Source organism: Pantoea sp. Fr+CA_20 (genome assembly GCF_024520835.1).
Lineage (GTDB): Bacteria > Pseudomonadota > Gammaproteobacteria > Enterobacterales > Enterobacteriaceae > Pantoea > Pantoea allii.
The window spans coordinates 173,015-229,749 of the sequence record NZ_JALNPN010000001.1; the positions used below are offsets into that span (position 1 = coordinate 173,015).

At 53.7% G+C, this 56,735-nt stretch carries 59 protein-coding genes and 1 pseudogene (2 of these 60 running past the window's edge); 52 read left to right on the forward strand and 8 right to left on the reverse strand.

The annotated features are described in order from the left end of the window. Window positions 1-60, forward strand: partial view of an endo-1,4-beta-xylanase gene (locus tag NR177_RS00735; protein WP_256852069.1) — the 3' end only. The gene continues 1,059 nt to the left of window position 1, outside the view; only the last 60 of its 1,119 coding nucleotides appear in the window; the start codon falls outside the window, past its left edge; the stop codon is at window positions 58-60. Window positions 61-161: 101 nt separating this feature from the next. Here the strand turns inward: NR177_RS00735 and NR177_RS00740 are convergent, their stop codons facing one another. Then, window positions 162-1,823 carry a methyl-accepting chemotaxis protein gene (locus NR177_RS00740; protein WP_013024281.1) on the reverse strand — a complete coding sequence of 554 codons (1,662 nt, stop codon included), beginning with the start codon at window positions 1,821-1,823 and terminating at the stop codon, window positions 162-164. Window positions 1,824-2,389: 566 nt separating this feature from the next. Next, window positions 2,390-2,602, reverse strand: coding sequence for an RNA chaperone/antiterminator CspA (gene cspA / locus NR177_RS00745; protein WP_014606872.1), 213 nt, complete (start codon window positions 2,600-2,602; stop codon window positions 2,390-2,392). 425 nt (window positions 2,603-3,027) lie between these two features. Here cspA and feoA point away from each other — a divergent pair, with 425 nt between their 5' ends. The 24 genes and pseudogenes from feoA to NR177_RS00865 all read left to right on the forward strand — a co-directional run bounded on the left by feoA (window position 3,028) and on the right by NR177_RS00865 (window position 27,782). Next, window positions 3,028-3,252 carry a ferrous iron transporter A gene (gene feoA, locus NR177_RS00750; protein WP_063878097.1) on the forward strand — a complete coding sequence of 75 codons (225 nt, stop codon included), beginning with the start codon at window positions 3,028-3,030 and terminating at the stop codon, window positions 3,250-3,252. After that, window positions 3,252-5,573 carry a Fe(2+) transporter permease subunit FeoB gene (gene feoB, locus NR177_RS00755; RefSeq protein ID WP_256852070.1) on the forward strand — a complete coding sequence of 774 codons (2,322 nt, stop codon included), beginning with the start codon at window positions 3,252-3,254 and terminating at the stop codon, window positions 5,571-5,573. The genes feoA and feoB overlap by 1 nt, the downstream gene beginning before the upstream one ends. An 877-nt stretch (window positions 5,574-6,450) precedes the next feature. Then, window positions 6,451-7,449 carry a glycosyltransferase gene (locus tag NR177_RS00760; RefSeq protein ID WP_256852071.1) on the forward strand — a complete coding sequence of 333 codons (999 nt, stop codon included), beginning with the start codon at window positions 6,451-6,453 and terminating at the stop codon, window positions 7,447-7,449. Then, window positions 7,446-8,750, forward strand: coding sequence for an oligosaccharide flippase family protein (locus NR177_RS00765; RefSeq protein ID WP_256852072.1), 1,305 nt, complete (start codon window positions 7,446-7,448; stop codon window positions 8,748-8,750). The genes NR177_RS00760 and NR177_RS00765 overlap by 4 nt, the downstream gene beginning before the upstream one ends. A 404-nt stretch (window positions 8,751-9,154) precedes the next feature. Beyond that, window positions 9,155-10,150, forward strand: a complete 996-nt coding sequence (locus tag NR177_RS00770; RefSeq protein WP_256852073.1) for a glycosyltransferase — start codon at window positions 9,155-9,157, stop codon at window positions 10,148-10,150. A 595-nt stretch (window positions 10,151-10,745) separates the two neighbouring features. Next, a pseudogene (locus NR177_RS00775) lies at window positions 10,746-10,951 on the forward strand (transposase); the annotation flags it as partial. Between the two features lie 266 nt (window positions 10,952-11,217). Beyond that, on the forward strand, window positions 11,218-11,619 hold the full coding sequence (locus tag NR177_RS00780; RefSeq protein WP_256852074.1) for a hypothetical protein: 402 nt from the start codon (window positions 11,218-11,220) through the stop codon (window positions 11,617-11,619). Between the two features lie 103 nt (window positions 11,620-11,722). After that, window positions 11,723-12,577, forward strand: coding sequence for a hypothetical protein (locus NR177_RS00785; RefSeq protein ID WP_256852075.1), 855 nt, complete (start codon window positions 11,723-11,725; stop codon window positions 12,575-12,577). A 58-nt stretch (window positions 12,578-12,635) separates the two neighbouring features. After that, on the forward strand, window positions 12,636-13,055 hold the full coding sequence (locus tag NR177_RS00790; protein ID WP_109716712.1) for a hypothetical protein: 420 nt from the start codon (window positions 12,636-12,638) through the stop codon (window positions 13,053-13,055). 860 nt (window positions 13,056-13,915) lie between these two features. Further along, on the forward strand, window positions 13,916-14,377 hold the full coding sequence (locus tag NR177_RS00795; RefSeq protein WP_256852076.1) for a hypothetical protein: 462 nt from the start codon (window positions 13,916-13,918) through the stop codon (window positions 14,375-14,377). 502 nt (window positions 14,378-14,879) lie between these two features. Further along, window positions 14,880-15,767, forward strand: coding sequence for a ParA family protein (locus tag NR177_RS00800; RefSeq protein WP_256852077.1), 888 nt, complete (start codon window positions 14,880-14,882; stop codon window positions 15,765-15,767). Then, window positions 15,760-17,124 (forward strand): SPI-7-type island replicative DNA helicase, encoded by a 1,365-nt coding sequence (gene dnaB-PI / locus NR177_RS00805; RefSeq protein ID WP_256852078.1) that lies wholly within the window; start codon window positions 15,760-15,762, stop codon window positions 17,122-17,124. The genes NR177_RS00800 and dnaB-PI overlap by 8 nt, the downstream gene beginning before the upstream one ends. Then, window positions 17,121-18,833, forward strand: a complete 1,713-nt coding sequence (locus NR177_RS00810) for a ParB family protein (protein ID WP_256852079.1) — start codon at window positions 17,121-17,123, stop codon at window positions 18,831-18,833. The genes dnaB-PI and NR177_RS00810 overlap by 4 nt, the downstream gene beginning before the upstream one ends. Further along, window positions 18,826-19,080 carry a TraR/DksA C4-type zinc finger protein gene (locus NR177_RS00815; RefSeq protein WP_105079531.1) on the forward strand — a complete coding sequence of 85 codons (255 nt, stop codon included), beginning with the start codon at window positions 18,826-18,828 and terminating at the stop codon, window positions 19,078-19,080. Before NR177_RS00810 ends, NR177_RS00815 begins: the two co-directional genes overlap by 8 nt. Then, a complete protein-coding gene (locus NR177_RS00820; protein ID WP_105079532.1) occupies window positions 19,073-19,816 on the forward strand; it encodes a DUF2786 domain-containing protein in 744 nt (247 codons plus the stop codon). The genes NR177_RS00815 and NR177_RS00820 overlap by 8 nt, the downstream gene beginning before the upstream one ends. An 84-nt stretch (window positions 19,817-19,900) precedes the next feature. Then, window positions 19,901-20,497, forward strand: a complete 597-nt coding sequence (locus NR177_RS00825) for a DUF2857 domain-containing protein (protein ID WP_105079533.1) — start codon at window positions 19,901-19,903, stop codon at window positions 20,495-20,497. Beyond that, window positions 20,497-20,727 (forward strand): hypothetical protein, encoded by a 231-nt coding sequence (locus tag NR177_RS00830; RefSeq protein ID WP_256852080.1) that lies wholly within the window; start codon window positions 20,497-20,499, stop codon window positions 20,725-20,727. Before NR177_RS00825 ends, NR177_RS00830 begins: the two co-directional genes overlap by 1 nt. A 79-nt stretch (window positions 20,728-20,806) precedes the next feature. Then, complete coding sequence (locus NR177_RS00835; RefSeq protein ID WP_256852081.1) at window positions 20,807-22,072, forward strand: STY4528 family pathogenicity island replication protein; 1,266 nt, start codon at window positions 20,807-20,809, stop codon at window positions 22,070-22,072. Window positions 22,073-22,323: 251 nt separating this feature from the next. Continuing rightward, a complete protein-coding gene (locus NR177_RS00840; protein ID WP_256852082.1) occupies window positions 22,324-23,049 on the forward strand; it encodes a PFL_4669 family integrating conjugative element protein in 726 nt (241 codons plus the stop codon). A gap of 11 nt (window positions 23,050-23,060) precedes the next feature. Further along, the gene (locus NR177_RS00845) at window positions 23,061-25,079 is read left to right on the forward strand and encodes a DNA topoisomerase III (protein ID WP_256852083.1); all 2,019 of its coding nucleotides are present in this window, start codon (window positions 23,061-23,063) and stop codon (window positions 25,077-25,079) included. 630 nt (window positions 25,080-25,709) lie between these two features. Next, on the forward strand, window positions 25,710-26,219 hold the full coding sequence (locus tag NR177_RS00850) for an STY4534 family ICE replication protein (protein WP_015701194.1): 510 nt from the start codon (window positions 25,710-25,712) through the stop codon (window positions 26,217-26,219). A gap of 75 nt (window positions 26,220-26,294) precedes the next feature. Beyond that, complete coding sequence (locus NR177_RS00855) at window positions 26,295-26,849, forward strand: single-stranded DNA-binding protein (RefSeq protein WP_015701193.1); 555 nt, start codon at window positions 26,295-26,297, stop codon at window positions 26,847-26,849. A gap of 176 nt (window positions 26,850-27,025) precedes the next feature. Continuing rightward, window positions 27,026-27,469, forward strand: coding sequence for a DUF29 domain-containing protein (locus NR177_RS00860; RefSeq protein WP_015701192.1), 444 nt, complete (start codon window positions 27,026-27,028; stop codon window positions 27,467-27,469). 76 nt (window positions 27,470-27,545) lie between these two features. Continuing rightward, the gene (locus NR177_RS00865) at window positions 27,546-27,782 is read left to right on the forward strand and encodes a DUF2442 domain-containing protein (protein WP_015701191.1); all 237 of its coding nucleotides are present in this window, start codon (window positions 27,546-27,548) and stop codon (window positions 27,780-27,782) included. Window positions 27,783-28,623: 841 nt separating this feature from the next. On the opposite strand, the gene NR177_RS00870 is transcribed toward NR177_RS00865, so the two are convergent. Then, complete coding sequence (locus tag NR177_RS00870) at window positions 28,624-29,376, reverse strand: hypothetical protein (RefSeq protein ID WP_256852084.1); 753 nt, start codon at window positions 29,374-29,376, stop codon at window positions 28,624-28,626. A gap of 144 nt (window positions 29,377-29,520) precedes the next feature. On the opposite strand from NR177_RS00870, the gene NR177_RS00875 reads away from it, so the two are divergent. From NR177_RS00875 to pilV, 11 genes are read left to right on the forward strand one after another with little or no spacing between them, the layout of a single operon-like run. After that, complete coding sequence (locus NR177_RS00875; RefSeq protein ID WP_256852085.1) at window positions 29,521-30,816, forward strand: TcpQ domain-containing protein; 1,296 nt, start codon at window positions 29,521-29,523, stop codon at window positions 30,814-30,816. A 1-nt stretch (window position 30,817) separates the two neighbouring features. Next, window positions 30,818-31,261, forward strand: coding sequence for a type IV pilus biogenesis protein PilM (gene pilM, locus NR177_RS00880; RefSeq protein WP_256852086.1), 444 nt, complete (start codon window positions 30,818-30,820; stop codon window positions 31,259-31,261). Window positions 31,262-31,271: 10 nt separating this feature from the next. Beyond that, window positions 31,272-32,945: a PilN family type IVB pilus formation outer membrane protein gene (locus tag NR177_RS00885; RefSeq protein WP_256852087.1), complete on the forward strand. Its 1,674-nt coding sequence runs from the start codon at window positions 31,272-31,274 to the stop codon at window positions 32,943-32,945. A 2-nt stretch (window positions 32,946-32,947) separates the two neighbouring features. Beyond that, complete coding sequence (gene pilO2 / locus NR177_RS00890; protein ID WP_256852088.1) at window positions 32,948-34,237, forward strand: type 4b pilus protein PilO2; 1,290 nt, start codon at window positions 32,948-32,950, stop codon at window positions 34,235-34,237. Further along, window positions 34,224-34,727, forward strand: a complete 504-nt coding sequence (gene pilP, locus NR177_RS00895; protein WP_256852089.1) for a type IV pilus biogenesis protein PilP — start codon at window positions 34,224-34,226, stop codon at window positions 34,725-34,727. The genes pilO2 and pilP overlap by 14 nt, the downstream gene beginning before the upstream one ends. Window positions 34,728-34,734: 7 nt before the next feature. After that, on the forward strand, window positions 34,735-36,297 hold the full coding sequence (locus NR177_RS00900; protein ID WP_256852090.1) for a GspE/PulE family protein: 1,563 nt from the start codon (window positions 34,735-34,737) through the stop codon (window positions 36,295-36,297). Beyond that, window positions 36,287-37,402, forward strand: a complete 1,116-nt coding sequence (locus NR177_RS00905) for a type II secretion system F family protein (protein WP_256852091.1) — start codon at window positions 36,287-36,289, stop codon at window positions 37,400-37,402. Before NR177_RS00900 ends, NR177_RS00905 begins: the two co-directional genes overlap by 11 nt. Window positions 37,403-37,411: 9 nt before the next feature. After that, window positions 37,412-37,996: a type 4 pilus major pilin gene (locus NR177_RS00910; protein ID WP_256852092.1), complete on the forward strand. Its 585-nt coding sequence runs from the start codon at window positions 37,412-37,414 to the stop codon at window positions 37,994-37,996. A 4-nt stretch (window positions 37,997-38,000) separates the two neighbouring features. Further along, window positions 38,001-38,486, forward strand: a complete 486-nt coding sequence (locus NR177_RS00915; protein ID WP_041456055.1) for a lytic transglycosylase domain-containing protein — start codon at window positions 38,001-38,003, stop codon at window positions 38,484-38,486. Then, window positions 38,483-39,169: a potassium transporter TrkH gene (locus NR177_RS00920; protein WP_256852093.1), complete on the forward strand. Its 687-nt coding sequence runs from the start codon at window positions 38,483-38,485 to the stop codon at window positions 39,167-39,169. Before NR177_RS00915 ends, NR177_RS00920 begins: the two co-directional genes overlap by 4 nt. Window positions 39,170-39,174: 5 nt before the next feature. After that, window positions 39,175-40,608, forward strand: coding sequence for a shufflon system plasmid conjugative transfer pilus tip adhesin PilV (gene pilV, locus NR177_RS00925; RefSeq protein ID WP_256852094.1), 1,434 nt, complete (start codon window positions 39,175-39,177; stop codon window positions 40,606-40,608). Window positions 40,609-40,663: 55 nt separating this feature from the next. Here pilV and NR177_RS00930 read toward each other — a convergent pair whose 3' ends face one another. Next, on the reverse strand, window positions 40,664-40,861 hold the full coding sequence (locus NR177_RS00930) for a hypothetical protein (protein WP_256852095.1): 198 nt from the start codon (window positions 40,859-40,861) through the stop codon (window positions 40,664-40,666). 202 nt (window positions 40,862-41,063) lie between these two features. Here NR177_RS00930 and NR177_RS00935 point away from each other — a divergent pair, with 202 nt between their 5' ends. From NR177_RS00935 to NR177_RS00970, 8 genes are all read left to right on the forward strand, one after another. Continuing rightward, entirely contained in the window at window positions 41,064-41,903 is an 840-nt protein-coding gene (locus tag NR177_RS00935) for a plasmid transfer protein (RefSeq protein WP_256852096.1), read from the forward strand. An 11-nt stretch (window positions 41,904-41,914) separates the two neighbouring features. Beyond that, window positions 41,915-42,628: a TIGR03759 family integrating conjugative element protein gene (locus tag NR177_RS00940; RefSeq protein WP_256852097.1), complete on the forward strand. Its 714-nt coding sequence runs from the start codon at window positions 41,915-41,917 to the stop codon at window positions 42,626-42,628. A gap of 14 nt (window positions 42,629-42,642) precedes the next feature. Beyond that, window positions 42,643-43,224 carry a transglycosylase SLT domain-containing protein gene (locus NR177_RS00945; RefSeq protein ID WP_256852098.1) on the forward strand — a complete coding sequence of 194 codons (582 nt, stop codon included), beginning with the start codon at window positions 42,643-42,645 and terminating at the stop codon, window positions 43,222-43,224. Then, entirely contained in the window at window positions 43,221-43,751 is a 531-nt protein-coding gene (locus tag NR177_RS00950) for an integrating conjugative element protein (protein ID WP_194761752.1), read from the forward strand. The genes NR177_RS00945 and NR177_RS00950 overlap by 4 nt, the downstream gene beginning before the upstream one ends. Further along, window positions 43,751-44,383: a restriction endonuclease gene (locus NR177_RS00955; RefSeq protein ID WP_256852222.1), complete on the forward strand. Its 633-nt coding sequence runs from the start codon at window positions 43,751-43,753 to the stop codon at window positions 44,381-44,383. The genes NR177_RS00950 and NR177_RS00955 overlap by 1 nt, the downstream gene beginning before the upstream one ends. Window positions 44,384-44,845: 462 nt before the next feature. After that, a complete protein-coding gene (locus NR177_RS00960; protein WP_256852099.1) occupies window positions 44,846-45,640 on the forward strand; it encodes a hypothetical protein in 795 nt (264 codons plus the stop codon). After that, window positions 45,637-47,751, forward strand: coding sequence for a type IV conjugative transfer system coupling protein TraD (gene traD / locus NR177_RS00965; protein WP_256852100.1), 2,115 nt, complete (start codon window positions 45,637-45,639; stop codon window positions 47,749-47,751). The genes NR177_RS00960 and traD overlap by 4 nt, the downstream gene beginning before the upstream one ends. Next, window positions 47,738-48,499, forward strand: a complete 762-nt coding sequence (locus NR177_RS00970; RefSeq protein WP_256852101.1) for a TIGR03747 family integrating conjugative element membrane protein — start codon at window positions 47,738-47,740, stop codon at window positions 48,497-48,499. Before traD ends, NR177_RS00970 begins: the two co-directional genes overlap by 14 nt. A gap of 262 nt (window positions 48,500-48,761) precedes the next feature. Here the strand turns inward: NR177_RS00970 and NR177_RS00975 are convergent, their stop codons facing one another. After that, the gene (locus tag NR177_RS00975) at window positions 48,762-49,772 is read right to left on the reverse strand and encodes an IS110 family transposase (RefSeq protein ID WP_256852102.1); all 1,011 of its coding nucleotides are present in this window, start codon (window positions 49,770-49,772) and stop codon (window positions 48,762-48,764) included. Between the two features lie 126 nt (window positions 49,773-49,898). Here NR177_RS00975 and NR177_RS00980 point away from each other — a divergent pair, with 126 nt between their 5' ends. Continuing rightward, window positions 49,899-50,735 carry a DMT family transporter gene (locus tag NR177_RS00980; RefSeq protein WP_256852103.1) on the forward strand — a complete coding sequence of 279 codons (837 nt, stop codon included), beginning with the start codon at window positions 49,899-49,901 and terminating at the stop codon, window positions 50,733-50,735. Window positions 50,736-50,989: 254 nt separating this feature from the next. Here NR177_RS00980 and NR177_RS00985 read toward each other — a convergent pair whose 3' ends face one another. The 3 genes from NR177_RS00985 to NR177_RS00995 are packed head-to-tail and all read right to left on the reverse strand — an operon-like array spanning window position 50,990 to window position 52,299. Then, on the reverse strand, window positions 50,990-51,502 hold the full coding sequence (locus NR177_RS00985) for a GNAT family N-acetyltransferase (RefSeq protein WP_064353001.1): 513 nt from the start codon (window positions 51,500-51,502) through the stop codon (window positions 50,990-50,992). Window positions 51,503-51,536: 34 nt separating this feature from the next. Further along, complete coding sequence (locus tag NR177_RS00990) at window positions 51,537-51,851, reverse strand: DUF1493 family protein (RefSeq protein WP_256852104.1); 315 nt, start codon at window positions 51,849-51,851, stop codon at window positions 51,537-51,539. 4 nt (window positions 51,852-51,855) lie between these two features. After that, window positions 51,856-52,299: an STM2901 family protein gene (locus NR177_RS00995; protein WP_256852105.1), complete on the reverse strand. Its 444-nt coding sequence runs from the start codon at window positions 52,297-52,299 to the stop codon at window positions 51,856-51,858. A 173-nt stretch (window positions 52,300-52,472) separates the two neighbouring features. On the opposite strand from NR177_RS00995, the gene NR177_RS01000 reads away from it, so the two are divergent. The 7 genes in view from NR177_RS01000 to NR177_RS01030 are tightly spaced (at most 12 nt apart) and all read left to right on the forward strand, a layout consistent with a single transcriptional unit that may run on beyond the window. Continuing rightward, entirely contained in the window at window positions 52,473-52,790 is a 318-nt protein-coding gene (locus NR177_RS01000) for an RAQPRD family integrative conjugative element protein (protein WP_064353002.1), read from the forward strand. After that, a complete protein-coding gene (locus tag NR177_RS01005; RefSeq protein WP_105080699.1) occupies window positions 52,787-53,026 on the forward strand; it encodes a TIGR03758 family integrating conjugative element protein in 240 nt (79 codons plus the stop codon). The genes NR177_RS01000 and NR177_RS01005 overlap by 4 nt, the downstream gene beginning before the upstream one ends. A 12-nt stretch (window positions 53,027-53,038) precedes the next feature. Beyond that, window positions 53,039-53,401 carry a TIGR03745 family integrating conjugative element membrane protein gene (locus tag NR177_RS01010; RefSeq protein ID WP_064353004.1) on the forward strand — a complete coding sequence of 121 codons (363 nt, stop codon included), beginning with the start codon at window positions 53,039-53,041 and terminating at the stop codon, window positions 53,399-53,401. Between the two features lie 9 nt (window positions 53,402-53,410). Continuing rightward, window positions 53,411-53,785 carry a TIGR03750 family conjugal transfer protein gene (locus tag NR177_RS01015; protein WP_256852106.1) on the forward strand — a complete coding sequence of 125 codons (375 nt, stop codon included), beginning with the start codon at window positions 53,411-53,413 and terminating at the stop codon, window positions 53,783-53,785. After that, window positions 53,782-54,441 (forward strand): PFL_4703 family integrating conjugative element protein, encoded by a 660-nt coding sequence (locus NR177_RS01020; RefSeq protein ID WP_256852107.1) that lies wholly within the window; start codon window positions 53,782-53,784, stop codon window positions 54,439-54,441. Before NR177_RS01015 ends, NR177_RS01020 begins: the two co-directional genes overlap by 4 nt. Beyond that, on the forward strand, window positions 54,441-55,328 hold the full coding sequence (locus NR177_RS01025) for a TIGR03749 family integrating conjugative element protein (protein ID WP_256852108.1): 888 nt from the start codon (window positions 54,441-54,443) through the stop codon (window positions 55,326-55,328). Before NR177_RS01020 ends, NR177_RS01025 begins: the two co-directional genes overlap by 1 nt. Then, a protein-coding gene (locus NR177_RS01030; RefSeq protein ID WP_256852109.1) for a TIGR03752 family integrating conjugative element protein crosses the window boundary here: on the forward strand, window positions 55,325-56,735 show its 5' portion. 113 nt of this gene lie beyond the right edge of the window; 1,411 of the gene's 1,524 nt are visible here — the first part of the coding sequence; the start codon lies at window positions 55,325-55,327; its stop codon lies beyond the right edge, outside the window. The genes NR177_RS01025 and NR177_RS01030 overlap by 4 nt, the downstream gene beginning before the upstream one ends.

Here is a 56,735-nt window from a genome sequence, read left to right on the forward strand (position 1 = left end):
ATTAAAGAGGCCAGTTGGGCGGCGCTTCATGTGCTGCGCGAATCATTTCAACACGGATGACGCGCGTGCGGCTATCCACTGACGATAACGCAGCGGCGTCATCTCCATCATCTGATGAGAGGCTTAACCGCAGAGCGGAACCTTGCTCTGTGGTTAAGCAATCAGAAGGACTGCCAGTTTTCTGCTGACAGGCCAGCGCTAGTGCTCTCCGCTAAAGGCTTCTTCAGCGATGGCTTACGCAGCACATTCTGACCTGCGGCCGGGGTTCTGCCTGTGTTAAACACCGCAACCGACTGGCGTAACTGCGTTGCCTGATCCTCTAGCGAGGCAGCGGCACTGGCCGACTCTTCAACCAGCGCGGCGTTTTGCTGCGTGACGCCATCCATTTCAGACACCGCTTTACTCACCTGCTCAATGCCGCGCGTTTGCTCGGCCGAGGCGGAGGCAATCTCTGCCATGAGCTGCGTAACGCTGTTAACGGAATTCACAATACTGCCCATCACATCGCCTGCTTCTGAGGCGTGCGTCGAACCACTGTTTACGCGCTGCGTGGACTGGTCAATCAGCGTGCGTATTTCCTGGGCCGCACTGGCGCTGCGACCGGCCAGAGAACGCACTTCACCGGCCACCACAGCAAAACCACGTCCCTGTTCGCCCGCACGCGCGGCTTCCACTGCGGCGTTAAGCGCCAGGATATTGGTCTGGAAGGCGATGCTGTCAATAATGCCAATAATGCTGGCGATCTGTTTTGAGCTTTCACTTATCTGTTCAATGTTGGCAATCACCTTCGCGACGATTTGCCCACCCTGCGAGGCCATTACGGAGGCATCTTTCGCCATGGTGGTTGCCTGCTGAGCATTTTCCGCGTTCAGTTTTACCGTTGAGGTGAGCTGCTCCATGCTGGCTGCGGTTTCCTCAAGGGCTGCCGCCTGTTGTTCGGTGCGCGAGGAGAGATCGGTACTGCCGGCAGAAACTTCGGCCGCGCCGGTAAAAATGGACTGCGTGGCATCATCCACAGAGCGGATGGTGACAACCAGCGCACTGCGCATCTCTTCGAGCTGGCGAAGCAGTCTGCCGGTTTCGTTTTGACTCTCACTGGCGATCTCCTGGGTCAGATCACCGGCAGAGATAGCACGCATGTAATCAGTGGCCATGCTCAGCGGTTTCAGCAGCAGGGTTCTCAGACCGGCCCAAACAGTGGCAACGGTGACAAGGGCAATGATCGCGATAATCAGCAACGTCCACAGCATATTGCTGTAGTTGCTATCGTTTTCAGCGGCGATCTGCTTCATTAACTGGTAGTTCGCACTGCGCCATGTCTGATAAGCCTTATCCAGATTATCCTGAGCTTCCTGCGCATCAAGATTCCCGTAACCCTGATAATTATTATTTTTCAGAAAGTCTACTGAGGCGAGCATTGTCTCGTGCATCTTGTTGTAAGCCGCCTCGACATTTTTTGTCACCTCAGCATGCTGACCCGGTAATGCGGGTGCGGTCTTATAAGCCTGGAAATACTCATCAGCTTTATCGGCGGACTGCTTCGCCACCTCCAGCAACTTGGCAATAGACGCCAGTGATGCGGGATCTTTCTGGTTTTTAAGAAAGCGGATCGCCACGCGACTGATCGTCACGCGCGTCTTGATCAGCGTCTGAACGCTGTCGCTGAGTTGTTGTTGTTGCAGCGTAAGTTGTTCCGTGTGCGAAAAATTGCGACCAGCCTGGCTGACAGAGGAATAGAAAAGAAAGCCCGTAATGGTCAATAGCGCACTAAAAAGAAATAACACGGCAACAATACCCGTCGTGATTTTAAGGTTTTTAAGCATTGCAGTAATCCCGGTAAAAGGTGATACAGGTTTATCGGTATTAAAATGATTAGCTTAATAGTGACGCGGTAAATAATGTGATCTATGACAGTAACTAAGAAATAAAAACGGCTTTTCTGAAGAGAGAAGATGTTCGCGAGCCCTTGGGGGACATCGCCTCAATGATAAAAGGTAGCGCGGCTAAAATGTACCATCAGATACATTGTTGTGATCTGACAATAATAAAAAGGTCCACGGGCTGCGCCCATGCGTCGTTATTGTTGCACAACAGAGGCATTTATTTTCATGCGAATATAATAACGCTTTGAAATAATAAGAATGAAAACATGATGCCCGGCGCTTTTCTCTCACTGGCGTTATTCGTGCAAGCGATGCAGAGGTTAGCGGATGTCAGACTTTATGGCGCAGTGGAGGGCGAAAAATATTCTGCAAGGCTGCCGAGAGGGCGAATGCAGTTTATGACAGGCATTAAAAAACCCGCACAAGGCGGGTTTTTTTCACAACGACTTAACTGCTCAGGCTGTTGCCATCATCGCTATCGTAAGCGGTCGTGAGGGCGTCAGTTGTTACAGTGCAACAACATTGCCAGCTGAAGGACCTTTAGGGCCGTTCTCGATTGAGAACTCCACTTTCTGGCCTTCATCTAAAGTTTTAAAATCGCTGCTCTGGATAGCAGAGAAATGTACGAATACATCTTTGCTTCCGTCCTGAGGAGAAATAAAGCCGAAACCTTTATCAGCGTTAAACCATTTTACTAAACCAGTCATTTTAGTCGACATAGAGGTGTCCTTTTCATTTTTGAGCCACACAAGGTGACGAAGATGGCCTGTTTTGCAGATTTTACTTATTGGGCACTTAGGAGGAGGCTCATGAAGAAGGGCATCTGGGAATGACGCTTGAACTGAGGACTGCTTTACTAAAACTGCTTTCATAAGGTCTGTGTTCCAAACCGATGTCGCTACACTATAGAGGTTGAACTTATTAAGCAAGGTTTAATTTTATTTAAGTCATAAAGGCCAGACAGCCGGTTCGAAACCCCGGACAGCTGTTTATCCCGGCGGCGGCCGGTCAGGGGTTTTTCCTTGAGGTGAGTCGTTACAACCCTTTCTCCGTTTCCTTGCGTTTCTCCCCATCCAGATCAAGAAACAAGAATAGTTATCATTTGTATAATTTGCGTTCTGTTGTTACTGGATCGAATAAGGCTATGCAAATAAAACCACGCACGACCTATCGTATTGGGGGATACCAACATTCCATTCATCCCGCCTGGCGGCAAAAGCTGCTAACCATGGGAATGCTGCCCGGCACGTTGATTGAGGTGGTTCGCGTAGCGCCGTTGGGCGATCCGGTGCAAATCCGTACGCGCCGCGTCAACCTTGCGGTAAGGCAGCGGGATCTGGCTGCCGTGATGCTTGAAGAAATAGACTGATGAAAACCTTGACCCTTGGCCTGATTGGTAATCCCAATACGGGCAAAACCACCTTGTTTAACCAGCTTACCGGCGCGCGTCAGCGAGTAGGGAACTGGGCTGGCGTCACTGTCGAACGTAAAGAAGGGCAGTTTTTTACGGCAACGGCGGATGTGCGGCTGGTTGATCTGCCCGGCACCCGTTCGCTCACCACGCTGTCGGCGGATGGCTCTATTGATGAGAGCATTGCCTGTCGCTACCTGTTCGACGATCGTGCCGACCTGATTGTGAATGTGGTCGACAGCTCGAACCTGGAGAGCCATCTTTTCCTGACGTTTCAACTGCTGGAGCTGGGTGTTCCCTGCATTGTGGCGCTGAATATGCAGGATATTGCGGCCAGCCGGCACATCCACATCGATGTCGCCGCGCTCTCAGCCCGGCTGGGCTGCCCGGTCGTTACGCTGACGTCCACGCGTGCCGAAGGACTCGCTCATCTCAAAGCCGCCATTGATGGCTGGCACAAAGCGATAGCGCCACTGCCGGTGGTTTATCCGCCCGCTATTGAGGCAGCGATTTTACGTCTGCGCGCCATGATGCCTGATGATATCCATGTGCAAAAACAGCGCTGGCTGGCGTTACAGCTGCTGGAAGGCGATATCAACAGCCGCCAGGTTTGTCCCGCAGTCGTGCCACATTTGGCCGAGATTGCCCAGGAAGCCGGTGGTGATCCGGCAATGGTCATCGCCGACTGCCGTTATCAGGCTATCAGCGCCCTCTGTGCCACCGTCAGTAATATTCAGCAGTCAATGCCAGGCGCGCTGACCGAAAGGCTGGACAACATCGTGCTCAACCGATGGGCAGGTGTGCCGGTTTTTCTGGGCGTCATGTACCTGATGTTCGTACTGTCGATTAATATCGGTGCCGCACTACAACCGATATTTGACGGCGGCTCGGTGGCGCTGTTTATCCATGGAACGCAATGGCTCGGCTATACCTTTCATTTTCCCGACTGGCTGACCGTGTTTCTGGCGCAGGGAATCGGTGCTGGCATCAATACGGTGCTGCCGATTCTGCCTCAGATAGGGCTGATGTATCTGTTCCTGTCGTTTCTGGAGGACTCCGGTTATATGGCGCGTGCGGCGTTTGTTATCGATCGCCTGATGCAGTCGCTGGGCTTACCCGGTAAATCCTTTGTTCCCTTAATCGTCGGCTTTGGCTGCAATGTCCCCTCTGTGATGGGCGCCCGTACCCTGGATACACCCCGTGAGCGCTTACTCACCGTGCTGATTGCGCCCTTTATGTCCTGCGGCGCTCGCCTGGCGATTTTCGCCGTGTTCGCGGCGACGTTCTTTGGGGCTTACAGCGCCAGCCTGGTCTTTTCCCTGTATGTACTGGGCATTGTTGTTGCCATTGTCACCGGGCTCATCCTGAAAAACACGCTGCTACGCGGCGAGGCTTCTCCGTTTATTATGGAGCTGCCCGTCTACCACCGGCCTCATCTGAAAAGTCTGCTGATCCAGACCTGGCAGCGGTTGAAAATGTTTATCATACGGGCCGGGCGGGTCATTATTCTGGTCAGCATGGTTATCGGGCTGCTGAGCAGCTTTTCGTTTAACGGCTCGACGGTGGACAATATCAACGCGTCTGCGTTGGCTTCTGCCAGCAAGATCGTGACGCCTGCGCTGCGGCCAATCGGTGTCACCCCGGACAACTGGCAGGCTACCGTGGGGCTGGTCACCGGCATTATGGCAAAGGAAGTGGTGGTCGGAACCCTGAACAGTCTCTATGTCGGTGAAGATGTGCAAAGCGGTGACTTCGACCCGCAGCACTTTGATCTGCTGGGCGAACTGGGTGATGCGCTGACCGCAACCGGCGACAGCCTGAAAGCGGCCTTTAGCCTCACCGCGCTGGCAAACCCCATTGAAGCCAGCAAAGGAGACAGCGAGATCAGCGCCAGCCAGATGGGCGTGATGAGTGCGAAGTTTGGCAATGGCTTTGCCGCTTACAGCTACCTCATCTTTGTGCTGCTCTATGTCCCTTGCGTGTCGGTTATGGGTGCGATTGCCCGCGAGGCAGGAAGGAACTGGATGCTCTTTTCGTTTTTCTGGGGCTTAAACGTGGCGTATTCCGTTGCCACGCTGTTTTATCAGAGCGTCAGTTTTCACCATCATCCGGGGTTGAGTTCGCTCTGTCTTATCAGCGTGGTGATGGTGAACAGCGTGGTGTTTGTTCTGCTGCGACGGTTTAGCGGGCGCGTAAAGACGATGCCTTTTACTGGCACGACAACGGCGCGGGGATGTGGCAGCTGCCACACATGCACCGGGCAACGGCATCGACGCTAGATTCTTGCTATCCGATACCGCCGGATGCCCTGAACCCGCATCGCTGGCGGTTGACCTTATTGACAGGATGACGCGAGGCGATGCGCGCGGGCAAACGCCGGGCGAATATCGCTATGAACTAAAAACACGCTGAGCGCTTACCGGCCAGCAAAGCCATGTTGGGTCGGCAATCTGCCTGTATTCACCACAGAGGTAAAATCCGCATTGTTTCCTGCGTGATTTTGGGAACACAGGGCACTGAGCCAGATGCGCGTGGCGAGAAAAATGCTTTCATCATTGTGCGGCTTATGCAGAAAAGCGTATTCCTTATATCAATATCAGGAATCGTTAATACGGAAAGATATCCATAAACTTCGACGCAATAAACTTAAACGTAAATTAAACACAATGGCTTCTTCTGGTTTATATATTTCTTTTTAGTAGACTTTGCGTGTTTTTAGGTAAAGGTATTTTGTAGCCATGAAATCCTTATTATAAGGATATTCTTATTAATGGGCCTGCACTGCGGCATTCCCGCCTTGTGATGATGATAAATACTGCCTGGCGTTCGCGTTTCAACGCTGTTTGCAGAGCCTGCTTATTGCGAAAGCGATCCGCATCTGAGTAGAGTATTCCCCCTGTTTTCTGTTTATTTTTAAAGGCCATTTTAGCGGCAATGCAAATTACAGAATACTCTTAGTTTATCGATTAATTCATTGTTTTTATTTAATTTTTACTCGCGATAAGACAGGGTAAACATTTTGATACAAAAATTGACGATGTGCATACATACGACTGATTTAGAGTAGCGAAAAATTTGTACAAATAAAAATTTTTGGGACTAACTGGCACTCTCTTTTGTATTTCACTTTAATGAATATGTCACACCAGAGGTTATATGAATAACGATCAACAAGTCCCTTTAGTGTCATTTATTGTGCCTGTTTATAACGGTGCGGCATTTATTGAACGTTGTGTTGAGAGTATTCTTAAGCAGCCTCAGGCTGAGCGCTGCCAGGTGATTCTGGTGAATGATGGGTCCAGCGATAATTCACTTGAGCTGATGAATAAATACCAGAATTATCCTGGGGTATTGATTATCAATAAGCCCAATGGCGGTGTTTCTTCGGCGCGTAACTGCGGACTGGACGCCGCACGCGGTACATTCATTTCTTTTGTTGACGCTGACGACTTCCTGCCTCCTGCGGTTCTTGATACCTGGCTTACGCTTATGAAGGATGATGTGGTTCTGGCTGTAGGCGAATCACGTACCTTTTCTCATGACGGAAAGCCGCTTTCTGAGGTAACAGAAGCCGATTCTCAGCGCAGTATGTCTGCCGATAAGGCGATAAGTGAACTGTTGTATCACACGCCGAAGCACGGTATCTGTGACAAATTTTTCCGCCGGGAAATCGTGCAACAGCAGCAATTGCACTTTCGTGAAGATATCTTTAACTTTGAAGACCTGCTGTTTGTGATCGGCTATCTGTCCGCCGCGAACCCCGGGCAGGTGGTGTTTAGTCGCCGTGTGGTTTACCACTATGTCGAGTCCAGAAATTCCGCCACACGTTCCGAGCTTAAAGAAAAACACTTTACCTATGTACGTGCTTTTGCCGGGATAAAAATGTTGCTGCTGCCCCCACAGGAACGCTTTTACTACTTTTTATTCCTCAAAGTGACCGCTTCGCATATCTACAAGGCGTTGCACAGTGAGGCGTTCAGCGCTGCGTTTGTTAAGCAGTACATCGATCTCTATCGTCAGAACTATCGTGCCTATTGTGCTGCCGGCATCATTCCAAATGCATGGAGCCTGTATTTCACCTTCTTCTTTCTGTCGCCGCGGCTGGTATCCGGGTTGCGCCACGTCGCACAGAATGTGTTGAGGGGCCGGTCGTGAAACAGAAGCTGCAAAACTCGTTGTGGATGATCATTGAGAAACTGGTTGCCGTCTTTGGGCTGATGTTCGTCACGTCCTTCGTGGCGAAATACGTGGGGCCTGTCACCTTTGGCGTCATCGCGATTTCAATGCTGATCTTTCAGTTTATCCAGTCGGTTGCCATGATGGGCTGCGATGTGATTTTGCTGAAGCGTATCGCCCAGAATCACCGCTCGGGCATCCGGCTTATGGTGCCTGCAGTCATATTAGTCTTTGCCATTTACTGTGTGCTGTCGGCGATAGGCATCATCGTGATGCGCGAGGAGATGAATGCCCAGGCCTTTATCTTTATCTGTGCTGCTGCCTTAGCCTGCCTGTTTTCAGCTATCGACCTGATTAACATCTATAACGAGGCAGTTTTAAATGCGAAGCTGAACGTGATCGCTAACCTGACCGGGCTGCTCATCAGTTTAGGCATTCGCTATGGGATTTCTTATTACCAGCTAGCTCCAGAGTTGCTGGCGATTCCCATTGTGCTGGCCACCTTTATTCCTTTCCTGATTAAGATCTGCGTGTTTGGCTGGTATCACCGACGATCTCAGGTGCGGCCGCCGCTTCCTAAGCTGAGCCATATCCGGCGTTACAGCCGCTATATTCTTCAGGCCGGACGGTCACTGGTGCTGTCGGTGATTGCGATTACCATCTATACCCGACTTAACCAGCTCAGCGTGTCATGGTTTTTAGGCCTCAAAGAGGCGGGCATTTTTTCGGTGGCGATGACGCTGTCGGTTGCCTGGGTATTTTTACCCAATGCGCTGTTGGCGTCTTTCTACCCGGCCCTGTTTGCCGAGCGCGATCCTGAGGTGGCTGTGATACGCGCCCAGAAACTGCAGTTACTGGTCATTGCCGTATCCGTAGGAGTTATCCTTGGCATCGCACTGGTGGGGCCCTGGTTTATTGAGCATTTCTACGGTGCCGCTTACACCGAAGCGATAGCCCCGATGGTGTTGTTGAGTATCGGTGCCATGTTTGGTGTGTTAAGCAGCGTGATGGATCGCTTTATCATCAAATACAACGGCTACCGTTATCTGATCAAAAAAACGTTCTGCGTATTGGCGGTTTGCCTGGTAACGACGGTGACGTTGGTGCCCATGTTCGGCATCACTGGCGGGGCAATAAGCGTGGTAATCACGGAGTTTATGGCTTTTACCGTCCTTAATTACTTTTTCCGCGGTCAGCCAATGATGAAGATTCATAAAATCTTCATCCAGCCGGGGAAATTATGGTTTCTGATTAACCGTACCCTGTTTTCTGGCCGGTAAGTTAAGTTTTTATGAAAGGTATTATTATTTTTTGAGAAATAATACCTTTCATCATATTGAAATATATTCATTGAGATTTATTTTCCCCGTCGATTATCTGTAGGCTTCAGATAAATATTATTTTTTATAATCCTGCAAACCTGCGGGAGGCGGACGCATGCCTTTATTATTTCATTCATTATTTTATCTACAGTATTTAATTAAGGATAATGACTGATCTTCGTTGCCGGAATTATACCTGTTTACAGTCAGTTTAATTTAGCGCTTTTATACTGTGATCGTGGATTTATAAATAATTAAAAAGCTCATTTTCTCCGGGGTGAAAAGGAATGAAGGCGACTTTATAACGCCGATTTTCCTCTGCCTGATAATGCCATGATGTATGCTGGTTACGAGGTTTTGAAATGAATGATAAATATTTATTCAGTATAATAATACCGGTTTATAATGCCGAGAAGACGATTATGCGTACCCTGCAGAGCCTTTTCCTTCAGACATTTAAAAATTATGAAATTATTGCAGTTAATGATGGCAGTAAAGATAACTGCGCTGCGATCCTTGATGAGTTCAAACAGTACAATAATTTTAAAGTAATCACGCAGAGTAATGCAGGCGTCAGCGTCGCGCGTAATAGCGGACTGGAAGCGGCATCGGGCGACTATGTCATTTTTATTGATGCCGATGACTGGGTTGACGATGATTTTCTTGCCATATTTCATCAGCATCTTTCCTCCGGCATTCCACAACCTCTTGATTTGATGGTAGGGAACCTCAAGTGCGATCGCGTGGGCGATCTGTCGACCTACGGCTATTTTGATCAGCAGGGTATTCCCGACGTTCTGGGTGAAATCGAGTTGAGTGATAATATTGGTTATCTTCATAACAAGTGTTACAGAAGAAAAATTATCGATGATTGCGGTATTCGCTTCACGAAAGGCATTTCGATGAGTGAAGATCTCCTGTTTAATCTTAACTATTTCTACTATATCGATAACCTGTTTGTTTTTGACAGTGCCTCCTATCACTATGATGATGTAGAGAACTCGCTTTCAAAGAAACGCGTACTTTATGAAGAGCTGCTGGACCGTAAACGCTACCTTACCGACCTCTATGAAAGGCTGCTGGTGAAGTATAAAAACGGCGATATGACCCGTTTTTCTACAGGAATAACCAAACGCAAGCTGACGCTGGATATGCAAATCGTAACCGCAATGTACTACACTACGCTGAATATTAATGAGGTTCGTAATAGCATCAAACGTATCAAAGAGAAGCGTTATCCTGAGAATGTCCTGGGGCTGTTAAACAGGAGCGAGAAAGTGAAATATCATGTGATGAACGTGAATGCCAGAGCGGCCTATCTGGTGCTGTATATGCTTTTCAGATTGCGTTTTTTTTAAGATTTAGACTGTAGCCTTTTTATTATTACATGTCCGGCCTCCTGGTGGAGGACGGAGCACATTGTCCTTTAATTTTTTCGTCACTTTTGAGCTCTCCGGCTCTCCAGACATCGGGCGCTGTTTTCCGGCATCAGTTTTGTCAGGACATGCATAAGACCGCTAGCTGTTGAATGCTGTCAGCCAGCGCTCTGTGATTTTCACGGGGCCAGACAGTGTTCTTGACCGATATAAAAAACTGTCTTGCAGTTCGTAATGTCAGGTTGAAACGCGTAATAAAAGCACCCTGTGTAGGTTGTATCGGTTTGACAAACACCAGCATCGGGCGACGACTACATGAAGTTTTAGGATTATGATACTCAAAAATAATTTATCCCTTCTTCATTAAGGGATAAACGTCATTAAGGGCATCATAATAAGTGGTTTCAGACTCGCGTTCTTTCCAGATGTCGTAAGCTGAACGATAGACGGATTCCAAAATAGCCGCGATAGTTTGTGACCTGATGTCTTTTAAAGGAACGATACCCATTTTGTGTGAATCGCTACGGTTTTAACAGACATCTCTGAATCATTTTAAATGACTTAAAGAGAGGTGCCCATGAGCGGTAATTGTTATCCCGAAGCGTTTAAAATTGAAGCAGTGAAACAGGCTGTTGATCGCGGCCATTCTGTTTCCGTGTGGCATCACGTCTCGATAGCATGACCCACAGTCTTTACGCCTGGATAAAGAGGTACGGTCGGGATTCTTCCGCTAATAATGAGCAGTCAGAATTTAAATTAATAATTCTAAATTTAATGCATGAAGAGAGTGTTTGACAGGTTGGAATGAATTTCGGAAGTATAAAACAATCCCTTTAATTATTATTCAATGAAAAAATATCAAAAAAAACAAAGAAGTGCCTGCATTGGCAATCATTCAGATTAAAATTAATAGCATGCTATGTAATTTTTTGTAAGTTTTTCGCTTGCATTAACCCTAAAAAAAGCATAAAAAGGTTACAATTTAGCAACATTCGATAAGGTTTTAAATTTACACACGTGATCGCTTTCACTTCTGTCTGGAGAGGGAAATGAAAAGACTTTCTGTGTTGTTAACCATAAAATCTCTAAGTGGATGTGCAGGATCGCCCCTTGGTAATTTAATTATGAATCAACGATACCAGATAAGTTCGGATATCGCTGCATCATGGGTAGGGGCATCGGCAGATGACCTTGTTATGTCATGGGGGCCACCACAAAACAGCGGAACCCTGAGTAACGGTAGCAGCATACTGGCTTACCTGTACAGGTGGCTATTAAATGGCAGCGACTCAACCACATGGAATTATATTCCTGAATATGCAACCTGCGTTCAGCGTTTTCTTGTTGAAAATGGCCTAATAACCAGATGGTGTTCTTCTGGCTATTGTCCGAAAAAACCTGAAGGTGCGGAGTTGAGTCCAAACACATCGGTGACTAGATCAACGCTTTAAAGCTACCTGATAATAAAATTGATATCAAATAAATTTGTCATGCCAGATTTAGTTGATATTAACTTTCATTGAAGTTTTATGGTAAAAATACTTGAAGGTTAAAATGAAAAAAAACATAAAAAACATTCAATTATGCTTTATAAAAAAGTCACCGAAAACTGTTTCCAACAAAAGCATAACGGTCTTCCTTTCAGCGCTAATCGCTTTTAATTTTTGGTTTTTTTCTGGCGGTAGTGCTTACGCCCAGTCTGCTGCAATATCTTCTGCCACAGATAATCAAGAAGATTATAAAGAAAACAGTGACAAAGCTTCTAATTCAGATAGTAGTGCCCTGGCGCTCCCTACAATGCATGTGGTACTTGAATGGGAGTGGTTGCCAAATGGTGAAAATCTTGCACGTAAGAATTATCAAGTGAAACTCGATGCCTGCAAGGGTTCCGGCATGCCTTTCAAAGCGCTTTCATCACAGGATGAGGCCCGACTGGGTAAGGGAGAGGTAGAGATATTCATTGATGGACATCGTCAGGTTGCTAAGGAAGTAAACTGGACGATGAGCGCTGAAGGCGAGGATGCTCAACATGCCTGTATGATTACACTCGCAGAACACACAGACCAAAACGAAGTTAAAGACGCTGCAGATGAAGGAATGTATCAGGCTATCGACAGCGACAGTCGTATTCAAAATCATCAGAATGCCCAGTCTGTCGGCTGGAAAATAGCGGGAGAAAAGCAATACAAAGGTGTTCCCTGTACTGCCTGGCGTAATGGTAAACAGGACGTCTGTATGTGGTCAGGTGGATTAAAATGGGGTTTTGATGATTCACCAATGAATACAGAGGGGTGTTCTGTAAGCACTGCCGGTGATTTTCTTACTTCTATACCTGTTGACGCGAAGCCTTTAAACGGTGCAAGCGGATGTTTATTCAAACTCAAGACATTTGACCTTAACAAAAGCTAACTCACCTTTTTATCGATTCATTAAAGCGGTCAGTTATTCACAACTCATGGAGAAAAAAATGAAAAGCATCATGGTTCTTTTCACAATAATGTTCGTATTGACAGGATGTAGCACATCGGGTGGAGAGGATAAATTTAGCCGCACTTATGTTTCATCCCATATCATAGCCAACAAAACTACACAGGCTGAAGTCAAGGCGCTTTATGGCGTACCTGACGATCAAAGTTCATCCTCAGATGGTTCGGTCAACTGGCGTTATAGAAAGGGTGGAAACTTAAGTACTGCGTCAAGCGTCTTAGGATATATTCCGGGCGTGAGTGCCCTCTCAAGCGCCGTTGGAATGGCTTCGAGTGCGCAAGGTGCCTCTGATTCAATGACAAAAGCATCCGGCAAACTGAGTGGTAATACAGAACAGCATAGTGATTACTTATCGGTATGGTTTGATAAAAACAACGTTGTAACGAATTGGTATTTGTAAAATTTGCAGTTAAGGAGCGGGGGGATTTAATCTCCCCCTCTTTTTTAAGTTTTTATTGCCGATGCGTTGTTAATAGCTTTCTTGTTCTGTGAGTGATTGAGTCAGAATGGATTAAGCCATTAGCGCTATGGCACTGCGCCACTTCTGTCAGATTTAATCTTATCAATATATCTTTAACGTCTGATCCTGATCCCCAGTTTATCTTTTATATCCAAGACTAACCGGTTTCTATCTGGCTGCATTAAATGTATCTGGCAGGGAATAAATACCATGTACTCCCGTCCATCTTCAGTAATGCGTCCGGACCACGTTCAAATACATGTCAGACTCTTTTCTTTAAATGGCTGAAATTACGCTTCCAGAAATGTCCGTTGTGAATAAATAGACCAAAACGGTGATGGGAATAGCTTCCCGCCAGAAAAAACAGAGCTGGAAAACCAGCAACTCACTGTACTGCACTGCGCGCAGGGTTTCTCTCTGCTAATCAACAAACAGAGTACGGTCAAATCATCTCCTGTACGGTTTTGCGAGGCGGATTCGAAATTAGCGTCTCGCCTCGCTAACTCTCATAAAACTGCTTGCGGCTCCTTACCGATAGCAGTATCTTCCCCTCGCACCTGCAAAATCAGGTGCCGGGATTGGAACCCTGAAACATAACCATACTGGCGACACGTGACGCGCTTGCGTCTTTTTTTATGTCGCGCGCTTAGCTATACCAAAATTATGGTGGGCTGGGCGGGGGCACCGTAAGGTGCGCCGGTTCCAGTATGGCCGGTAGTTCCAACCCCGTTCAGTCCACCACCCAAGAGATTGGAACCTCAGGTGGTGGTATGTAAAACCACATACTGGAGGCTGTTACTATGGCTACGATCCTCACCCAAACACATCAGTTACTTATTGTTCCCTTCAATACCGCCACTGATTTCACCGTTCTTGCCGACCACTGCGAAAACTTTGCCGAAACCCTGGTTGAAAACGACGATCCCACGCTGAGAATGGCACTCTGCGGCAGACTCAATGCCTGTTTAACACTGCTCCAGCCCACGCTGTTAGAACCCGTTCCGTCCCATCTTGTTGAAAGCCTGACCGTGGATACGCTCCCTGCAAATTCCCCTCAGTTTGAACCTGAATGCACGGAGCTTTGTCGCTACTGTGTAGCACTGACACAAACGCTGGCGGGGCAGGGATTGTCCTCTGAAACGGAGAAACAGTTGAGTTATTTGCTGTATGACTTGATTAACTACTTTGCCGCGGAAATGAAAGCGCCTCGCTGGTTGCGAACGGCCGACGGCGTGAAGCTTATCGACGAGATGGCGGCATGAGTATGAGGCACCGGACTGATATCGCGTCGACTTTATCAGGGTGCTGAGTATGCTGTGGGCTCACGCCCAGCCACTCGCCTAACGGTCAGATCAGCACTCAACGTCCGCTTCATCTTGTTGTCGCCAATGAGTATATACGTTGCCTACAGCACTGTTCGTTGAATAATGATGCCCTGCAGCTTGTCAGGTTTATCGAGCAGCTTTGTGTTGCGAATAGCGGTATTGATGGGGGTTCCAGCATTTATCGAACCCACTGGCTTGCAGTTAAGCCGTCAAAACCCAGATATAAAAAAACCCGTTGATATTCAATGATATCATCGGGTTTATTTAACGTACTGATTTTTATGTCTCCGGACTTATTGAGATATCCCAAGACACTAATATGGTGCCCGAACCCGGAATCGAACCAGGGACACGGGGATTTTCAATCCCCGTGTTTCTGAAACGCAGTGAAGTACGCATTTGCTTGCACTTGAATAACGCATAGTTATCAGGTGATTAAATGCATCCAAAAACTAAAGTCATACCCGTTGTTTCTACCAAAGGTGGAGAGGGTAAATCAACTCAAACCGCTAATCTTGGTGGATTTCTGGCTGATGCCGGCCTGAAGGTTCTCATCATTGATGGCGATCACGCCCAGCCAACGGCCAGCAGTATATTTCCTCTGACTTATGAAGCCCCTTGCGGATTGTATGAACTGCTTATGCAGAATGCAGACCTGTCAGTGGCTGATAACATCATCTCCCGCACCGCCATCGTTAACCTTCATCTCATTGCATCGAACGATCCCCGTAATCTTCTCCCGACCCACATGCTTAATGTTCCCGATGGTCGTGTACGTCTGCGCAATGCGCTCTCAGCTCCTTTGTTTAAAAGCTATGACGTGATCCTGATTGATTCACAGGGTGCCAAATCCGTAATGCTGGAGCTGATTATACTGGCTTCGACGGGTGAAATGATCGGCATGGTCAAGCCTGTGCTGCCAGATGTTAGGGAGTTTTTACGCGGAACGGTCGCGCTGATGGAGGACCTTCGTTCCTACTCTGCATTCGGGATCAGACTGCCGGCTGTGCGCATGCTCGTTAACTGCATGAAATATACAGCTCTTGCAAAAACAACCTTTGAGCAGGCCGAAGCCATCATTAACAGCAGAGAGTACAGCGCTCATGCTGATGAGATAGCCATATCCATGCTGCAGACGCGTATTTACGATCTCACCGTCTATGAGCAGGGCCATGCCAGCGGACTCCCCGTTCACCGGCTTGAGAACAAAACGTCCCGCGTCAGCGATTCAGCATTTGACTCTATGCACAAGCTTGCGAGTGAACTGTTCCCCGAGTTCAAAGAGCGTTTTGACTCCTTTGCTGTCAGCGGAGGGTGTCATGTCTGATAACCGCCGAAATATTCCGGGCCTCTATGCACTGGACGCGGAACAGAGCGTCATTGGCGGCCTGATGCTGGACAATGACTGCTGGGATGAGGTTGTCATGCGTCTTGGGCCTGATGATTTCTTTCAAAAGGCTCACCGGGAAATATTCAATGCCATGTCGCATCTTGTGGCGGCAGGCAGGCCGATTGACCTGCTAACGCTTACCGAGAGCATTGAAAGCCGGGGCAAGAACCTGCTTGAGCAACTTGGGGGTTTTGCCTATCTGGCAGAGCTCGCCAAAAACACCCCCAGCGTGGCTAACATCACGCACTACTGCGACATCGTGGCCCGCTACAGTCGCGGGCGCCAGCTGGCAGCCATCGGTAGTGAGATACATGCGTCAGCCACCGCGCCGGGCGCTGACATCGCGGCAGCGATGGAAACGGCCGAGCGGAAAATCACACAGCTTGCAGAGCGGGCCGAACCACAGCAGGGCGTGACCATCGTTGACGGACTGGAAAAGCTGGCGGCCGAACTTGAACGACGCTGTCAGACTCCTGACGGCATCACGGGCACGCCAACAGGGTTTGACGACCTGGATGCTTTCACAAGCGGACTTCAGCCGGGTGACCTTGTTCTCGTCGCGGCACGCCCCTCCATGGGAAAAACTGCACTCCTCATTAATATCATCATGAATTCTCTGATGAAAAACGTGGCCTCAATCAGTCAGTTTTACAGCCTGGAGCAGCCTGAAGAGCAAATTCTGATGCGCGTGGTCTCATCGCTTGGCAATGTTGACCTGACCCGTATGAAAAGCGGAATGATGGACGAAGAGGACTGGGCCCGCGTATCGAATGTCTTTAAGTTACTCACAGAGGATATTAAAGAGCGTCTGCTCATTGATGACACCAGTGATCTGACGCCAGCCATGCTTCGCGTTCGTGCGCGACGTAATGCCCGCCGCTACGGTAAACCTGACATCATTTGTCTGGACTACCTTCAGCTCATGCGCTGTCCGGACCAGGAAAACCGCACCCAGGAAATCGCAGAGATATCACGTTCGCTGAAGGCGCTGGCCAAAGAGATGGGCTGTCCGGTGGTGGCACTTTCACAGCTCAATCGTGCACTGGAAGGCCGGGCCGATAAGCGGCCCAACAATGGCGACCTGCGTGACTCGGGTTCCCTTGAGCAGGATGCTGACGTCATTATTTTTGTTTACCGTGACGAGGTTTACAACGCAAATTCCCCGGATAAAGGCCTGGCTGAACTCATTATCGGCAAACAGCGTCAGGGACCAACCGGCACCCTGCGGCTGCGCTTTGAGGGGCGCTACACCCGCTTTGAGAATCTCCAGATCGATGCCAGGAGGTCCGCATGAATAACGTACGCAACCTGAACCTGGGCACTGCGATGCTGCAGCGGGGGAAATCACCAGCGCAGTTGAGTGATAATGTCACAGCGGCCCCCTTGCCGGTCAGTGAGATGGCCATGGTGTTGACTCTGGACCAACTTCGTCCCAATCCTGATAACCCGCGTAAAAGCAAAAACCCACGTTATGAGGAAATCAAGGCATCAGTATTGGCCATCGGACTCAATAACGTACCTAAAGTCACCCGCGACCCCGACGGAGAGGACGTTTACATCTTCAGCGACGGTGGTAACACCCGTTATCAGATCCTCAGTGAACTGTGGCAGGAGACGGGTGATGAACGTTTTTATCGCATTCTGACTGTCTTTAAGCCCTGGCCGGGCCGTCTTAAATGTCTTGTTGGCCACCTCGCGGAAAATGAAGTCAGGGGAGACCTGACATATATTGATAAAGCATTTGGAGTGCATAATGCCCGTTGCATCCAGGAAGAAATTCTGGGTCGTTCGGTGACATTGCGGGAGCTTTCGGAACTGCTGAACCAAGAGGGACTACCAGTAGATAACTCCACTATCAGCAGAATGGAAGACACGATTAAATACCTCTGGCCATGCTTGCCTACGTTACTGAACAGCGGATTCCCCCGTCTGCAGGCCCTATCTCTTCTCCGTATACGCTCCCAGGCAGGAAAAGTCTGGGCGCAGTTTGCTCATGAGTCAGCCCCCTCCATCACTTTCGATGAAGTCTTCTCAACAAGTTGCCACCCCTTTGATCACCCTGACAGTTATGCTTTTGAGACCTTCAGGGATGAGTTTATCGGGCAATTGGTAAAAGCTCTGCCACACCCTAGTCTCAACTATGACCGCTGGATGATTGAGCTGGACCCTAAGGAACAGAAGCGCCGCGAGCAGTTTGGGGAGCCGCCGGCCATGCCCTCACTTACCCTCAGCCCGGTCCCGGAGCGTTCCGGCGGGCACACTTCTCCCCTTACCGTTCTGCCGGATGACACGACTTCCAGCACGCCCTTCACCGGCCTGCGCTCAGGCACTCTCACTGGCTCAACCCGCCCCGAACCTGCTCCTGAGCAAGCTGGTCATACCGTTCTGCCCAACAGCTCCGGCATCAGCGCCGGCAGCCTTCCGCGCAGAGAAATCCAGAATGACCTGTTTGGTGGCCGTCCCGTTATTACCGGTGATGGTGTCAACAATAACGCTGAACACGGCACGGGGCTGATTTCTCCGGGGAGTCTTTCCCTGGCCTCGGCGTTTGGTGAGCAGGACGATGCGGAGTCAATGTCAGCCGGGTCCGTGAGCTTTGCTGAAACCGGCCTTGAACCCGTCAGTGACATCTGGCTGATCCCGGCTATGCAGGATGATGTTGAGCATCTCCAGGACATGGCCTACCGACTTGTCTACGAAATTGCCGAAGGTATGGGGTGTGTAAGCGACATCAGTGAGGACAAAAGCCCTGAGTCTGCCGGTTTTTCCGTATCCGGCGGCAGCAGAGAATTCAGCTTATTCCTGGCAGGCCTTTCCGGTCGTCTGCCTAATCAGCAGTGCAACATGTTCATGTTCTGTCTGAATTTTTTTGGTTCACAGGAACCGGCCGACACGCCGGTATTTGACGACGTCATGGTGGTCAAAATGATGCGCCTTATTCGCATCATTCGCCGCCTGCGTGAGCTGCAGCGCCTCGCCGCAAAAGGGGGAGAAAATGTCTGATGATTTGAACGACGAAATGGCACAGGCCAGTACGGCTTTATTCATTCAGCGCGGCATTGACGCCGTCCGGTCCCAGCTCCGTACTAATGAGCCGTCAAACGAGTTCTGTGAGTGCTGCGGTGCTGACATTCCAGTTGGCCGCCAGCGTGCGATGCCGGGTGTGAAACTCTGCGCCGGCTGCCAGGACGTCAAGGAGAAAAAGGCTCTACACATGGCTGGCAGTTACCGGGGGGCGCGTCATGCCTGAAAATTCAAAGCTCACCCGGCGCATCCGTCGCCTGATGGCGCTGGGGACGCAGAACAGCAACGATCATGAAGCCGCCCGGGCGGTTGCGCTGGCCCAGCGGCTTATGCGCCGTCACGGCCTGACTGACGATCAGATTACGCTGAGTGAGATAGGTGAATCGGTCTGCGAACAGCTGACCAGTAACGCTGAGAAAGTACCCGCCTGGATGCACTCTCTGGCCACAGTGGTATGCATGGCTACAGGCTGCCGGTGCTGGTTCGGCTGGTACGGTTACGTGAGCACGGGCGGGTTGCGCCTGGTCCGTCGCTCACTCCACTTCTACGGCTTCGGGGAACGTCCCGAACTGGCCCTCTATATCTATACCGTGCTGCAGCGCAAAGTGCGTGCGGCAACAGATGCGCACATGTCGAGTTACCGCAGGCAGCGTATTAAGAAGAGTACGCTTCGCGGCCGCGCCGACCAGTTCCGTGAAGGCTGGGTCTCCGGCGTCTGGCAGGTTCTGCAGTCTTTCAGTACGCCTGACGGTGAGAATCAGTTGCTGCAGCGCTGGCTTGCGCAGCGGCATTCGGGGCAGACGTTATCCGATGTTGTAACGCGCCAGGCGAAAAGCTGTCGCGGTGATTTGCTGGCAAGGAACGCCGGATGGTTCGCAGGCCGTCAGGCCGAACTCAGTCACGGCCTGGCAGGGGCGCAGGCTAATAAGCAGCTTACGGCGGGAGACACACGCAATGATTAACACATTCTTACTGGGGGCCTGCCTGTCAGGCTGGCTTTTTGATGCAATACAGCTGACCAGCCAGGTCTGCCCGGGAGGTGGTCTGTGAACCAGCAAAATCTTTCCGGCGCGACAGCCAGCATTCTGAACTCGCTGCTGATGGACATCAAAAGCGGCAACATACGTCGCTGTGAATCGATGGGCCTGTCCGTTGAGGAAATTCGTGCGCTCAGCGGCCTCAGCCTCGACGAGCTGCACTACATAGGTCAGTCGAAGGTGTCCGTCCTGGACGTCAAATTCAACCATGAGAACTTCTGGCTGATACTCAACCAGGCACGTAACGAGCAGGCCCGCATGCTGATGATCGACCGCGCCCTTGAGCTCGGCGGCTCTATGGAGCTGATGGACAAATACTTTGGCATGTCACCTTCAGACGTGAGCAGCCGTCGCCGGCTGATGGGTATTGAGAGCCGCCAGGGCCGGACGCAGTCTCTGACCGAGGAGCAGGATGCGCTTCTGTGGAACGAGTGGAAAAACACCGGTATTGAGTCGCCGGAATCACACAAGGCGCTGGAGGCGATGATGCTGGCGGCTGAGCTTCACGGCCTGTCGCTGACCGCCGTGTGGACGAAGGTCTGCCAGTGGTGCCGTGAGGTATCAAAACGGGTTCCCTCAGTACCTGCGCTGCGTAAGGAGGCCTGATGCGGTTAAGCGACTTTACACGGCGTCAGCAAGTTTCGCCAGCAGTGCGCCGCCGGGCTCAGCAGCTGTTCCTTGCGCTCAGCAGCGGTAAAAAGGTGTTCCGGCGGCTCGCCCTCAACGGCTACCTCAAAATTGATGTCGGCCCATACTGGCGAATGCTCAGCAAGGACGGTGGCCGGCAGTGGTGGCTGATGGACCATGAGACATATAACCGTGAAATACGCCGGTAACGGACGACCAGCGATGACCAGACAGTGCCGGGTTTATCCCGGCACTGTGCTGTCTCAGGTAAAAAAGGGGCACAAAAAAATGAACATACCCGCCGACAGCATCGTGGCGCACACGCTGTCACGCATGGAAAAAAGCCTTGAGCGCAGGGCTGTGAGTGGCGACGCTGGCCAGGAACGGAGCGGCCTGCTGTTTATGGGCAACGTCCACGATGCGTTTCCCCGCCAGCTGTTTCTCGACACGCGCCTGTCGCCGCTCGATAAAACCGCCTGGGTGATGATACGCCTTTACGCTCAGCAGAATGAGGGGGCGGTGTTTCCGACCTATGACGAGCTGCAGGCGCAGCTGGCCTCGGCGCATTCTGACAAAGCCTCGCGGGAAACCGTGAGCCGTACGCTGCTGATGCTGCGACTTACGGGCTGGATTAGCCTGTGCAAAAAGGTCCGCGACGAGGGCGGACGGGTGCGTGGCAACATCTATGCCCAGCACGATGAGCCGCTGGGCTACCGTGATGCGGAGACCTTCGACCCGGGCTGGCTGACGCTGGTTGAGCAGAGCTGCCTGAGTAAGAACAAATCCGTGCGCATGACGGCGCTGGCCATTGTTAACGACATTCTGCAGGACACGGGGATGCGCCACCGTCACAACCGCCTGGCGCTGATTGAAAGTCGCCTCAATGCTCCGTCAACGCCGCTGGCCATGATGCGTAAAAGCGGCACGGCACGACCGGGTTCGAAAAACGAACTCAGTCAGAGAGCTGCTGAAAAATCCCCTGAAACACTGAGTTCGGAATCCGAACTCAGTCATGCGCAGGGTCTAAAATCACTGAATACGGAATCCGAACTCAGACTGAAATCAGGCACTTATAACAGAGTTCGAAATTCGAACCGTAACGTACGTTCTTTCACACAGAGTGTGATTAAAGAAACGTACGTTGCTGACCAGCCGGTTTTGCCTGACAGTTTTCTGGCCATGCTGAGCAGCGAAGACCGCCAGATGGTGAGCCAGCAGTTCGGTGCGCTGCCGGTGCCGGTTGCTGAAGGGCTGAGCGGCCTGCTGGAGGCGCAGTTGCGCAAAGGCCGCCTGGCGAACCCTGCCGGCTGGATGTTTGCCATGCTTAAACGCGCCAGACAGGGCGAATTCCGGGCGTCTGAAGCCCCTTTGAAACCCTCTGCCCAGGGGACTACAACTCATACCAACAATGCCGCAGATGGGTCTAGATCGGTCGCCGTTTCAAAGAATTTTGCTCCCGTCCTGCCAGAGAACCGAGCGTCCGCTGAGCAGGTCAGCGCAGCTATTGCCGCTATAAAGCAGCAGTTTGTTAAAAAATCGCAATCAAACGGTTAAAAAATAGCCTTGCTGCCAGTGGCAGCAAGCATAAAAAATAACCACCGAGGTCATATTAACTGATTGTTCTATCTACTATGACCAATAGCTATACTTTCTTTTGGTTAAAAAATGCACTTGCTGCCACTGGCAGCAAGGTCAAAAAAACAACACTTTAAAATACAGATTTCGGGTTATTAGTTTCACGCTATTGTAAGCCCCGGAATTTCATGAAGATGTCGCCTCATCTTAACTGACAGCAGGTGACAATAATGGCAGAGAAAACAGACAAAAGGACCGGCGCGTTACAGTCAGAAATGACGATAGCGCTTCATACTAATTATGCAATTGGTCTCTGGCAGGGACGCAAGCCGGAAAAGAATGAGTCTGATAAGCCCGGGCGACACGGGATCATCGGTATGCCTCAGTTTTTCCAGAGAGCGGGCCAGATAAATCAGGATTCGCTCAGGAATAACCCCTGGGCAGATCAGGCGATGTTCCAGCTTGAAGAAAAAATAAGGTCTGCTTCTGAAGCCATGACTTCTCTGCTGGAACAGATTGATAAAGACATGAGCATGCTGCCTAAAGGTGTGTCGGTCAGCGACGTTGAAGCAGCTGAGCCACTCGACATTAATGTCTTTACCCGAACCCCTCTGGGTTATCGCTGTGTATTCCTGCTCATGGGCTTCGATCAGTTTGCCAAAAAGGTTTTGCAGGCATCACATTATGGTCTGATAACACGTTCTAAAAGAGATCAGTATCTGAGCGAAGGTGGTCGTCTTCTACGACAGATTTACGGTACGGTACTTTCATACCGCCATGTTGACGCCACTCGTATCGATGCCGCTGAAGATAATGAAACCTGGCGGAAAGCGTGCGAAGCAGCCGGTGAACCCGACCGTGCCGTTCTGCTTGGTGAAAAGCGCTCGGCGTTCTCCCCGCCGGTTAATGAAGCCAGCGTGAACCTTCTGCGCCTGCGTTATAAAGCCGGTCAATAGCGGGGCCGGTGATGCGGTTATTTTTGTGCGAAAAGCCTTCTCAGGGGCGTGACCTTGCCGCCGTACTGGGCGCGACCCGGCGTGGTGAGGGCTTTCTGACGGGTAATGGCGTGACGGTCACCTGGGCGGTCGGTCATCTGCTGGAGACCGCGCCCCCGGAGGTCTATGGCCAGCAGTACGGCAAGCCCTGGTCGCTGTCTGTGCTGCCAATTCTTCCTTCAAGATGGCAGGTTGTCGTTAAAAAGGACACGCAGGATCAGTTTAAGGTCATTGAGAAACTGCTCAGGCAGGCAGATGAGGTGGTCATTGCGACCGACGCCGATCGCGAAGGTGAAGTCATCGCCCGCGAACTGCTGGACTACTGCGGCTGGGAGGGGAGGATTTTGCGCCTGTGGTTCTCGGCACTGGACGAGCTCAGCGTCCGGGCTGCTCTGAGCGACCTGCGTCCGGGACAGGCTTCGGTTGGGATGTACCATGCCGGGCTGGGACGCTCACGCGCGGACTGGCTGGTCGGCATGAACCTGTCCCGGCTGTATACCCTCCGGGCAGCCGAAGCAGGTTTTGAGGGTGTGGTCTCAGTCGGGCGGGTACAGACGCCCACGCTGGCACTGGTTGTTCGGCGCGACCGCGAAATTGCTGCCTTTGTACCGAAGCCCTTCTGGCAGGTTAAGGCTGTGCTCAGTGCTTCAGGTGTCAGTTTTCAGGCATCGTGGGTCCCGGCCGCCGTCTATACGGATGAGGAAAAGCGCTGTATTCACCAGAATATTGCACAGCAGGTGGCGCAGCTCTGCCGCCAGGCGGGTGTTGCCACGGTGACGGAGTACGAAACTAAACGCGAGAAAGAGGCCGCCCCGCTGGTCTTTTCACTGGGAACGCTGCAGCGGGCCTGCGGCAGGATGTGGAATATGTCGCCACAGCAGGTGCTGGACACCGCCCAGAGCCTGTATGAAACGCACAAGGCCACGACCTATCCCCGCACAGACTGCGGCTGGCTGCCTGAGTCGATGCGGGAAGAAATCCCGGCCGTGTTTGATGCCATGGCGCGGACTGACCCCTCACCTGAATTCGCATCCCTGCTTTCACAATTAGACAGAGGGTTTGTTTCCCGCATCTGGAACGATAAAAAAATCACGGCGCACCATGGCATTATCCCCACGCGCAACGCCGTTCAGCTGTCCGGCCTGACTGAGACAGAGCGCCAGGTCTACCTGCTCATCCGTCGCAACTACCTGGCCCAGTTTCTGCCGCTGTGCGAGTCGGATGCGACGCGCATTTCCTTTGATATTGGTGGCCAGCTGTTCCGCACGACCGGCCGCACCGAAGTCCTGAAGGGCTGGAAAGTGCTGTTTACAAAGGACGAGGAGAATAAGAACGCTGCTGATGATGAAAACGCAGGTGCCCTGCCACCACTCAGAAAAGGTGCACAGTGCGGCGTTACCGGCGCAGAGGTTAAGCAGCTGATGACCCAGCCGCCTGCACACTACACCTTTGACACGCTGATTGGTGCCATGATGAACGCCGCTGCGTACGTCACCGACCTTCAGCTGCGTAAAATCCTCAAAGAAAGTGCCGGGCTCGGCACTGAAGCAACACGGGCCGGCATTATCGAGCAGCTGCTGAGCCGCCGGTTCATCACGCTCAAAGGCAGTAAACTTCTGGCAACAGACCTGGGGGCGGACGTCATCGATGCCCTGCCAGCGCAGCTGACCGACCCGGGTATGACTGCACTCTGGGAGCAGGCGCTTGACGAAGTAGCTGCCGGCCGTATGAACCTGAACGACTTTCTGCAGCGTCAGACCGCCTGGACCGCGACGTTAGTCAGCCAGGGGATGCAGCAGCGCATCAGCATCCGGGTGCCGCCTTCTCCTCCTTGCCCGCTCTGCGGCAGCAAAACCGCCCTACGCAGGAGCCCTAAAGGAGAATTCCGCAGCTGTACGCGCTACCCGGAATGCAAAGGCATCATCAGTCTGGATAAGGCAAAGCGCAAAAGCCCGGTCCGTGCTAAGTCGACAAAAACAAAAAAGAATTAACCCGTCTTATCCGATTGCGGGCGGGTGGCGCCTTTGTTATTGTGACGCCGGCTCTGAAGCCGCACCCCGTGACTGCGGGCTCCGTCAGCATCTAATGCATGTGCTGCCGGAGTACAGTCTGACCGCCCATGCCCACACCTGAGCGTGAGACGGTAAGGCACGAAAACTCCGTGAAACCCGTGCCGGGCGCTGAACGCGCCAGCGGGGCAACTGCCTCAGGCAGGTTAACAAAAGGTCGATGGTGCAGACCCCGATGGCGGTGCCGGGAGGTGCCGCTTTTTATTATCCGCGCACTGATGAATTTTTATACGCCGCCAGATTGACAAGCGCCGCGTGTACGTGAAAGATAAAGAGGCTAAACGTTGTCCTTCCGACAACTGCCAATGTTCCGGTGATTTGAGAGGAACGCCTTCGGGTAATCACATGCCAATGCCATCACAACCTGAGAGATGGCGCTTTCGGGCGGTTTAAACCTGTTTAACCTTTGCAAACAGGTGCCTTTAAGGTCAAGGTCCACTTCACTAATACAGCCTGTCGGCAGTTATCTGCTGACCCCCTGCGGGAAACTCTCTCCCGCACGGGACTGATGTTTCTCCGCGCCCTGTTTCGTTTTACTCCGGAGATAACATCATGACTGTAACTGCAAACACCCCTGCTTCAAACAACACCGCTTCTGCTGGCGCTGCCACTACCGGCAAAAGCCAGAAAGAGTATTTCAACCTGAACGTCAGTGGTATCGGCTACCTCAGTTCGATTCGTCGACTGCAGGGCTCTAATGGTGAGTTTACCTGTGCCGTCATCAATGCCCTGACAGGTCCGACTGACAATGCTTCCTATACCCGCTTCGACATTACCGTTGCAGGTAAAGAGCAGACATCCCTCATCAACCGTTGTCAGAAAGCCGTTGATGAAGAGGAAAAAGTCCTGATTGGATTTGTACTCAGTGGCCTGAAAGCCGACGTGTTTACCCTGCAAAGTGGTGAGCATGCCGGTGAATCCCGCCCCTCACTGAAGGCCCGCCTGATAAAGGTCGAGTTCATCAAAAAGGGTCAGGACGTTGTTTACCAGGCTCCTAACGCTTCCCAGACGCCAGAAACCGGTCCGGCCGCTCAAAAAGCTTACGATCCGGAATCTTTCTAAGCGTCACGGACACACCGCCGGAACACATCCCGGCGGGTGTGTTCCTCTCAACCCCATTTCCAAGAGGAATTCATTATGTCCGCACGCGGCGTCAACAAAGTTATCCTGGTCGGCAATCTCGGTCAGGACCCCGAAGTTCGTTACATGCCAAACGGTACTGCAGTGACCAGCCTTTCAGTGGCCACTTCAGAAACCTGGCGTGACAAACAGACCGGTGAAAACCGGGAAAAAACCGAATGGCATCGCGTCGTTCTGTTTGGAAAGCTGGCTGAAATAGCCGGTGAATACCTGCGTAAGGGTTCACAGGCCTATATCGAAGGCAAACTGAGAACACGGGAATGGCAGGATAGCGAAGGTACTAAACGCTATACGACCGAAATCGTGGTTGATGTAAACGGAACGATGCAGATGCTGGGCGGGGCTAAAAACAGCACCAACACCAGTGGAAACAATAAGCCGACAGGCCAGCAGGACGGATGGGGTAAGCCACAACAGCCTCAGCCTTCTCAGGCACAACAGTCGGCTCCGAGTAATCCGGCGAACGAGCCGCCAATGGACTTTGACGATGACATACCGTTCCTCGGACACGGCTATGGCGTCTGTCGTAAGGCTATTTACGCAATTTCGTAAAGGATTCATTAGGTTACACCCCACGGCGCCAGTTTTTCTGGCGCTTTTTTTTAATCATCTGCACTCCCTCACTGAGGGTGGCATATTTACCTTACCTGCCAGTTTTGACTGGCTGATTTTTCTCTGACAGACTTCATAACTGTATAATGTCGTCTGCTCTGCACGGAGGTTCATACATGACAGTACATACGCCTTATGAAAAGGATGTGGTGGCCTGGTCTTCAGAGCAGGCTTCCCTGCTGCGCTCCGGCAAGTTTTCAGAGATAGACTTTGAAAAAATTGCTGAGGAGATAGAAGACGTGGGTAAAAGTGAGCAGCGTGAGCTGGCAAGCCGCATGAGTTTACTGATTGCTCATCTTCTGAAGTGGAAATACCAGCCTTCACATCGTGGCACATCCTGGGAGAAAACCATTAAGGCTCAGAGAAAAGAGATTCTCTATGCTCTGAAGGAGTCACCCAGTCTTAAAACAAAGTTCAGCGATCCGGACTGGATCGAGGTTATCTGGGCAAAAGGTGTGGCTGTTGCATCAACTGAAACCGGCCTCGCTGTTTTTCCTGATCAGCCTGAATGGTCGATCAGTCAGATACTCGACAGCGATTTCTGGCCACTGGCCTGCTGAAAGAAGTTACTGATATAACGAACAGGCGGCACAGTGGAGAAATTCACTGTGCCGTTTTTTTTTGAGGAGAAAAGCAATGACAATCACCCCTGTGAAGGTGGTATTTGACGATAATCTGATGTGGGTGAGTTTAAATGATGGCCGGGTTATTGGCGTGCCGCTGACCTGGTTTCCTTCGCTGGTTAATGCCCCTGCACATGAGCTGAATGCATTTGAACTGAGTCAACGTGGCATACACTGGGATGCTCTTGATGAGGATATCTCTGTTGATGGTCTGCTCACAGTTAACTACACAACCCAGTACCGTCCTTAGCGGGCAACGCCGTCAGGCTGTAAAACTTGCTTTTATGGCCTGACGGCGTTTAAGGGCAGTTATACGGTTAGTCTGCTGATGCAAAGAAAAAGTCTGTCGTACTCAATCAGATTTCCCGGTTTTTATAACTTTTAGTCCGTCGCAAACTCCCCTTCTGGCACAACATGCACACAGGATGACTGACGGATGAAACTCTTACTACGTTTTCTCAGCTGGCTTTACGACGTCACGTTTCTGCGACACGGGGACTTCTTTGTCATTTTTTTAGTGCTGTTCATGATGACTTTTGTGCCGACACTCAGCCTTATGGGGGATGCGCTCAGGGCCTTTTGTGTTACTGCCTTTATTTTCTTTATTTACAGCGCCCTGTTCCGTGACCGACTGAGTGAAGATATTTTTTACACCATCCCATGTGTCTGGTGTTCAGTGCTGCTGTATGTAGTTTTGATGAATCAATTTGCCAGTGGTTTTCGGACTTTGTTTTCTTCTCACGGTTAACTGAGTGGCCTGATGTAACGGGCCTCTTATGTTTTTCTTTAAATCCTCTCACCTTTCATATGAAGGCAATCTGAAATCTTTGCCTAAAGAACCTGAGTTTATTGTTTTATTCAGTGCAACAAGGACGCAGCTTAACAGGCATGAATTTATCTAAACAGGCACAATCAACATGCTTCTCAGGCGTATAGGTGCTGGAACGAGGGCTGTTTTCAGATTTTTGAGCGGGTATCATGTGGTTCCTCGCCTCACGTTCACTGTCACAATCGTTATCTTCGCCGTGTTCCTTTTGTGCATGATTCTGTGTGCATTGTTAAAGGACCAGAGGACCTGCCCGGTGTTACCGTCATCCGTGGGGCAGTCTGCTTCTGAAAAGAAAATAAATACACTCTGCAACAGGCATCGAAATAAAAAGAACAGCCATATATCCCAGAAAGAGTAAGAGCCAGTTGAGTTCAAAAAATAGACATCTCACTTCTCTGTCGATCAGGAACATCAGCGTTATAGAATGAAACACACAGACAAAGGATTTTTGTAAACTGATGACCTTACCATTGATCATTGAATATATTTTTTCCACATGTGAAGGGGGATGAGGTTCAGCATCAGTAACAATAAGCTCACTGGCTGTGAGACTAGCCGCCAGAATTTTTATGTTCCCTTTATGACGAGAAACATACTCATCGTTCAGTTCGGCCATAAACGAGGCTCCGGTCAGCAGCGAGTACCAGCTCCTTCGTTTCATGTGAAACAATCCGAGGGCATTTTCTGTAAACACAATCCTTGCTGGGCCACCTGATTCAGTTTTCTGTGTTTTTCTGCACTTCCTGCTGGTTCCGCGATTACGGTATTTCTCATTTGCTGTTGTAAATATGACCCCGTGATTTCCCCCCGTAATGACCTTCATACCGGCAATGGATTCAAGGCGTTTGCGGGTGGTGTAATGATAAAGCGATGTCAGATTCAGATTTTGGCGGTTTTTAAACACACATATGGCGTGCAGCGAGAAAATGGCCGCACTTGCTGCAGTAAAAATAAATAGTCCGCCATCCCTGTAAATCAGGCCCCAGAACTGTATCTGATCGATTAAGTTGCTCATGCATTACTCCAGTACACCGGTTTTGTAATGTCATCGGCGCGGTCTGTTTTTTCTTCATGCCGGGCTAAGAGTTTCACGTTGTCCGTTTTTACCCCACAGCCAGAATAGCAGTCCTGATTAAGACTATTCCTGGGGTGGAACCTGATGGCAGTACCTTCCGGACAGGCCGCTAAACGTGCCGGCATTATTGCCTGCACTGTGATGCTGGCAGGCTGTGTGAATGCAGCCGCGACAGACACCGCGTCGGTGTATTCCCGCAGCCGCACGCCGGCCCGGTTTGATGATATCTACCGCAACCGCTCACCTGAGGTCGTGCGCTACGATCGCTATACTCTTGTCAGCACCCGCCCTGCCGATGCGCAGCTGGACCCGCTGAACCAGGTGGTCGATATCACCATGCCCGCGCAGCTGGTCAGCACGGTCGGCGAGGGATTCCGCTATCTGCTGCTGGAGTCAGGTTATTCACTGTGTTCAGCAACGAGCGCTGCGTTTTCCGAACTCCTGAGCCGCCCGCTGCCCGCCGTTCAGCGCACCATCGGCCCGCTGAAACTCAGCGAAGCGCTTCAGGTTGTCGCAGGTCCCGCCTGGCGTCTTAAGGTGGACGAGGTGAACCGCGAGGTCTGCTTCGGGCTGCGCGACCAGTACCGCAGTTTTTCAGCGCCGGCTGTCAGCCTCCCGGCCATTCGCCCGGCGATCAGCGCCCCGGTCACCAGGCCATATGCAGCTCCGGTTGTGCAGACTAAAGCCGTATCAGTTCAGACACCTGCATCCGGGCTTGCCAGGAACCCCTTCACCGGCGATGTGGTCACGCCCTCAGGGCTAAAACCGCAGAGCCTCAGCATACCCTCGCCGGTACTGCAGCAGAGTCAGTCGTCAGTAACCTCAGGCAATTTACTGGCCTCTTCACAAAAGCCGGCCCCTTTAGCTTCAGTGGGAACCGCAGCTGCTGCGCACACCACGGCGAAGCAGAATCACGTCGTCATTACGCCGACAGCCGTCAAAACCAAAACTGCCCCCCTGACTACAGTGAATGCCGCACCGAAAGCGTCTTCAGTCGTGCATCAGCAGCCGTCCACGGCTGTCACACCGGCCCCCGCAGCGGACAGCCGTATCGTACCCACTTTTTCGACGGGTACGCCGGTAACGCCGCCTGCCACGGGTCAGACCTGGCGGGCTGAGCCGGGCACCACCCTCAAAGAAGCGCTCACCGCCTGGACGGCAAAAGCGCCCTGCGCCAATGGCGGCAACTGGGTCCTTATCTGGCCCGTTGCGCTGGATTACCGCATCGATGCTCCCCTGGTGTTTCACGGCAATTTCGAGTCGGTTCTGGTGCAGGTATTTGACCTGTACCGGCACGCTGAAAAGCCGTTGTTTGCCGAAGCCAACCGCATCCAGTGCCTGGTGTCCGTCAGCGACACCCCCACGCCCGGAGGGCGCTGAAATGGGTTTAGCCATGCCGGTTATCGCGCTGGCCATGTTCTTCTGGCTGATGGCCAGTGACGCCCAGCGCCGTAATTCAGACGTTGTCACGCAGTCAGTGACCGTGGCCGCGCCCTCGCGGCTTGCCACCGACATGCTGCGTACGGCTGATGCGGTGAACGACTGGCGGCATGGCCGCTCAGTGGGTGACGGCCCCGTTTCGCCAGCGGCGACCGGCATGATGCCGCCCCCTGATGAGCGGATTCAGAGTGTCATCCACAACGGCAGGCTGTGGGTCTGGGTCTCGGATACGCCGGGGGTTTATGCCGCACTCCGTAATCAGTCGACATCCTCTGCGCTGGCGCTGACCGTTGCCGGGGGCCGGCTGCGCATGTTCGACGGCACAGACATGAATCTTTCCCTTCCGTCCGGCGTGACGGAGGGAAGCATTGTTTACCTTAACTGAGGAGCAGCGGATGTCGCGCACCCCACTAAAACTGACGCTGCTGGCCATGGCCGTGCTGCTTTCTGCGTGCTCGGTCAGAGACGTGGCCACCATTGAAAAAGACAACAATACGCAGGGCGATACGGCACAGCGGATACTGCAAAGTCGCCTGGATATGACGCAGCCGGCTGTCGTGTGGGCGGACAAGCCCTGGGTTAACCTGAAACCCATTCAGTCGGCCATTGCGGCGCCGGACGACGTCAGAATGCCGCCCTGTCCGGTGTTTTTTAACAGTCCCGAGGGGCTGACGCTGCCGCAGATAGCCAGCCGCATTAATGCCCTCTGTGGCTTCCGGGTTTACATCTCGCCGGAGATTTCAGCAGCACTTCTGCAGTCCGCAGGTGGCAGCGTTGTCACGTCACAGATGAGCGGCCGCCTTCCGGCACCGGACGACAATGGTCGGGTGCCGCTGGCACAGATGGGTATGCAGGCGCAGCCCGCTGTCATGTCGACGTCTGAACCCGTCCTGTTCCAGGGAACGCGGTTTCAGGGCGATGCGCAGGAAGCCCTGAACATTGCCGCCAGTACGCTGGGTCTCTCAGTCCGCCGCACAACGGGGCGTGTGGATTTCTTTATTCAGGACACGCGCACCTTTCAGCTCGCCATCCTCAATACCAAAGTCGACAGCTCCGCGTCCATTACCTCCGGGGCGGGTGCTCAGCTGGGCAACCAGAGCGGAACAGGCGGCACCAAAGGCGACGTCAGTTCGAATCAGAAAACCAACTACGGCATGAACAGCGACCTCTATAACGATATCCGCAAAACGGTCGAGCAGATACTCACGCCAAAAAGCGGCCGCTACTGGCTGTCTGATGCCACCGGCACGCTCAGCGTGACCGACACGCCTGACGTGCTGGACAGGGTCGGCCGGTATATCGATTACCAGAATAAAGTACTGAAACGTCAGGTACAGCTGACACTGCAGATTGTTCGCGTCACCCAGACCAAAAACGTCGACCGGGGTCTGGACTGGGGCCTGATTGCCAAAACGGTGTCAGGGCTGGGTGCGAGCGTCGGCAGCACCTTTACCGGGGCCCCGTCCAATGCGGGGAGTTTTGGTCTGTCCATCCTGAACAGTGCAACCGGCGGGGCTGAGAAGTTTTCCGGCTCACAACTCATGCTCAGGGCGCTTGAGCAGCAGGGTACGGTCACGATGGCGCTGAACCAGACTGACCCGACGGCCAACCTGACGCCAATAGCCTACCAGCTGTCCAACAATACCGGGATGCTCAACAGCTCAAGCTCCACGGCGGTGGCCAACGTGGGGGTGACGTCCAGCCAGACCGTAACAAGCATTACCACCGGCCTGTTCATCACCATGCTGCCTTTTGTGCAGGAAAATGGCGATATCCAGCTTCAGTTTGCCTTCAGCTATACCACGCCGCCAAACATTCAGAGCTTTATCAGCAAAGACGGGAATACCCGTAACGACGTGGCTAACACCGCGACCGAAGGCCTTGCCCGCAAGGTCAACCTGCGCGCGGGGCAGACGCTGGTGCTCACCGGTTCAGAACAGCAGAACGCCTCCTCCAACAAGCAGGGAACGTTTACGCCTGAGAACTTCCTTCTGGGCGGCGGTCAGAGCGGCGCGAAGAGCCGTTCAACGCTCGTCATCATGGTTACACCGGTTTTGCTGGGGCAATAACGATGAAAATCTCTAAAAAAGCGTCACACCTGCTCAGCTCCGGCGTAACGGTCAGGGACAGAAAAAACCGCCGCGAATGGGTGGCCGGCATGGAGTGGGAGGAAGCTCAGTCCGGTATTCAGTGGCTACGCCACGGCACCCGGGCAGCGGACACGCACTACCGGATTCAGGGGGCTCGCCCGCATGCTCTGGTGGGGAATGTTTCTCCGGGCCGGACCCGCAGCGGCCTGTATTCACTGGCTCTGGCCTTTCAGCTCAAAGAAAGCGGCAATGCCTGGGGCATCTACCGGCTGAGCCGTGAGCATGACAGCTGGGTGTTTCTTGCCATAAGCAACGGACACCTCTCGGTCATGGGCGACTTCACCGGCACCCGGGCTGATGCAGAGTCCGCCGCCAGAAATTTCCTACATTTCAACGAATACGAATCGGGTGAATTCCGCTGTGTTGCTGCAGCGGAAGAGAACATCGACGTTCTTTCTGTTACCTCAGGCCTCACAGGCGCTCAGCTCAAACGCTGCCGTCTCCGCCGTCGCCTGAGCCCCTCGGAAGTCGCACTCCCTTCACTGGTGCTGATGGTATTGCTGTATGCCGGCTGGTATGCCAAAGACACCCTCAGCGAACGGGCGAGACTGGCCGCCGATGAAGCCGCGTTCCGCGCAAGGATGGCCATGACGCCGGCAAAACCTGTACTGCCTGCCTCAGCGCCGCATCCCTGGGCGCATCAGCTGCCGGTGCCTGTGATGCTCAGCTTCTGCTGGCTGACGCGTGAACCGCTGTACGCCTCTGTTGCCGGCTGGCGCGTTTCAGATGCGGAATGCATTCCGAAGGGCATCCGCCTGCGCTACACCGCCACGCCGGGCGCGACGGTGAGTGATTTTGCCAGACGCGTCAAAGAGTTGTTTGGCCTCGATGCAGTCTTCAATCTTCAGGAAGGCGACAAAAACGGGGATGTGTTTATCCCTGCCCGGGTTAACACGGGGATGTTTGAAGATGAAAAGCTGCCCGGTACTGATGCGCTTCTGATGCGCTTTATCTCTCATCTGCAGCGGCGAAACATTGATGTGAAGTTTGACGAAGTCAAGCCGCCTGTTCTTGCCCCCGGGCAGGAAATGAAAACAGCACCGCAGGACTGGCGGGAATTCACCTTCATCATCAATTCCCGCCTGCAACCTGAGCTGCTGTTTCAGGGGCTCGATGCGACGGGGATTCGACTGACGAGCGTGGCCATCACCATGAACGAGCAGGCGAAGTTCAATTACACCATTAAGGGGAGCGTTTATGCGCAGAAATAGCCCTGCAGTTATCGGTCTGCTGCTGTCATGGACGCTGATGCATCACGTTCAGGCAGCAGACAGCGGCGCTCTTCCGCCCAACGTCACCCTGGGCGAGCTGGAATCTGCTCAGGCACAAAACCTGTTGCTTGAGCAGAGGGTACAGACGGCGCGACTGCAGCAGCAGCTGCGGGAGAGTCAGACGCCCGTCGCGTCTGCGCCAGCGCTGTCAGCCGTCGTTCCGCCGCTCTCCTCTTACCCGCAGGCCGGGCAGATGCCGCCATCATCTGCACAGGTGAAAGAGAGCAGCTCATCGAACGCTAAGTCTGCCGGCATCCGGCTGGTCGAGATTTACGGTAAGCCCGGCCAGCTCCGCGCACGCCTCCTGTTGCCGAGCGGCGGTATCGCCGAGGTGGTGAAAGGTGACCAGATCCCCGGTACGGCAAAGCGCGTGACGGCCGTGACCGAAACGCTCGTGCGTCTCAGCGACGACACCGAACTTTCATTCTGAGGTGACCATGAAACCGGCTAAAGAAATTGCTGACTTTGTGTTTGCAGAACAACACCCGACCCAGGGCGTCACGCTGCTGATTGATAAAAACCGCCGTCAGGACCCGGCCATACAGCGCTGGGCCATGGATATGGCGAAACAGCACCCCGGCGCAAGGACGGAATTCGTTACGCTCAGTGAACTCAGCCAGCGCCGTGAAAGCGCTGTTGCTCAGGGGCTGGTTGTCACGGAAAACGACCTCGACAAAAAAGACGTCAGCCGCTCTCAGGATAAGGTGCTGAGTTATTTCAGCCTCGCGTATGAGCTTCATTCCTCAGATATTCATTTTGAGATTAGCGCAGACCGCAAACTCACCATTATCAGGATGCGCATCCACGGTGAGCTTGAGGTGATTGATGAGCTCACCGATGAGGAAGGTATTACCCTCGTCTCAACGGTTTACATCTCCATGTGCGATGTCCGCGAACAGTCTTTCTACATGGGGCGTGAGCAGTCGGGCCGTGTTGACGCGAAGTTTGCCCGTCAGGCCGGATTATACGGGGCACGTTACGAGCATCGCGCCACGCCTGACGGGCTGTTTGTCGTTATGCGCATGATCCCCGATGACAGCAAAAATATGCCAACGCTGCCTCAGCTTGGCTTCCTGCCCGAACAAATCGGGCTTGTGATGCAGCTGCTCCGGCTGCCCTCGGGTATGGTTCTTCTGACGGGGCCAACCGGCTCAGGCAAGAGTGCCAGTATGCGTTCGTTCTGCGAGCTTTGGATGAAACTGACGGGCGGCAAAAAGCTGCTGCTGACGCTGGAGAACCCGACCGAAGGCCTGATGCCCGGAGCCATTCAGACTCAGGTTATGCCGGATGATAATACTCCCGAAGCCATCAGCCGGGCGTGGAACAACGGCAATGCCTCCTCGCTGCGACTCGATCCGGATGCGCTGGGAACGGGGGAAATGCGTGACCTCTATTCCATTCTTGCGGCTATTTATGCCTGCGAAACAGGGCACCTTTTTTTCTCAACCCTGCATACCAAAACCCCAATCGGCGCCCTCCGGCGCATGGAACTCTTCGGCATTGACCGCCGCCTTCTGGCTGACCCTTCTCTCATCGTCGGGCTGATAGGCCAGCGACTGGTGCCCCTGCTCTGCGAGAGTTGCAAAATTCCCTGGTCCGGTAAAATGACTGAACTCGATACGGAGACCCGCGAACGACTGGAGAAATACTGCAACGTTGAAGGCGTCTGCACGCCACAGCAGCTTTTCTTCCGAAACCCTGAAGGTTGTGAATGCTGCAGAAAGGTCGTTCCGTTCAATGGCCGGATGGTCAGTAAAGGTGTTACAGGGCGTGCCGCAGTGGCAGAGGTCATGCGTACGGATGCCCGAATGATGAAAATCTGGCTGTCAGACGGGCCTGATGCCGCGCGTCTGGACTGGATCAAACGGGGCGGTATCTCACGCCTGATGCACCTCATGCGCTATCTTGCCGAGGGCAGGGTCGATCCGCTGGAAGCTGACCTGATTTGCCCGCTGGATGAAGACGAACACCTGCACAGTGAGGCATCCCATGTCGCGTAATCTGCGTTTCAGGACAGAGCGGGACATGTCCCTTTTTGAACGATGCCGCTATCACGCCGTGAGACTGACCTTCACCGGCGCACACCGTCAGGTCTTTTACGAGAACATGCGTTTTCTGCTGGAAAACCGCAAGCCGCTGGACATTACCCTGAAAATGATTGCCGATGTGCACACCAGTTTTGGTGAGAAGTGGCATCCCTACCGGGAACTGACCGAAGACTGTCTTGAAGGGCTCAGCGATAACACCCCGGGGCGGACGCTCAGCGACGTGCTGGCCATATGGGTGCCTTACGAAGAAGCCGCGCTCATCAGTGCGGGAATGCGGACAGGGAGAATTCCTGTCTCCCTGGTACAGGCAGACAAACTCATCAGAGCCCGCCAGCGCATCCTTAATCAGGTGGTTTTTGCTTCTGTCTATCCGCTGGTACTGGTTGTACTGGGTGGCGGTCTGCTGGGCGTCAATAACCTCGCGCTTGTTCCGATGCTGAGTAACATTTCCGACCCGGCAGGCTGGACGGGGGCGCTGGGCTTCATGAAAGATCTTTCGGACTGGACGGCTCAGTGGGGCCCTGCAGCGGCATTTACGGGTGCAGCTCTGACTATGGCCAGCCTGTGGTCCCTTCCCCGGTGGCGCGGCCGCCTGCGCCGCATCGCCGATAACTTTCTGCCCTGGTCTTTATACAAGGACCTGCAGGGTGCGGTGTTTCTGATGAATACCGGTGCGCTTCTGGGCGCCGGCGTACCTGAGCTGGATGCACTGGAGCTTCTGAACAGTTTTGCTCCCCCCTGGCTGCAGGAACGCATTGAGGCCGCCATGGACGCCATGAGCGAGGGGAATTCTCTCGGCATGGCGCTGCGTGAGTGCGGCTATGACTTCCCCAGTCGTGAGGCTGTTAACTACCTGTCACTGCTTGATGACGGCAAGGGTTCAGCCGAAATGATCAGCAACTATGCCGACCGCTGGCTTGAACAGACACTGAAACGCGTGGCCCGCAGGGCCAATACGACCAAATTTTTTTCAATGCTCATGATTCTGGGGTTCTTTGCACTCATCATTCTGATGGTCATGCAACTTCAGGATACAGGCTCATTTAACCTTCGCTGAGGACATGCCATGTCTGTTTCAAACAATGCCGTAAAAATTAACCCTGACCGGGGCTGGGGTTTTAGTGAACAGGGCTATATCGCCCTGGGTTATCTCCTTGTTATTACCATTGTGGTAATAGCCGGCTGGAAACTTTTGCACAAAAAAGACACCGCCGTTGAGGTCACCAGCCTGCAAACCATGCTGAGCAACGGCGTGGCCCTTAAAGGACGTAACGGATACGATTATTCCAGCGGTGCCTCCATGACTGGCACCCTTATTAAAAGAGATCTCGCACCGTCCGGTTATACCGTTCACGGCACCCCATCTTCTGGTACTGCCACCCTGACAAACAGTTACGGTGGTCAGGTCGTCATCTCCCCGGTTGCGGTCAATGGCTACAACAATGCGTTTTCAGTAACAACCCAGAGCCTCCCGCAGTCAGCCTGTATTGATGTTGCATCCGGTATGAACTCATCGGGCACGTCTAATACGCTGACCATCAACAGCACGGATTTCAGCGATGGTGCCAGCTCTGAGACAATCTCACAGGCCTGTACCGCAGACAGCGGGCGCACCGGCAACAACACGATTGTCGTGACCCATAACGGCTGATGTTATGTCTCGCCCGGTACTGGTTGTGATGATGTTTATGACGCTGTTTTGTGCCCGCGCGCAGGCATTCTGCTTTGACGCGGCGGGCGCTAAATACCATATCGATCCGCTTCTGATTAAGGCGATCGCGACGGGTGAGAGCGGCCTGCGTCCGGGCGTTACCCACATCAATCGTGACCCGAAAACCGGGCGGGCCGTCAGCACGGATTACGGACTGATGCAGGTGAATTCTTCGCATATTCCGTCGCTTGTGGCGCAGGGGTTAATCAAAAGCCCGCAGGATCTGCTGACGAAACCCTGCCTCAACGTACAGACAGGCACCTGGATTCTGGCCTCGCATTTTCAGGTCTGTGGCGTCAGCTGGAACTGCCTGGGGTCGTACAACGCCGGATTTCGAAAAGACCGGCACGAAACCCGCGAGTCCTACGCCAACCGCGTTTATGCCATTTATAAAAAACTGCTGTTAAAAGAGCGGGGAATAAAACTGTGACACTGCTGACCCTGAGTATGCCCTGGCAGTTTACTGCCGCGCTGTTTCCTGTGTTTCTCTCATTGCTGAGCCTTATCGCCAGACACGTCCGTAAAAGCATCGGCCTGTATTACCTCCCCCTTAACCGGGGTGAAAATGAGGTCACCGCCGCTGCCGTCTGCTGGCTGTTTGCTGCTGCCGCCACGGCGGTCATGCTCTCTCCGCTGTCACAGCGACTGCCCGCCTTTTTTTTCATCCTGTTTCTTTTCAGGCTGACGCTGACCGATGCCCTGACGGGGTTGCTGCCGCGACACATGACCGTCAGTTGTCTGCTGGCCGGTCTGGCGGCTTCACTCTGGATGCCCGTCAGTGACGGTTCCGGCACCGCGTTGTCTGCCCTGGCGGGTCACGCAGTTGCCTGCCTGGTCGTCCTCGTCATGGTCGGTGCCTTAAGGCAGTTCAGTATTATGCGCGACGGCAGAGAAAACCCGGCGCTGGGCGACGTGTGGCTGGCTGGCGCTGTCACGGCCTGGCTTGGCTTTTCAGACGGCTGCTGGGCGATCGGAACAGGCGTTGTCATGTTTACACTCTGGCAGGCGCCGAAACGCCATACGGGCGAAGGCGGCCCGCTGGGACCATGGCTGTCTGCGGGCGCCGTGACAGTGACCCTGATTCAGCTCTATCAACCCATTGTGATCTGGTGAATAACATGCCTGCTCAAAAATCTCACGATCGTGGCTGGGCCCTAGTCAGCACCGGGATTGCGCTCATGGTTATGCTATATATGTCCGTCTGGGGCGGTTCGCTGGTACGCGACTGGAATGACAGACAAAACTGGCTCAGGAGCGCCACGCAGGCATCCCGGTTCACGCAGGCCGTGAAAAGCTACACGGGCCGTTACTACGATACGCTGTTGTCGACCGCACCCGTCACGGTGACGCCGGCCATGCTGAAAAATACGGGTTTTCTGGAGCCGGGATTTACCGAAAACAACGATTATGGTCAGCAGTATCTGGCCACGGTGGTGCGTAATCCGTCCCAGAATAACCAGCTGCAGGCGCTGGTTTACACGCAGAATGGCAGTCCTTTGCCTTTTGTGGCCATGGATCAGATAGCCGTCAGCATCAACGCGGGGATGGGCGGCTACATCGATACAGCAGGCACGGTTACCGGCGCCCGGGGTGGCTGGTCGGCTCCTCTTCAGACCTTTAACGCAAACACCACGCCCGGCCATATTGCGGCACTTCTGACCACAGACGACCTGGGCGCCTCCCGTGCAGAGAGTGACCGGTTATACCGCTTTGCGGTGAACGGCAAACCCGACCTCAACACCATGCATACCAGTATCGATATGGGCGGAAATGACCTGAACAATACGGGCAATGTGAACGCGGCAAACGGCAATTTCAGCAGCAACGTCACGGCGAACGGCACCGTAACGGGTCAGGATGTGAACGCACGCGGCAACATGTCTGCCGGCAACAACATCACGGCGAACGGCGATATTCGCAGTAACAGTGGCTGGCTCATCACCCGCGACGGTAAAGGGTGGCTGGATGAAGCGCACGGTGGCGGTTTTTACATGTCGGATAACGACTGGGTTCGCGCCGTTAACGATAAGAGCATTTATACCGGTGGCCAGCTTCAGGGCGGAACTGTCAGGTCAAACGGCCGGCTCTCCACGGGGGATGTCCTTCAGCTTGACGGGGTAAGCAGTCCCGGTGCGGGATGCGGGCCAAACGGTCTGGTCAGCCGCGACTGGAGTGGCGGCATACTCTCCTGCAAAGATGGTAAATGGGTGGGTATGAAATCAACCGGCCAGTACGCTGACCTGGGTTATATCACGGGGCAGTATAATGGCTATAACGGTCAGCCTTATACCATTACCGTTTATGCTACAGGCGGCTCCCCGACTGTCCACAGAGAAGTGGGGGATGGTGGTGACTGCACTAACACTTACGATCTTACTGGCTACTCCGGAGGTAAGTATGTTGCGCAGGCGCACGATAATAATCCGGGCTGGGCAAAAATGGGGTTTATCAGTTTTGAGGTGCCGGCTAATACCAGCTTCAGCATCGTTTCCAACCCCTTACCTGAATACGGATGTTCACCGGGCGCCTTCAGCGGCTTCATTTACCAGTGATATCTGTATACAGAACGGGCGTGCAATAAAAGACCGCCCTCTGGCGGTCTGAGTTTCATACTGCTGACCGGGATACCCGGGGTTGCTCTTCTCTGATGTGTTCTTCGGGTGTTTCTGCCGTGTCGGCTATCCCCGGATGGCCGTTATAGCCGCTGCGGTGCCAGGGCAGCGGCCTGACATGCGGAATGTCTCTGGCCATTGCGGTAAAGGTGACGAACATACACAGAGCTGCAAAACGGAATCCCGCTTTCATGTGCTTTCCTCCTCGCTGTTGAACAACCGGAGCTATCCTGCAAAAAATTCCGTAAAGCTGCGTCAGTCAGATTTAAAGCTCCTGAGTAGCCTGTAACGGAGTCATAAATCTTTGAAAGCGGCTGATGAGTTAATCATCGCCAGTGCTGCGTTAATTTTGCACCTTATGGCCGTTCTGCTGTGCAGCCATAAGGAATTCACCGATGTCACTTTCCCATGCCTCACCTGATGAACTGGTTGCGCCCGTTTCGGGGGCCAGCGTCACAACAGATGAGCCCGTTGTTTCTTCGCCAGCAACTGAAAAACGCCAGCCCGACATACGGCGACTGTTGCGTCAGGGTGGCGCGGCCTTTGTGATTATCGCTCTCCTCAGCACCCTGACGGCTTCTGCCGTCCTGCTTGTTCGCGTGTCGAACCTGACAATCCGGGTTAACACCCTGGATGCCGCTTTCCGCAGCGGCGAGATTGGCCAGCTGTCTTCGAACGTTACCATCATGCAGGAAAAGCTGAAAACGCTGGAAAAACAGGTCTCAGCGCTTTCGCCGTTGCAGGACAAAGTCACCTCGATGTCGACTGAACAGCTGAAACTCAGCACCCGTGTGAATCAGCTCAGCGATGCCAGCCTTTCCGATCAGCAGTCTGTTGAGCAGTTACAGCAACAGTTAGGACAGCTTCGTCAGGAGGTTCAGACGTCGGCCTCAGCCATCGAGACTCTGAAACAACAGGCAGTGGCCACGCCAAAAGCCTCTGAGCCGGAAAAGGCTAAGCCGCAGTTGTCTCAGAAGGCTGTTTCCTCACCAAAAAAGGCTAAACGGTCAGTCCGGCACGCGGTGATGCCGGCTGCACCGTTTGAGCTGACCGGCATCGAACGACGCGGCGGCCAGACCTTTGCCGTCGTCATTCCCCGTGGCGTCACCGTGATTTCCTCAATGCGCCTGCTCTCACCCGGTGACGGCTTTATGGGCTGGACCCTGCGTGCGCTTGAGGGCAACGCCGCGCTGTTCAGCGTTAACGGCAGTGCCGTTCGTCTTCAGGTTCAGTAAAAGGAAAACCCATGAAAAAAACACTGACTGTACTTCTCATATTACTGCCGCTCTGGGCGCTGGCATCCACAGCGCAGACGCCGGCAGTTAACAGCCGTGTGGCACCGCTTCAGGAAAACACCTCTTCCAGTCTGAGCACTCAGCAGCAGGCCCAGCAGTGGGGGTTATCTGACAGCGACTGGAGCCGTTATCAGACGCTGATGAAGGGCGAGCGCGGGATCATGTCACCGGGTCTGGACCCGCTCACGGCGCTCGGCGTGGAAACCGACAACAGCGCGGAACGTCGCCGCTTGGCTGAGTTGTGGGTCAAACACGAATATCAGCGAACCGAGAAGGAGCTCGCTTTTCAGCGTGACGTCAACGCGGCCTGGCTTCGCCTCTATCCGGAAACGCTGGCGGTAAACATGGGCACTAACGCGGCCGGCATTGCGCACGACACGCAGGGTCGCCTGGCGCTGTTCCTGAAGGAGAACTGCTCACGCTGCGATGCGCGTCTTGCCGCCGTGCTGGCTGATAACCGCCCCGTCGACCTGTATCTGGTCGGCATCGACAGCGATGACGGCCTGCGTGCCTGGGCCGTTAAGCACAACATCCCGGTGGAAAAAGTCCGCAGCCGTCAGATAACGCTTAATCACGATAATGGCCTGTGGTTCAGGTACGGCATGGGTCAGATGCCGGTCATTCTGCAGCAGGAGGAGACCGGATGGCAGGTCGCGGCGTACTGAAGAAGGTGGCTGTCATGATCTGCTTTGTCAGTTGCGTCTGCAGTGCGGCTGAAAAGCGCCAGGTCATTCCGGATGCCTACCGGCAGATAGCGGCAGCAGAGCGCGTGCCGGCAGAGTCGCTTTATTCGCTGGCCATGGCGGAGAGCACCCGCAAAACCGCATGGGGTGCAAAACCCTGGCCGTGGACCATCAACGTAGCCGGCCGGGGTTATCACTATGAAACGCGTGAAGCGGCCTTCACCGCGCTGCTCGGGTTCATGCAGCGCTGGCCACTGAAGAACATCGATGTCGGCGTGGCTCAGGTCAACCTGGGCTGGAACGGGCATTTTTTCCCGACCTACCGCGACGCCTTTGACCCGTATCTCAACCTCCGTGCCGCCGCCCGCATACTTCGCGCCTGTTACGAAGCACGCCCCGGCAGCTGGTTAAACGCGGCTGGCTGTTATCACCATCCGGCCGGCGGTAAAGAGGCGCAGACCTACATCGCCATCGTCCGCCGCAAGCTTGGCCAGATTGCCCCGGTGTCATTGGGTGCACAGTCTGTCACGCCGGTCGAGCTCGCCAGTAACTCCCTTACCTGGATCGAACCGAAATGATGAAACGCAACTGCTTTATCCGTAACGCTCTGTTCAGCGCGTGTCTGCTCTCCGTCGTCACGGGGGCCAGCGCGGCGCTGGTTGTGGTCGGTGACCTGGGTGGTGAGCCCACAGCGCCGTACTTTGATGCCATTAACGCTGACAAAGATGCTGTTGCCGGTTCACCCTCCGTGCCTGCAGCACCGCCTGAATCGCTGTCCATATCCGACATGCTGCCCGTCAGCACGCCGGAAATGAGCCCGGGCCCGGTCACTCCTCAGCCGCTTGAGCTTTCAGGCATGCCGCCGGTGTTTGTGGTGGGTGACGACAGCCTGTCAAAACAGTGGCTTTCACAGCATGCGGCAGCGCTCAGTCAGATGCATGCCACGGGTATGGTTGTGAGCGTGAAAGACGCGGCTGCTCTGAGCGCGCTTCGTGCGCTGGTGCCGTCCACAGAGATGGTGCCGGTGAGCGGCGGTGATCTTGCCCGCCGCCTGCACCTGGTCCATTACCCCGTGCTGATTACCGAAAAGGGGCTGTCCCAGTGATACCGGTGTCTGTTATTGCGGAGCTGGTAAGGGGACATCCGGTAAAGGTAGCGGTTGCTGTGGCGCTGGCCCTTGTTCTGGTGTGCCTGCTTTCTCCTTTCTGTCTCAGGAGCGCCAGTGCGAGGCGCCATCGCCTTTATCAGAAACGCGCCGCATCAGCACTCTCCCGCCTGCCGCAGCTGCCTGATGACGCAGCCCGCATGGTCTGGCTGCGCAAAATGAACCCGTATGTGTTTGAGGAGATGCTGCTGACGGCACTATCCCGCCAGGGGTTTCGTATCAAACGTAATGCCAGCTACAGCGGAGACGGCGGCATGGACGGTCAGGTCTGGATAGCCGGCCAGCGCTGGCTGATTCAGGCGAAGCGCTACGGTGCCACGATCAACGCACAACACGTTGTTGCATTCGGAGAGCTGGCCCTTAAGGAAGCGTGCGGTGGGCTCTTCATCCATACCGGGCGCACGGGTGAAGTCAGTCGTGAAGCCTTCAGACGCTGGCCAAATGTCACGCTCATCAGCGGCAATCGTCTGCTTCAGCTGCTTGCCGGCGATCGGCGCTGGCTGGATTTCAGCGACAAAGTCCGACAGCTGTCGTCACTGGCCCGTTCTTCATCCACCTCAACACACCCGTAAGGAACCCGTCATGCGCATATTCCTGAAAACCGTGCCAGCCGCTGTCAGTAATCTACTTCAGTCTGTGGGGATAAATAACGCACTCTCATTCATCATGAGCCCTGTACTCTGGCTGCTGGCATCGTTGGCCTTTCTCTTCCTTTACCTGCTCAAAATCGTGATTCTGTGGCCCCTGATGTGTTTTACAGCAATGACGGCAGTCATCACTACCCTCATTCCGGTTCTCATGCTGACAAATCCGCTGTTTACACCTGATATTGTGACTCACGGGATAATGAGGGTATTTCATCAGTTACCTTATATCTGGCTGGCATTCATCCTGCTGAGCTTTATGACCGACGTGCTGCTGTGTTTACGCCGGGAATATAACCGGGAGTTTGGGAGAGCATGTGGCTTTATATATAAAAGTGGCAGAGGCCAGGCATCCGGTAGTGCCTTACCCTTTAAACAGAGGGCGGAGCCATGAGCGAATTTCTGTCGAAAATTAACGCAAACCCGCCACACTGGGCAGGCGAGCTTATCGAAGCCTGGGATGACACACTGCTTTATCAGTACGCTGGTTTTCTCAAACGGCATCACTGGACGGAATCCGGCACGATCAACGTCTTCTGCATCAAAGGCACATCGCATCCGGATTATCAGGGCCTCAGCTGGTCTGAGTTTCTGCAACAGGGCAAACACATGGCCAGTAACCTTGCCCTCATTGAGAGCAATCAGGCTTACTATGAGTGCTACACGTCTTACTATTCTGAGATAGCAGCCAAACAGCCCGCTATGTGTTTTAACAGCTACAACGGCATTGACTGGTATGTTGGCGCAGACGGTAATCACCGTGCTGCCCTGGCACGATTTCTGTTTGACTACCTGGGAAGGTCTTATCTGCACGGAGTGCAACTGAATCATTATGAGTTCAATGTGCCGCTTCTTGACGTGTTTCTCGCCCTCAGGGAAGAGCTGAGTCTGCACACGGCGCAGGGTTTTTTCATGGACCTGAGCGTTAATCGCGTTCACCGCTGCAGAGAGAGTAATCCTGGCTGGAAAACAGACATTTATTCCACCTCTCTTTATTTCAGCACCGGCTCGTGGAGCCGGCGTTATGAGCAAAATCCGGCTGTCAGAGCTGTCAGCGAAGCCCGTGAAATTACTGCTCCGGCTGAGGGCATTGAGCTGCTGGTTGCGCTCAGGCTCTGGCGTGAACGACGCATGGCTAAGCGTAATGGTGTTTTCAGCTGGCTGTCTGGCAGGAGAGATTTATGAGCGATCGCTATGTCATGGAGTCGCTGCTCCGGCCCGCCGTCGAGCTGTATTCAGCAACCGTTGCCGGCAGCGCCACGTTTATCTGCCTGACGGCGCCCTGGTCTGTTGCGCTGGCGCCCTCGGTAAGCTGGGTGACTGCTGCGGGCTTTGGCGTGCTGGCGCTGAAGCGCACTTCTCAGGGATTAAAAATACTGCGCTACCGCCGCAATATACGTCGCCTTTCCCGCTATGCGCTGACCAGTGACCAGATACCGGTCAGCCGCCGGCACCTGTTCCTCGGCAAAGGTTTTCAGTGGTCGCCCCGGCACACCCAGCGGCTGATGGAGGCCCGCCGTCCTGAATGCGAAATTTACGTTCAGCCTTCGGTCATGTACCGCCTGGCCCGCGAGCTGGAAAAAAAGATGGAGTACAGCCTGCCGTGGCTGTGCCGGATGACGTCGGCAGACTCTGCCTTAAACCCGTTCCGGCCGCTGCCCCCGGTCGGCGGCAGTTCCGTTTATCATGGCGTTGAGCCTGACGAGGTTAACGTCATGTCTGACCTGGGCGAACGCGTAGGCCATATGCTGGTCATGGGTACCACCCGCGTCGGCAAAACCCGCCTGGCAGAGCTGATGATTACCCAGGATATCCGACGCCGTAACGCCGCCGGCGAATTTGAGGTGGTTATTGTTTTTGACCCCAAAGGTGACGCAGACCTGCTGCGGCGTATGTATGCCGAATCGCACCGCGCCGGACGTCAGGACAACTTCTGGGTTTTCCATCTGGGCTGGCCGGACATCAGCGCCCGCTATAACGCCGTGGGTCGTTTCAGCCGTATCTCCGAGGTTGCGTCGCGCGTCGCGGGTCAGCTCTCCGGCGAGGGAAACTCTGCCGCCTTCCGTGAGTTTGCCTGGCGGTTCGTTAACATTATCACCCGTGCGCTGGTCGCCCTTGGCCAGCGTCCGGATTACAGCCTCATCCTGCGTTACGTCACCAACATTGGCGAGCTGTATGAGACCTATGTCGATAACCTGCTGAGCGAGAAGGCTCCACAGCTGGTCGCTTCGATGCAGGCTATGATGGCGCTCCAGGTAGCAGACAGAGATTTGCCCCGACACCTCCAGGGGCGGGAGAACGGTAAGAAAATCTGGGCGTCTGAGCAGGTGCTAGGCAGTCCTGAGGGTAAAAAGCTCTGGGACCCGGTCCTGGATGGCCTTCGCAGTGCGGTGCAGTATGACCGGACGTATTTCGACAAAATTGTGGCCTCGCTGCTGCCGCTGCTGGAAAAACTCACTACCGGAAAGACGGCCGCGCTGCTGGCGCCCGATTACACCGACCTCAGCGATCCGCGACCGATACTCGACTGGCACAATATCATCAAGTCTCGCGGTGTGGTTTATGTCGGCCTCGATGCACTGTCTGACCCGGTAGTGGCCGCCGCCGTGGGTAACAGCATGTTTGCCGACCTGGTCTCTGAAGGTGGCCATATCTATAAGTTTGGTCTGGGCGATGAGGGCGACAAAAAAGCCGGTAAGGCCGTCATCAACCTGCACTGCGACGAGTTTAACGAGCTGATGGGCGATGAGTTTATCCCGCTCATCAACAAGGGGGGCGGTGCCGGCTTTCAGGTTACGGCCTACACGCAGACGCTGTCCGACATTGAGGCCCGCATCGGGAATGCGGCCAAAGCCAGCCAGGTCATCGGTAACTTTAACTCTCTGGTCATGCTCCGTGTTCGCGAAAAAAACACGGCCATGCTGATGACCGACCAGTTACCTGAAGTGGGGGTGTATCAGAAAACCCTGACATCAGGTGTGACCGATGTCTCCCGCCCGGGGGAAGGCACGGACTTTAACAGTAACGTTAACGATCAGGTGACGCTGGTTAAGGTGCCAATGATAAGTCCCTCTGACATCATCAATCTGCCGAAAGGTCAGGCCTTTGCCCTGCTGGAAGGCGGAAGGCTGTGGAAAATCCGAATGCCGCTGCCGGTCAGCGACGACAGTGACCGCTTTATGCCGGCGAGCCTGAAACAGCTGGCTGACACGATGGAGAAAAACTACCACAGCGGCGAATCCTGGTGGACGGGTGGCGACGCCGGTATTCCGGGAGGCCTTCATGTCCCAGAGTGACGGCGGAAATACCCGGCAGAGCGCTCCCGCGAAACACAGACACCCGGGCCCTTTTACGCTGCTGCTGTGGGACATGCCGCTGAGCCTCATCGGCATCCTGATTGGTTCGCTGTTCGTCAGCCTTGGTGTTGAATATGCGTGCATGACGTTCCTCTGGCCAGACGAGGGTGCCACGCACAGCTATCAGGTGATGCTGGCTGAAAGTCACTGGCTTTCATCGGGATATACCCGAAGCCTGCTGATGGCCACGCCGGTGGAAACCATCACCCGCTGGGTTCAGGCCGCCTGGCACTGGCTGTTTGTGGACAGCGGATTCAGTCACTGGCTGGCCTCTTTCAGGGAAACGGGTCAGAAAGGTAGCGGTCTCATTCCGTCCCTGAACGGCTTCAGCGCATCCCTCATCAGCAGGCTGGGAGAATACCTGCAGGCCACGCTGTGGGTGACGCTGATTTTCTTTATCCGCGTGATGATCCTGTTTCTCAGCATCCCGCTGTTCGGGCTGGTCATCATCACCGGCATCGTTGAGGGACTGGTCAGGCGTGACCTGCGTCGCTACGGGGCAGGCTACGAATCAAGTTTTGTCTATCACCACGCCAAACGCTTCGTTAAGCCTGCGCTTTACGGGCCCTGCATGCTGTATCTGGCCTGGCCGACCGCAGTCTGGCCAAATCTGTTTTTGCTGCCCTCTGCGCTGCTGGTTGGTGGCGTCCTGGCTGTTGTGACGGCGTCGTTCAAAAAGTATATATGAGCGCCTCCCGTTTGCCAGGCTTTGTACTTCATGACGGACAGGACGATTGCGGCTATATATCCGGTCTTTATGCAGCTGCGAAAGCGGCTGCTGACCCTAATGAAATCCGCTGACCCACGCCTCAATTATCTCTGCGAACCCGGAGTTCGGTACTTCTTTCAGGCTTGGTGAGTCCCGGTCTGACCTGTTCTGTCATTACATACACTGCCTGTGCAACCTGTTGACGTTCTGCTTATACATTGTGATTTCGTAATGAAAGTACTCAGTTATGAGCAGCTTCCTTTCGATAGGGCCTGCCGTGCGCCAGCACAGCCCATATAATTCGTGCCATTTTGTTGGCCAGCGCTACGGAGACGACGTTTATCGGACGCCGCTTCAGCAGGTCTGTGACCCAAGGACCCGGCTCACGGGCATTCTGTATGACGCTGTGAGCGCCGTTGACCAGCAGTTTTCGCAGGTACTTGTCGCCTCGCTTACTAATCCCCAGTAACTGGATCTTCCCGCCCGTTCCGGTCTGTCTCGGAACGAGCCCCACCCAGGAAGCAAACTCCCGGCCTGAACGAAAGGTGTCCGCATCCCCCATTGAGGCAACCGCAGCGGTGGCGGTCAGTAGCCCTACTCCGGGGATTTCGCTTATAGCTTTTACGCCGGGATCGTTTTTGCTCAGTTCGCGTATCCGTCTTTCGACGTCCGTAATACGAGTGTCAGTTCGTTTCACTTCACCCAGCTGTTCGCGCAGACTGTCTATGAGCACAGCCGGTAACCGTCCAGACAGGCGGGCAAGTATCTCGGGGACGTTTCTGACGAGGCTGGCATGTCCCTTTCGCATCACTTCACCGTATTCCGCGAGTAAACCATGCAGGGCATTGGTCTGCATCAACCGGAACTTCATCAGCTGTGAGCGTATCCGGTGCAGTGCCAGCATGGCCTGCTGCTGCTCGGTTTTTATCGCCACCGCTTTGCCGGGTTGTTGCACCGCCCGCCAGATAGCCTGCGCGTCAGCAGTATCATTCTTGTTACGGATATTGAAGGCCTTGACGAACTCGCCCGGCATAAGCTTGACCGTATGACCGAGACTGGTTAACTTCCTTGCCCAGTGATGTGCACCACCGCAGGCTTCCATTCCGATAATACAGGACGGACGATTGGTGAAAAATTCGAGAAATTTCTCTCTCTTGATGGCTTTATTAAATATCTCACCTGTGTTTTTATCCACGTAATGGACCTGCATCACGTTCTTGGCAATATCGATACCAACTGACATAGGTTTCATTTTTGATTACTCCATATGATTTAGTTGACGGGTTGATTTTACAGGCAGAACCATCTCGTGGACTAGCAGCACTGTCCTGTCATGTTGGAGTCATGGACTTATCAAATTTTTTGAGTGAGGGCTTTAATGGCATATTTTCGCTCCGTAATGAACGTTATATGTTCGGCTTTAATGTTCGCTCTGGCTGGGGTAATAGTTAAATTCGTATCAGCTGATATGGATACTCTGTCACTGGTATTCTGGCGAAATCTTTTTAGCTTTATATGTGTAGCGATGGTGGGGATTTTCTCAGGTAAATTCAGTTTTAAATCTGAGAGAAAAGGCACGCACGCGTTAAGGTCACTTTTTACATTTTTCGCACTGCTAACTTATTTTTTTGCTGTTAAAAATACTGAATTAAGCACCGCAGTCTTACTTCAGCAGACCTCACCTGTATTTGTTCCGATTATAGCGCTTCTGGTACTCAGGAAATTTCCAGATCGCTTCGTTTGGATAGGGACAATCGTTGGTTTCATCGGGGTAGCGTTGACGAGTGGCGTGGGCACACATAGTCTCAATACAGGTGATCTGGCTGGGATCATTTCAGGCATAATGGGTGGGGCAGCCACGATCACTATCTGGCTAATGTCAGAAACGGAATCTCCATATCGACAAATGCTTTTTTTCTCACTATTCACTCTTCTTTTTTCGTTGGTGTTAATTCCTTGGGTATGGCATTCATTCGATTTATCAACAATTCCATATTTAATGTTGCTGGGTATTGTTACAACTTTAGCGCAATATTTTCTTTCAGTTGCATGTTCTTATGCGCCTACCGATAAAATAGTGTCCTGGACTTACCTGTCAGTAGTGTTCGCCGCGTTTTTTGGATATTTTGGATGGAATGAGAAATTAACCGTGAGCATGATTTTTGGAATGATAATGATAGTTATTGGCGCACAGATAACGCTAAAACGAGCCTGACTAACTGGACTCGTTAACTGTTCTGCTACGCGCAGACTAAGTCTGTAGTCAATAACCGAGACAGAACCCTCCCGGATCGATGCGCACTAATACCTGGCCCGAGATGTGGCAGTAGGCCTTCATCGCAACGCTACCGCCCCACCAATTTGGGGAGGGAGGCGCTCATTACATTATCTGTGATGTGTGTGGTTACGGGAATATGCCCGAAGGGCCTGCGCTGCTGCAGGCTTTTTTTTTAAGGCCTGTAAGGGGATTCAGAGTTTCTTGCCCAGAACATGCACCGTGACATTTTGGGTGGCAGTGTTATAGAAATTATCCCTGATAAACGTCATACCCTGTCTTTCATAAAATCTACGTGCACGGGTATTTTCTTTAAGCACCTCAAGCCAAAGATAGTTACTCCCTCTTTCTTTGGCCATCTCAGCCACTTCATCAAATATGAGTTGACCGTAGTTTTTCCCGGTTGCGCCTTCTGATAGATAGAGTTTTTTCAGAAGAGTGCCTTGTAAGGGTGTCCCGGGAATACTGCATCGCCACATGACTTTAACAAATCCGATCGGAGCCGACGTCTCGATTACATACCAGCCTGCTGAAGGGTCAGCAAGGCTGCTTTCGATGACCTGTGCCGAATACTCCTGCTTAAGGAACTCGTCCAGCTCCTCGCTGTGGGTCCAGTACTGCTTAAAATGATGGGTGTATGTACTGACACCCAGCTCACTCAGGAGCGAAACATCACACTGTCTTGCTTCGCGCAGAATTAATGTCATTCATTTATCCCGGACTTAAATGTCATCGTTTCGTTCAGGGGAAAAGCCAGCAGCCGGCTTCAGCAGACTCAATCAGCATTCTGACGGTCAGAGGTGCAGGTTCATGATGGTCGGTACGCATGAATTTAGGCAGGATTGCATTAGGCATAAAGCGTATCCCCTCGTTAGGAAAGTATTTCCTGAACTCAAAATGGGTCATGTCGACGCCAAACTTCTCTGCATACTCTTCGATGAAATCAGCGGCCTCTTCAGGGAGTACCATCTGATTCCCTGTGCTCAGTGAGACATCATCTGCCATTTCCCAGAAGTATTTCTTAAGCAGGTTTCTGACCTGAACTGAAGTTTCCATGCGCTTAGTCCTTTTCACCCGTTATCAGTCGGTAGCGATGTATGACGTTATTCGTAATGATGTAGATGTCACGGGCCGTAATAACGGCACCTACCCACGGCACCCAGCGTCCAATGTAGGCGCCCACACTCGTCGTGTAAGCCCATTTGCCCCGCATCATGCTACTGAGCGTCAGCGTTCGGCGGCGTTTAGCGAATCGTTTTTTGATGAGTTTGCGCATTACCATCGAGAGAGGACTGGTGCCGGTCGTGGCCGTTTTCGTATCCAGTTTTCCTGAGACAGGAATAAATGGCAGGCTGGCCAGCATTGAGGCAACGGCCAGAATATCCGTTATGCCACTGAAGGTTTTGGTGAATTCGTCAAGAATCAGCCACATCAGCAACTCTTCTTTATCCACACTCATGCCGTCAAAGTAATACTTTCCGTCCAGCTGTTCGGTCGTGTCCATGTGACATCAGCTCCGTCTGTAAATGCATTGTGTATTTAATCATCGCCCAACCGGCGCGGTTTCTGCCAGAAACAATCTGCTTTTATTTTCAGAAATCCATAAAGATTTTACTGCTGTCCGGCGGGCGCGGTTGCGTCACTCTCATTGTCAACTGTTACCCGGGAGAGCCGTACATGCGCTGTTTACCCCCTTTCATTGCATTCCTTGCTTGCGTCATGCCCGCCATGGCGTGTCATGCCTCCGAAAAGGATGAGCTCGCGCTCGTTATGCGCCAGCTGGATCAGGTTCAGGCGGGCCTTGACCGCGCCCGCGTGGTGGCGAACCAGAATCAGGATGCACGCTTTTATTTCGATTATCAGCAGGCGACCCGCGATATCGCCACCATGAAACAGGGTATTTCCACCTACCTCGAACCGTCCCGGGCGCAGCCCAACACCGGCTCAGCGTCGGTGACCGGACAGTACCGGGCACAGGAGCCAGCGTGGCGATGAACGGCGCACAGACCTCCGGCTGGGCGGCAGGCACCGGCGGCAGCCTCACCCCCTCACAGCTGAATATCCTTATCCTGAGCACGCTCGCCATCGTCATCCTTCTCTTCTCGGCCTGGGCCATCGTGCAGGGCTACCGGGGATGGGCGTCAAGAGCTATCACACTCAGGCAATTCAATGAGCTGGTTATCCGTCTGGTTCTCCTGTACCTGCTGACCCTGTTTTTCTTCTTTAACTGAAAGGACACCACCATGAAACTCCGATTTATCAGGCTCTGTCGTGCCGCACGGGTACGCGTCACGCTGCTGACTCTTACACTGGCTGCCGGTCATGCCCGGGCAGGCCTGCCTCCCGTTGTGCAGCCGAACGGTGGAGGTGGCGGTGGCGGAACCTATAACACCGTCATGGCCTACGTAAAAATGGCGGCGCTTGGTCTGGGTCTTCTGGTGTGCGTTGGCGCCTTTCTGGCTGTCGCACACGCCGTCATTACTTCGTTTCACGATGTCCGTAAAGGCAAAGGCACCTGGACCGAATTTGTTCTTTACTGCGTCGTGGGCATCATCCTCATCCTCGTGGTGATTTATCTCGCAACCCAGGCAGCAGACATTCTCTGAGGAGCAGTGATGGCCGTTATCGACTTTCTCCCCGACCGGCTCAATTACCCGCCCGTGGTGTACCGGGGATTTACCGCCGGCGAGTTTCTGCTGGCGGCAGGTACGGGCAGCCTGGTGGGCATTCCACTGGGCGTACCGCTGTGCCTGGTGCCCCACGTCGGCTGGCTGGCGTTCCCGACATGCATGTTGCTGATGCCGATTCTGACTGTGTTTTTCGGCGGGAGCTGGATTGCTGCCTACAAGCGCGGCAAGCCTGAGAACTATATCTGGCAAAGGCTGGAGCAAATCCGCTGCCAGTTGGGCCTGTCGCGCTCGATGATTCTGGCCAGCCGCGCCTGGGAACTGCAGCGCACGTCAGTACGCACTATCAGGAGGTCCGCATGAGCCGGTTTCGTAACGGTATCACGGCGCGTGATAACCACATCTTTTCCCTGCGGATTGCCTGCGTGCTGCTGTTTGCGGGCATGCTGGTCACCTCAGTCGGCTGGATGCGTTCGCCCTCGGACATGACCATCCATATTCCCCCCGACCTGCGCTCGGGCAGCACGCAGAAATGGTGGGTGATTCCGCCCTCAACGGTGTACGCCTTTGCGTTCTATATCTTCCAGCAGCTCAACGCCTGGCCGACCAACGGTGAGGTGGATTATGCGGCGAAGATTGCCCAGCTCAGCCCTTACCTGACGCCGTCATGCCAGGATTTTCTGAACAGGGACTATGAGTTTCGTAAAAACAGCGGCGAGCTCAAGGACCGCGTGCGAGTGGTGTATGAAATTCCCCGTCGCGGCTACAGCGACAGCAGCGTTGACATCCTGAGTGACGATCGCTGGGTGGTCCGGCTCGACCTGATAGCTGACGAGTATTACCACGCCGAGAAGGTCAAGCGGGCGCTTGTCCGCTATCCCCTCAAGGTCGTGCGCTGGGAAGGTGATCCTGCGCGCAACCCGTTTGGCATGGCGCTTGACTGCTATGCCTCCACGCCGCAGCAGCTCGAAGCCATGCCGCAGGTGGAGCCAGAGAAAAAAACAGGAGTCTTCCAGTGATGAAACGTCCACTGATACTGCTGTGTCTGATGCTGGTCTCAGGCCTGACGCAGGCGGTTGAGCTCATGAAGTGGGAGCGAATTCCGCTGCAGATACCGCTCACCGTCGGTCAGGAGCGCATCGTGTTTGTGAATAAAAACGTGCGCGTGGGCTTCCCGCCGTCGCTCAACGGCAAGGTGCGCATCCAGAGCACCGGCGGCGCAGTGTACTTCGATGCCAGAGAGGCTTTTCCGGTGACGCGCATTGAGCTGCAGAGCAAGGAAAACGGCGAAGTCATCCTCCTTGATGTCAGCGCCGTGCCCGGCAAGGTGACCCGTGAACCCGTAAAGCTGGTTTATGACGGTGAAGTGGCCACAGCAACGGCCAGTGACAGACAGTCGGTGAGCGGCGATGCCGGCAGCGGCAGTAAAGGTACATCTCCGGCGCCTGAAAGTAACACTGCGCCTGCCCGCAAAGCACCAAAACTCAGCGCACCGCTGCCGGTGGTGCTGACCCGCTATGCCGCACAGAGCCTTTACGGGCCGGTCCGCACAGTAGAGCCGGTGCCGGGCATCAGCCCCGTATCGCTGAAGCTGCCCTCGTCCATTACCACGCTGATGCCCGGCGAGCCCGTGTCGGTCACGCCTATGGCGGCCTGGAGCCTGCTGGGCGACAGCGTGGTGGCGCTGCAGGTGCGTAACCGCTCAGCAGACAAAGTCGTCCTCGATCCTCGTGAGCTGCAGGGCCAGTTCGAGACGGCAACCTTTCAGCACCGCTGGCTGGGCCGTGCCGGCACGCCGGAGGACACAACGGTCGTGTACCTGGTGATACAGGGACGCCCTGAAGGTGCGTTTATCGCTGAACCCGTCTCCGTCATACCCAAACCGGCGCGGAGGGCGATGAAATGAGCCAGCCCGGCACAAACCTGATAGTCAAAATTGCGGTGCCGGTGGTGCTGACCGTCGCCATCGTCGTGGGCGTCAAATCCTGCTCGGATTCAAAGAACAAAACGACGTCGACGCAAAAATCCACCAATGCAGCGCTTAAAGACCTGTCGCCTGATGATCTCAAGGCGCTGGGCGTTGAAGGCGACACGCCGCAGGACACCCTGCGCACGATAGTGGGCAACTTTCGCCGCGTTCAGGACCGCCTCGATACGCTCGCCGGCGATAACAAGAAGCTGAATGAGGAAAACGCGGAGCTGAAAAAGACCAACAGCAACGTGGATGCACAAATTAACGAGGCAGTGGCCAACGCCCGGGCTGACGAGGCTGACAAGCGTGCAAAGCTCAGCGCACAGGTCTCCGACCTCAGTTCGCAGGTCGGTCAGATGCTTGAGCAGCTTAAAAACAAAAATGCCGCAACGCCTGACAAAAGCAGCTCACCCGGCAGCGACATTCCGATTGGTCTGGGCTATGACAACGGCACCAGTGGCAGCGTCACGATGTCATCCCCCGCCTCAGACGGTCTGCAGTGGGTCGAACCCAAAGACGGTATCCCGGTGGATGCCAGCGGCAAACCCGTAAATGACAGCAATAAAAACAGCGCGACCGGCTTCTCGTTTGCCTCGTCATTCGGTGAAGCGGGTGACGCCGGTAAGCAGGCCGGCGCAGCGGTTTCCACAGCCGTAAGTCAGGCCGTGCCGGATGCGGTGAAACCCGTCGATCCGGTGTTTACTCTGCCGGAGAACTCCACGCTGGTCGGCAGCCGCGCCATGACGGCACTGCTTGGCCGCATTCCCATAGACGGCAAAGTGACCGATCCGTACCCGTTCAAGGTTATGTTAGGCAAAGACAACCTGACGGCCAACGGCATCGAGCTGCCGGACGTTCAGGGCGCCATCGTGTCCGGTACGGCGACCGGTGACTGGACGCTATCCTGCGTGCGCGGGTCCATTACCAGCATCACGTTTGTGTTCGCGGACGGCACGGTGCGCACGCTGCCGTCGCCGGACAGTCAGAACGCCAGCGGTAACAATCAGAATTCACAGAACAGCAGCGGAAACGGCAATAACAGTATCGGCTGGCTGTCGGATGACAACGGCATTCCCTGCATCTCAGGCACCCGTAAAAGCAACGCCTCTACCTATCTGCCGACTATCAGCCTGCTGGCCGGCGCTGCCGCTGCCGGCGATGCCCTTTCACAGAACCAGATGACGGGCCAGACCAACGCCATGGGCGGCGTGACGCAGACCCTGACCGGTGATGCGGGACAGGCCGTGCTGGGTAAATCGCTGTCCGGAAGCATGAAAGAAACCGTGGACTGGGTAAAACAGCGTTATGGCCAGACGTTTGACGCGATATACGTGCCGCCGG

Coding starts and splice junctions, on each gene's coding strand:
- NR177_RS00740 (WP_013024281.1), bottom strand. CDS start 1,823: ATGCTTAAAAACCTTAAAATCACGACGGGTATTGTTGCCGTGTTATTT.
- cspA (WP_014606872.1), bottom strand. CDS start 2,602: ATGTCGACTAAAATGACTGGTTTAGTAAAATGGTTTAACGCTGATAAA.
- feoA (WP_063878097.1), top strand. CDS start 3,028: ATGCAAATAAAACCACGCACGACCTATCGTATTGGGGGATACCAACAT.
- feoB (WP_256852070.1), top strand. CDS start 3,252: ATGAAAACCTTGACCCTTGGCCTGATTGGTAATCCCAATACGGGCAAA.
- NR177_RS00760 (WP_256852071.1), top strand. CDS start 6,451: ATGAATAACGATCAACAAGTCCCTTTAGTGTCATTTATTGTGCCTGTT.
- NR177_RS00770 (WP_256852073.1), top strand. CDS start 9,155: ATGAATGATAAATATTTATTCAGTATAATAATACCGGTTTATAATGCC.
- NR177_RS00780 (WP_256852074.1), top strand. CDS start 11,218: ATGAAAAGACTTTCTGTGTTGTTAACCATAAAATCTCTAAGTGGATGT.
- NR177_RS00785 (WP_256852075.1), top strand. CDS start 11,723: ATGAAAAAAAACATAAAAAACATTCAATTATGCTTTATAAAAAAGTCA.
- NR177_RS00790 (WP_109716712.1), top strand. CDS start 12,636: ATGAAAAGCATCATGGTTCTTTTCACAATAATGTTCGTATTGACAGGA.
- NR177_RS00795 (WP_256852076.1), top strand. CDS start 13,916: ATGGCTACGATCCTCACCCAAACACATCAGTTACTTATTGTTCCCTTC.
- NR177_RS00800 (WP_256852077.1), top strand. CDS start 14,880: ATGCATCCAAAAACTAAAGTCATACCCGTTGTTTCTACCAAAGGTGGA.
- dnaB-PI (WP_256852078.1), top strand. CDS start 15,760: ATGTCTGATAACCGCCGAAATATTCCGGGCCTCTATGCACTGGACGCG.
- NR177_RS00810 (WP_256852079.1), top strand. CDS start 17,121: ATGAATAACGTACGCAACCTGAACCTGGGCACTGCGATGCTGCAGCGG.
- NR177_RS00815 (WP_105079531.1), top strand. CDS start 18,826: ATGTCTGATGATTTGAACGACGAAATGGCACAGGCCAGTACGGCTTTA.
- NR177_RS00820 (WP_105079532.1), top strand. CDS start 19,073: ATGCCTGAAAATTCAAAGCTCACCCGGCGCATCCGTCGCCTGATGGCG.
- NR177_RS00830 (WP_256852080.1), top strand. CDS start 20,497: ATGCGGTTAAGCGACTTTACACGGCGTCAGCAAGTTTCGCCAGCAGTG.
- NR177_RS00835 (WP_256852081.1), top strand. CDS start 20,807: ATGAACATACCCGCCGACAGCATCGTGGCGCACACGCTGTCACGCATG.
- NR177_RS00840 (WP_256852082.1), top strand. CDS start 22,324: ATGGCAGAGAAAACAGACAAAAGGACCGGCGCGTTACAGTCAGAAATG.
- NR177_RS00845 (WP_256852083.1), top strand. CDS start 23,061: ATGCGGTTATTTTTGTGCGAAAAGCCTTCTCAGGGGCGTGACCTTGCC.
- NR177_RS00850 (WP_015701194.1), top strand. CDS start 25,710: ATGACTGTAACTGCAAACACCCCTGCTTCAAACAACACCGCTTCTGCT.
- NR177_RS00855 (WP_015701193.1), top strand. CDS start 26,295: ATGTCCGCACGCGGCGTCAACAAAGTTATCCTGGTCGGCAATCTCGGT.
- NR177_RS00860 (WP_015701192.1), top strand. CDS start 27,026: ATGACAGTACATACGCCTTATGAAAAGGATGTGGTGGCCTGGTCTTCA.
- NR177_RS00865 (WP_015701191.1), top strand. CDS start 27,546: ATGACAATCACCCCTGTGAAGGTGGTATTTGACGATAATCTGATGTGG.
- NR177_RS00870 (WP_256852084.1), bottom strand. CDS start 29,376: ATGAGCAACTTAATCGATCAGATACAGTTCTGGGGCCTGATTTACAGG.
- NR177_RS00875 (WP_256852085.1), top strand. CDS start 29,521: ATGGCAGTACCTTCCGGACAGGCCGCTAAACGTGCCGGCATTATTGCC.
- pilM (WP_256852086.1), top strand. CDS start 30,818: ATGGGTTTAGCCATGCCGGTTATCGCGCTGGCCATGTTCTTCTGGCTG.
- NR177_RS00885 (WP_256852087.1), top strand. CDS start 31,272: ATGTCGCGCACCCCACTAAAACTGACGCTGCTGGCCATGGCCGTGCTG.
- pilO2 (WP_256852088.1), top strand. CDS start 32,948: ATGAAAATCTCTAAAAAAGCGTCACACCTGCTCAGCTCCGGCGTAACG.
- pilP (WP_256852089.1), top strand. CDS start 34,224: ATGCGCAGAAATAGCCCTGCAGTTATCGGTCTGCTGCTGTCATGGACG.
- NR177_RS00900 (WP_256852090.1), top strand. CDS start 34,735: ATGAAACCGGCTAAAGAAATTGCTGACTTTGTGTTTGCAGAACAACAC.
- NR177_RS00905 (WP_256852091.1), top strand. CDS start 36,287: ATGTCGCGTAATCTGCGTTTCAGGACAGAGCGGGACATGTCCCTTTTT.
- NR177_RS00910 (WP_256852092.1), top strand. CDS start 37,412: ATGTCTGTTTCAAACAATGCCGTAAAAATTAACCCTGACCGGGGCTGG.
- NR177_RS00915 (WP_041456055.1), top strand. CDS start 38,001: ATGTCTCGCCCGGTACTGGTTGTGATGATGTTTATGACGCTGTTTTGT.
- pilV (WP_256852094.1), top strand. CDS start 39,175: ATGCCTGCTCAAAAATCTCACGATCGTGGCTGGGCCCTAGTCAGCACC.
- NR177_RS00930 (WP_256852095.1), bottom strand. CDS start 40,861: ATGAAAGCGGGATTCCGTTTTGCAGCTCTGTGTATGTTCGTCACCTTT.
- NR177_RS00935 (WP_256852096.1), top strand. CDS start 41,064: ATGTCACTTTCCCATGCCTCACCTGATGAACTGGTTGCGCCCGTTTCG.
- NR177_RS00940 (WP_256852097.1), top strand. CDS start 41,915: ATGAAAAAAACACTGACTGTACTTCTCATATTACTGCCGCTCTGGGCG.
- NR177_RS00945 (WP_256852098.1), top strand. CDS start 42,643: ATGATCTGCTTTGTCAGTTGCGTCTGCAGTGCGGCTGAAAAGCGCCAG.
- NR177_RS00950 (WP_194761752.1), top strand. CDS start 43,221: ATGATGAAACGCAACTGCTTTATCCGTAACGCTCTGTTCAGCGCGTGT.
- NR177_RS00960 (WP_256852099.1), top strand. CDS start 44,846: ATGAGCGAATTTCTGTCGAAAATTAACGCAAACCCGCCACACTGGGCA.
- traD (WP_256852100.1), top strand. CDS start 45,637: ATGAGCGATCGCTATGTCATGGAGTCGCTGCTCCGGCCCGCCGTCGAG.
- NR177_RS00970 (WP_256852101.1), top strand. CDS start 47,738: ATGTCCCAGAGTGACGGCGGAAATACCCGGCAGAGCGCTCCCGCGAAA.
- NR177_RS00975 (WP_256852102.1), bottom strand. CDS start 49,772: ATGAAACCTATGTCAGTTGGTATCGATATTGCCAAGAACGTGATGCAG.
- NR177_RS00980 (WP_256852103.1), top strand. CDS start 49,899: ATGGCATATTTTCGCTCCGTAATGAACGTTATATGTTCGGCTTTAATG.
- NR177_RS00985 (WP_064353001.1), bottom strand. CDS start 51,502: ATGACATTAATTCTGCGCGAAGCAAGACAGTGTGATGTTTCGCTCCTG.
- NR177_RS00990 (WP_256852104.1), bottom strand. CDS start 51,851: ATGGAAACTTCAGTTCAGGTCAGAAACCTGCTTAAGAAATACTTCTGG.
- NR177_RS00995 (WP_256852105.1), bottom strand. CDS start 52,299: ATGGACACGACCGAACAGCTGGACGGAAAGTATTACTTTGACGGCATG.
- NR177_RS01000 (WP_064353002.1), top strand. CDS start 52,473: ATGCGCTGTTTACCCCCTTTCATTGCATTCCTTGCTTGCGTCATGCCC.
- NR177_RS01005 (WP_105080699.1), top strand. CDS start 52,787: ATGAACGGCGCACAGACCTCCGGCTGGGCGGCAGGCACCGGCGGCAGC.
- NR177_RS01010 (WP_064353004.1), top strand. CDS start 53,039: ATGAAACTCCGATTTATCAGGCTCTGTCGTGCCGCACGGGTACGCGTC.
- NR177_RS01015 (WP_256852106.1), top strand. CDS start 53,411: ATGGCCGTTATCGACTTTCTCCCCGACCGGCTCAATTACCCGCCCGTG.
- NR177_RS01020 (WP_256852107.1), top strand. CDS start 53,782: ATGAGCCGGTTTCGTAACGGTATCACGGCGCGTGATAACCACATCTTT.
- NR177_RS01025 (WP_256852108.1), top strand. CDS start 54,441: ATGAAACGTCCACTGATACTGCTGTGTCTGATGCTGGTCTCAGGCCTG.